At 42.4% G+C, this 57,671-nt stretch carries 54 protein-coding genes and 1 pseudogene (1 of these 55 cut by a window edge); 40 read left to right on the top strand and 15 right to left on the bottom strand.

All coding sequences use genetic code 11. The features are described 5' to 3' along the window. Window positions 1-1,246: the 5' portion of an ABC transporter substrate-binding protein gene (locus MHI27_RS18440; protein WP_405174425.1), read on the bottom strand. 74 nt of this gene lie to the left of the window's left edge; only the first 1,246 of its 1,320 coding nucleotides appear in the window; it begins with the start codon at window positions 1,244-1,246; the stop codon falls past the left edge of the window. A gap of 244 nt (window positions 1,247-1,490) precedes the next feature. On the opposite strand from MHI27_RS18440, the gene MHI27_RS18435 reads away from it, so the two are divergent. The 8 genes from MHI27_RS18435 to MHI27_RS18400 all read left to right on the top strand — a co-directional run bounded on the left by MHI27_RS18435 (window position 1,491) and on the right by MHI27_RS18400 (window position 15,450). Continuing rightward, window positions 1,491-3,062, top strand: a complete 1,572-nt coding sequence (locus MHI27_RS18435) for a response regulator (RefSeq protein ID WP_405174424.1) — start codon at window positions 1,491-1,493, stop codon at window positions 3,060-3,062. Next, on the top strand, window positions 3,059-4,774 hold the full coding sequence (locus tag MHI27_RS18430; protein ID WP_076300602.1) for a sensor histidine kinase: 1,716 nt from the start codon (window positions 3,059-3,061) through the stop codon (window positions 4,772-4,774). The genes MHI27_RS18435 and MHI27_RS18430 overlap by 4 nt, the downstream gene beginning before the upstream one ends. 174 nt (window positions 4,775-4,948) lie before the next feature. Further along, on the top strand, window positions 4,949-10,393 hold the full coding sequence (locus tag MHI27_RS18425; RefSeq protein WP_405174423.1) for a glycoside hydrolase domain-containing protein: 5,445 nt from the start codon (window positions 4,949-4,951) through the stop codon (window positions 10,391-10,393). A gap of 96 nt (window positions 10,394-10,489) precedes the next feature. After that, on the top strand, window positions 10,490-11,896 hold the full coding sequence (locus tag MHI27_RS18420; protein WP_405176763.1) for an alpha-L-fucosidase: 1,407 nt from the start codon (window positions 10,490-10,492) through the stop codon (window positions 11,894-11,896). 400 nt (window positions 11,897-12,296) lie between these two features. Next, window positions 12,297-12,974, top strand: a complete 678-nt coding sequence (gene pnuC / locus MHI27_RS18415; RefSeq protein ID WP_405174422.1) for a nicotinamide riboside transporter PnuC — start codon at window positions 12,297-12,299, stop codon at window positions 12,972-12,974. Continuing rightward, window positions 12,971-13,981, top strand: a complete 1,011-nt coding sequence (locus MHI27_RS18410) for an AAA family ATPase (RefSeq protein WP_405174421.1) — start codon at window positions 12,971-12,973, stop codon at window positions 13,979-13,981. Before pnuC ends, MHI27_RS18410 begins: the two co-directional genes overlap by 4 nt. Window positions 13,982-14,008: 27 nt before the next feature. After that, window positions 14,009-14,902, top strand: a complete 894-nt coding sequence (locus MHI27_RS18405) for an NUDIX domain-containing protein (protein WP_339242015.1) — start codon at window positions 14,009-14,011, stop codon at window positions 14,900-14,902. Beyond that, window positions 14,899-15,450, top strand: coding sequence for an NADAR family protein (locus MHI27_RS18400; protein ID WP_405174420.1), 552 nt, complete (start codon window positions 14,899-14,901; stop codon window positions 15,448-15,450). Before MHI27_RS18405 ends, MHI27_RS18400 begins: the two co-directional genes overlap by 4 nt. 51 nt (window positions 15,451-15,501) lie before the next feature. Here MHI27_RS18400 and MHI27_RS18395 read toward each other — a convergent pair whose 3' ends face one another. Further along, window positions 15,502-16,374: a helix-turn-helix domain-containing protein gene (locus MHI27_RS18395; RefSeq protein ID WP_405174419.1), complete on the bottom strand. Its 873-nt coding sequence runs from the start codon at window positions 16,372-16,374 to the stop codon at window positions 15,502-15,504. Between the two features lie 189 nt (window positions 16,375-16,563). On the opposite strand from MHI27_RS18395, the gene MHI27_RS18390 reads away from it, so the two are divergent. Continuing rightward, complete coding sequence (locus tag MHI27_RS18390) at window positions 16,564-18,639, top strand: beta-galactosidase (RefSeq protein ID WP_405174418.1); 2,076 nt, start codon at window positions 16,564-16,566, stop codon at window positions 18,637-18,639. Between the two features lie 44 nt (window positions 18,640-18,683). Here the strand turns inward: MHI27_RS18390 and MHI27_RS18385 are convergent, their stop codons facing one another. Next, window positions 18,684-19,229: a GNAT family N-acetyltransferase gene (locus MHI27_RS18385; RefSeq protein ID WP_405174417.1), complete on the bottom strand. Its 546-nt coding sequence runs from the start codon at window positions 19,227-19,229 to the stop codon at window positions 18,684-18,686. Then, on the bottom strand, window positions 19,226-19,876 hold the full coding sequence (locus MHI27_RS18380; protein ID WP_405174416.1) for an NUDIX domain-containing protein: 651 nt from the start codon (window positions 19,874-19,876) through the stop codon (window positions 19,226-19,228). The genes MHI27_RS18385 and MHI27_RS18380 overlap by 4 nt, the downstream gene beginning before the upstream one ends. A gap of 142 nt (window positions 19,877-20,018) precedes the next feature. Between MHI27_RS18380 and MHI27_RS18375 the strand changes: the two genes are divergently transcribed. Together MHI27_RS18375 and MHI27_RS18370 are read left to right on the top strand one after the other, a co-directional pair. After that, window positions 20,019-20,540: a hypothetical protein gene (locus MHI27_RS18375; protein ID WP_042189307.1), complete on the top strand. Its 522-nt coding sequence runs from the start codon at window positions 20,019-20,021 to the stop codon at window positions 20,538-20,540. A gap of 5 nt (window positions 20,541-20,545) precedes the next feature. Next, on the top strand, window positions 20,546-20,980 hold the full coding sequence (locus MHI27_RS18370; RefSeq protein WP_076300612.1) for a DUF5301 domain-containing protein: 435 nt from the start codon (window positions 20,546-20,548) through the stop codon (window positions 20,978-20,980). Window positions 20,981-21,025: 45 nt separating this feature from the next. On the opposite strand, the gene kduD is transcribed toward MHI27_RS18370, so the two are convergent. From kduD to kduI, 3 genes are all read right to left on the bottom strand, one after another. Continuing rightward, entirely contained in the window at window positions 21,026-21,784 is a 759-nt protein-coding gene (kduD, locus tag MHI27_RS18365; protein WP_042189303.1) for a 2-dehydro-3-deoxy-D-gluconate 5-dehydrogenase KduD, read from the bottom strand. A 43-nt stretch (window positions 21,785-21,827) separates the two neighbouring features. After that, a complete protein-coding gene (locus tag MHI27_RS18360; RefSeq protein WP_076286209.1) occupies window positions 21,828-22,583 on the bottom strand; it encodes a DeoR/GlpR family DNA-binding transcription regulator in 756 nt (251 codons plus the stop codon). Window positions 22,584-22,715: 132 nt separating this feature from the next. Beyond that, window positions 22,716-23,549: a 5-dehydro-4-deoxy-D-glucuronate isomerase gene (kduI, locus tag MHI27_RS18355; RefSeq protein ID WP_076300614.1), complete on the bottom strand. Its 834-nt coding sequence runs from the start codon at window positions 23,547-23,549 to the stop codon at window positions 22,716-22,718. A 235-nt stretch (window positions 23,550-23,784) separates the two neighbouring features. Here kduI and MHI27_RS18350 point away from each other — a divergent pair, with 235 nt between their 5' ends. Then, window positions 23,785-25,461 carry a hypothetical protein gene (locus MHI27_RS18350; protein WP_341062068.1) on the top strand — a complete coding sequence of 559 codons (1,677 nt, stop codon included), beginning with the start codon at window positions 23,785-23,787 and terminating at the stop codon, window positions 25,459-25,461. Between the two features lie 297 nt (window positions 25,462-25,758). Further along, window positions 25,759-27,183 carry an aspartate ammonia-lyase gene (aspA, locus tag MHI27_RS18345; protein WP_042128747.1) on the top strand — a complete coding sequence of 475 codons (1,425 nt, stop codon included), beginning with the start codon at window positions 25,759-25,761 and terminating at the stop codon, window positions 27,181-27,183. Between the two features lie 107 nt (window positions 27,184-27,290). Here aspA and MHI27_RS18340 read toward each other — a convergent pair whose 3' ends face one another. Then, complete coding sequence (locus MHI27_RS18340; RefSeq protein WP_405174415.1) at window positions 27,291-27,830, bottom strand: MerR family transcriptional regulator; 540 nt, start codon at window positions 27,828-27,830, stop codon at window positions 27,291-27,293. Window positions 27,831-28,042: 212 nt separating this feature from the next. Here MHI27_RS18340 and MHI27_RS18335 point away from each other — a divergent pair, with 212 nt between their 5' ends. From MHI27_RS18335 to ybaK, 5 genes are all read left to right on the top strand, one after another. Then, complete coding sequence (locus tag MHI27_RS18335; protein ID WP_405174414.1) at window positions 28,043-28,663, top strand: bifunctional transcriptional activator/DNA repair enzyme AdaA; 621 nt, start codon at window positions 28,043-28,045, stop codon at window positions 28,661-28,663. Continuing rightward, the gene (locus MHI27_RS18330) at window positions 28,653-29,186 is read left to right on the top strand and encodes a methylated-DNA--[protein]-cysteine S-methyltransferase (RefSeq protein WP_405174413.1); all 534 of its coding nucleotides are present in this window, start codon (window positions 28,653-28,655) and stop codon (window positions 29,184-29,186) included. Before MHI27_RS18335 ends, MHI27_RS18330 begins: the two co-directional genes overlap by 11 nt. Beyond that, window positions 29,183-30,001: a radical SAM protein gene (locus MHI27_RS18325; protein WP_405174412.1), complete on the top strand. Its 819-nt coding sequence runs from the start codon at window positions 29,183-29,185 to the stop codon at window positions 29,999-30,001. Before MHI27_RS18330 ends, MHI27_RS18325 begins: the two co-directional genes overlap by 4 nt. Window positions 30,002-30,087: 86 nt before the next feature. Continuing rightward, on the top strand, window positions 30,088-30,339 hold the full coding sequence (locus MHI27_RS18320; protein WP_094878439.1) for a YolD-like family protein: 252 nt from the start codon (window positions 30,088-30,090) through the stop codon (window positions 30,337-30,339). A 96-nt stretch (window positions 30,340-30,435) separates the two neighbouring features. Then, window positions 30,436-30,909, top strand: a complete 474-nt coding sequence (gene ybaK / locus MHI27_RS18315) for a Cys-tRNA(Pro) deacylase (RefSeq protein ID WP_042189283.1) — start codon at window positions 30,436-30,438, stop codon at window positions 30,907-30,909. Here ybaK and MHI27_RS18310 read toward each other — a convergent pair. Then, window positions 30,898-31,650: a YdcF family protein gene (locus tag MHI27_RS18310; RefSeq protein ID WP_405174411.1), complete on the bottom strand. Its 753-nt coding sequence runs from the start codon at window positions 31,648-31,650 to the stop codon at window positions 30,898-30,900. The genes ybaK and MHI27_RS18310 overlap by 12 nt on opposite strands. Window positions 31,651-31,897: 247 nt before the next feature. Here MHI27_RS18310 and MHI27_RS18305 point away from each other — a divergent pair, with 247 nt between their 5' ends. The 9 genes from MHI27_RS18305 to MHI27_RS18265 all read left to right on the top strand — a co-directional run bounded on the left by MHI27_RS18305 (window position 31,898) and on the right by MHI27_RS18265 (window position 41,077). Further along, entirely contained in the window at window positions 31,898-33,517 is a 1,620-nt protein-coding gene (locus tag MHI27_RS18305) for an RNA polymerase sigma factor (RefSeq protein ID WP_405174410.1), read from the top strand. Window positions 33,518-33,986: 469 nt separating this feature from the next. Next, window positions 33,987-34,556, top strand: coding sequence for an RNA polymerase sigma factor (locus tag MHI27_RS18300; RefSeq protein WP_405174409.1), 570 nt, complete (start codon window positions 33,987-33,989; stop codon window positions 34,554-34,556). After that, window positions 34,549-36,030 (top strand): DUF4179 domain-containing protein, encoded by a 1,482-nt coding sequence (locus tag MHI27_RS18295; RefSeq protein WP_405174408.1) that lies wholly within the window; start codon window positions 34,549-34,551, stop codon window positions 36,028-36,030. Before MHI27_RS18300 ends, MHI27_RS18295 begins: the two co-directional genes overlap by 8 nt. 431 nt (window positions 36,031-36,461) lie before the next feature. Further along, a complete protein-coding gene (locus MHI27_RS18290; protein WP_405174407.1) occupies window positions 36,462-36,872 on the top strand; it encodes a hypothetical protein in 411 nt (136 codons plus the stop codon). Window positions 36,873-37,114: 242 nt separating this feature from the next. After that, a complete protein-coding gene (locus MHI27_RS18285) occupies window positions 37,115-37,564 on the top strand; it encodes a DUF1569 domain-containing protein (RefSeq protein ID WP_042189271.1) in 450 nt (149 codons plus the stop codon). 217 nt (window positions 37,565-37,781) lie between these two features. Next, window positions 37,782-38,303, top strand: coding sequence for a phosphotransferase-like protein (locus tag MHI27_RS18280; RefSeq protein ID WP_076300624.1), 522 nt, complete (start codon window positions 37,782-37,784; stop codon window positions 38,301-38,303). 125 nt (window positions 38,304-38,428) lie between these two features. Beyond that, entirely contained in the window at window positions 38,429-39,286 is an 858-nt protein-coding gene (locus tag MHI27_RS18275; protein WP_405174406.1) for a GNAT family N-acetyltransferase, read from the top strand. 92 nt (window positions 39,287-39,378) lie between these two features. Then, window positions 39,379-40,179 (top strand): hypothetical protein, encoded by an 801-nt coding sequence (locus MHI27_RS18270; protein ID WP_405174405.1) that lies wholly within the window; start codon window positions 39,379-39,381, stop codon window positions 40,177-40,179. A gap of 16 nt (window positions 40,180-40,195) precedes the next feature. Beyond that, window positions 40,196-41,077, top strand: coding sequence for a hypothetical protein (locus tag MHI27_RS18265; RefSeq protein ID WP_339796545.1), 882 nt, complete (start codon window positions 40,196-40,198; stop codon window positions 41,075-41,077). Window positions 41,078-41,266: 189 nt separating this feature from the next. Here MHI27_RS18265 and MHI27_RS18260 read toward each other — a convergent pair whose 3' ends face one another. Beyond that, on the bottom strand, window positions 41,267-42,283 hold the full coding sequence (locus tag MHI27_RS18260) for an aminoglycoside phosphotransferase family protein (RefSeq protein WP_405174404.1): 1,017 nt from the start codon (window positions 42,281-42,283) through the stop codon (window positions 41,267-41,269). After that, on the bottom strand, window positions 42,280-43,353 hold the full coding sequence (rsgA, locus tag MHI27_RS18255) for a ribosome small subunit-dependent GTPase A (RefSeq protein ID WP_339796543.1): 1,074 nt from the start codon (window positions 43,351-43,353) through the stop codon (window positions 42,280-42,282). The genes MHI27_RS18260 and rsgA overlap by 4 nt, the downstream gene beginning before the upstream one ends. An 833-nt stretch (window positions 43,354-44,186) precedes the next feature. On the opposite strand from rsgA, the gene MHI27_RS18250 reads away from it, so the two are divergent. The 4 genes from MHI27_RS18250 (at window position 44,187) to MHI27_RS18235 (ending at window position 46,572) form a co-directional block, all read left to right on the top strand. Continuing rightward, window positions 44,187-44,669 carry an NUDIX hydrolase gene (locus MHI27_RS18250; RefSeq protein WP_405174403.1) on the top strand — a complete coding sequence of 161 codons (483 nt, stop codon included), beginning with the start codon at window positions 44,187-44,189 and terminating at the stop codon, window positions 44,667-44,669. A 242-nt stretch (window positions 44,670-44,911) separates the two neighbouring features. Next, window positions 44,912-45,361, top strand: coding sequence for a hypothetical protein (locus MHI27_RS18245; protein ID WP_405174402.1), 450 nt, complete (start codon window positions 44,912-44,914; stop codon window positions 45,359-45,361). A 190-nt stretch (window positions 45,362-45,551) separates the two neighbouring features. Further along, a complete protein-coding gene (locus MHI27_RS18240; RefSeq protein WP_339796518.1) occupies window positions 45,552-46,043 on the top strand; it encodes a hypothetical protein in 492 nt (163 codons plus the stop codon). Window positions 46,044-46,221: 178 nt separating this feature from the next. Further along, on the top strand, window positions 46,222-46,572 hold the full coding sequence (locus tag MHI27_RS18235; protein ID WP_405174401.1) for a hypothetical protein: 351 nt from the start codon (window positions 46,222-46,224) through the stop codon (window positions 46,570-46,572). A gap of 166 nt (window positions 46,573-46,738) precedes the next feature. On the opposite strand, the gene MHI27_RS18230 is transcribed toward MHI27_RS18235, so the two are convergent. Then, window positions 46,739-46,948 (bottom strand): hypothetical protein, encoded by a 210-nt coding sequence (locus tag MHI27_RS18230; RefSeq protein ID WP_405174400.1) that lies wholly within the window; start codon window positions 46,946-46,948, stop codon window positions 46,739-46,741. A gap of 20 nt (window positions 46,949-46,968) precedes the next feature. Further along, window positions 46,969-47,211, bottom strand: coding sequence for an LD-carboxypeptidase (locus MHI27_RS18225; protein ID WP_076300635.1), 243 nt, complete (start codon window positions 47,209-47,211; stop codon window positions 46,969-46,971). A gap of 389 nt (window positions 47,212-47,600) precedes the next feature. On the opposite strand from MHI27_RS18225, the gene MHI27_RS18220 reads away from it, so the two are divergent. The 5 genes from MHI27_RS18220 (at window position 47,601) to MHI27_RS18200 (ending at window position 53,746) form a co-directional block, all read left to right on the top strand. Further along, complete coding sequence (locus tag MHI27_RS18220) at window positions 47,601-49,874, top strand: alpha/beta hydrolase (protein ID WP_076300636.1); 2,274 nt, start codon at window positions 47,601-47,603, stop codon at window positions 49,872-49,874. A gap of 746 nt (window positions 49,875-50,620) precedes the next feature. After that, on the top strand, window positions 50,621-51,535 hold the full coding sequence (locus tag MHI27_RS18215) for a phosphotransferase (protein ID WP_405174399.1): 915 nt from the start codon (window positions 50,621-50,623) through the stop codon (window positions 51,533-51,535). 129 nt (window positions 51,536-51,664) lie between these two features. Then, entirely contained in the window at window positions 51,665-52,099 is a 435-nt protein-coding gene (locus MHI27_RS18210) for a DUF6678 family protein (protein ID WP_405174398.1), read from the top strand. A gap of 163 nt (window positions 52,100-52,262) precedes the next feature. After that, complete coding sequence (locus MHI27_RS18205) at window positions 52,263-52,721, top strand: NUDIX domain-containing protein (RefSeq protein ID WP_076286185.1); 459 nt, start codon at window positions 52,263-52,265, stop codon at window positions 52,719-52,721. 149 nt (window positions 52,722-52,870) lie between these two features. Then, window positions 52,871-53,746 carry an aldose 1-epimerase family protein gene (locus MHI27_RS18200; RefSeq protein WP_405174397.1) on the top strand — a complete coding sequence of 292 codons (876 nt, stop codon included), beginning with the start codon at window positions 52,871-52,873 and terminating at the stop codon, window positions 53,744-53,746. Window positions 53,747-53,954: 208 nt separating this feature from the next. On the opposite strand, the pseudogene MHI27_RS18195 reads toward MHI27_RS18200, so the two are convergent. Next, window positions 53,955-54,318, bottom strand: a pseudogene (locus tag MHI27_RS18195) (transposase); the annotation flags it as partial. Window positions 54,319-54,468: 150 nt separating this feature from the next. Here MHI27_RS18195 and MHI27_RS18190 point away from each other — a divergent pair. The 4 genes from MHI27_RS18190 to MHI27_RS18175 all read left to right on the top strand — a co-directional run bounded on the left by MHI27_RS18190 (window position 54,469) and on the right by MHI27_RS18175 (window position 56,685). Next, a complete protein-coding gene (locus MHI27_RS18190; RefSeq protein ID WP_405174396.1) occupies window positions 54,469-55,275 on the top strand; it encodes a nucleotidyltransferase domain-containing protein in 807 nt (268 codons plus the stop codon). 216 nt (window positions 55,276-55,491) lie between these two features. Next, the gene (locus MHI27_RS18185) at window positions 55,492-55,866 is read left to right on the top strand and encodes a hypothetical protein (RefSeq protein ID WP_405174395.1); all 375 of its coding nucleotides are present in this window, start codon (window positions 55,492-55,494) and stop codon (window positions 55,864-55,866) included. A gap of 249 nt (window positions 55,867-56,115) precedes the next feature. Continuing rightward, a complete protein-coding gene (locus tag MHI27_RS18180; protein WP_405174394.1) occupies window positions 56,116-56,364 on the top strand; it encodes a hypothetical protein in 249 nt (82 codons plus the stop codon). 66 nt (window positions 56,365-56,430) lie between these two features. Further along, complete coding sequence (locus MHI27_RS18175; RefSeq protein ID WP_339265389.1) at window positions 56,431-56,685, top strand: cold shock domain-containing protein; 255 nt, start codon at window positions 56,431-56,433, stop codon at window positions 56,683-56,685. A gap of 156 nt (window positions 56,686-56,841) precedes the next feature. Here the strand turns inward: MHI27_RS18175 and MHI27_RS18170 are convergent, their stop codons facing one another. Then, a complete protein-coding gene (locus MHI27_RS18170; RefSeq protein WP_339265387.1) occupies window positions 56,842-57,654 on the bottom strand; it encodes a class I SAM-dependent methyltransferase in 813 nt (270 codons plus the stop codon). Between the last annotated feature and the right edge of the window lie 17 nt (window positions 57,655-57,671).

The raw sequence follows: 57,671 nt of genomic DNA, 5'->3' as shown, positions 1-57,671 counted from the left end.
CTGCTATGATTTCTTGAATACCTTTTCCTAGATCTGAGAAAGCAGGGCCAGCAACGCCCCAATTATTAACAGGGTACATGACATTGCCCGCCTTGAAAGCTTCTTGAGCACCGTTGTACTCTGCTGGCATTTCAAAAGTAACCCCTTTCAAAAAAGAGGAACCTCCTTTATTATCGACCCAGTAAGCATTCTGACCTTCTGGTGTAGATAACAGGTCAAGCACCTTGTACGCTGCATCCTTGACTTTGGACTTCGCATTCAAACCAAACGATACCCCTGGACCACCGACCATCCAACCCGGGCCACCTTTTGTACCCAGGTTCGGGAACATATCAATCTTCATGTCTGGCGCCTTTTGCTTAAAGGTTTCCATATACCAAGGTCCTGCTTGGAACATAGCTGCCTTGCCACTTGTAAACTCGTCAATCGCTTGTTCTTCTTCAAGCCCAAGCATATCTTTGGTGAAGACACCACGTTTCAAGTATTCGGTCCATGTCGTCAAAGCAGGCTCCAGGGCATCGACCATTTTTGAGTTTCCTTTACCAAAATCATCGTTCCATTTTTTTCCTTCGGTTATGCCGATAAATTCATTAAGTGCTAAACCAAGGAAGGACTGGCCTGCTACGTTAGGATTTTTTAGACCGATTGCTTGCGGTTTAATTCCATTTTTCTTAAGTACTTCAGCTACTTGGAAATACTCATCAAGCGTTGTTGGTACTTTTAGGTCATATTTGGCAAATAGATCAACATTATAGTAAACCCCGTTAAACCAACTAGCTTGCGGCAATCCGTACAGTTTATTATCAAATGTCGCGGTGGACGTGCCGGTTTCATAATACTTGCTAGCATAACGTTCTGTTAAATCTTCGAAATATCCTGTCTTGACGGTATTTGCGTCGATTACTCCACCGATAATGTCAGGACCTTCGCCTGCTGCAAGCTGGGTCTTGATGACATCTACGTAAGTCTTGTTATCGATGAACTGATACTCCACATCTATATCGGGAAGTTTATCTTTGAATAATTGCAGAAGTGCCTTTACACTGTCTTCTTTGTTCCAATATGATAATCTAACCTTCACTTTTTTTACCGGTTCGGGAGCCTTTGATTCTTTCGGCGCCGCCGTATCATTTGGTGTTGCACTTTCCTTTGTGCTGCTGTTGTTCGTACTGTTGGAACTGCAGCCTGTTATGAGGATTGACAAGGCGAGTAAAGCAGTAGTGGGAATTAACCACGTTCTCTTCATACAAAGACCTCCCAAATTTAAAATTTGTTTTTCGGTATAGATTTCATTGTAATGTAAATACCATTTCCATCGAAATAACAGATTTTTGCGAAATCTAACAGAATCCATCTGACAATAGAAACCAAATCATGTGGTTAATGTAACATGGTATGAATTGGAATGCCTAGTGTGCTATGCTTTGGTTTGTAGTGAGTATCCTCTGGAAGCGAGTAAATACCGCCCGATGAACGGTTAGGAGGAAAATATGTATCATATTCTAGTAGTCGATGATCAACAAGCCGAAATCGATGCTATTGAATGGCTTATTCAGAAGCATGCTCTACCCTTTTCTGTTGCTCAGGCCAACGATGGGGAAGTAGCGCTGGAATATATTAGGGGCCATCATGTAGATCTGTTATTCACGGATATTCGCATGCCATTCATGGACGGTTTAGAGTTAATCAAGCAGGCAAAGATAGTCATTCCGGACCTTAAGGTGCTTATTTACAGTGCTTATGGGGAATTTGAATATGCACAAAAAGCGATTCAACTTGGAACGGTTAGTTATATGTTGAAGCCAATCGATGTGAAGGAATTCCTCAAAGTATTCCAATCCATAATCGCTATACTAGATGACGAACGACTTCAGAGAGAGAAGGACGAGTTGCTGATCAAAGGTTTTCATAAAGGAGTGGCGTATGAGAAACAAAAGCTCCTGTTTGATCTCATTCAAGGTCGGGAAAGTGACGTCCATTACGAGGAACGGGCAGCTTTTGCTGGACTAAATCATCTGGAAAATAAGCGGATGTATATGATTATGATTGGATTGCAAAATCACTTTTTTGATCAACATCATACAGAAGCGTTTGAATTTCTTCAATCGACTAGTAAACATGAGATGCTTTTATTACATATCAATGAATACCAAAGCATCATGCTCGTCGTAATTGATCCCGCTTCAAAGAACAGCGATAACGGGCAAGAGCTTATGACTTATGGAGAAAAGGTTAAAGAATGGCTGGAGACTCGCTTCGACCGGCGATGTTTAATTATTGTCGGTAGTCCGGTAGATAAGCTAGAGGGGCTTCATGGCGAGTTCACCCAACTGGAAGAGTTAATGAATTTTCGGTTTTTTATGGATAGAAGTGTCGTTTGTTCCAAAGATGCCGAAAGCATTCATGACCATATAGACGACGAATCGTTAGAGCTTATGCTTAAGGAGATTTATACTTCCATTGCACGAAATGAATATCGTACACTCGAGCATCAAATAGAGTATCTCATTGCGAGTATGCGAAATAGTAAGCGCTTTAGTTCTATGTATGCCAAACTTTTATTTACAGAAATATTGAAAAAAGTAGTAGAGCTTCAAGGCAAAAAAAGCAGCAGTTTACTAAAGGAAGGTTTGGAGCGAATCGCACTTTGCAATTCAATTGCTGAGTTGAGGCAAGTCATTTTATCCGTTTTTCAGGAACATTTGCTGCAAATTAAAACGAATACAGATGATCAATGCCGCAAAGTAATTGAAGATGTACAGATACTCATCCAGATGGAGTACGGAAATGATATTGGGGTTGACTATTTAGCTAATCGTGTCTTTTTATCGCCAAGTTATTTAAGTTTCCTCTTTAAAAAAAGTACAGGCCAAAGCCTAATCAAATATATTACAGCTGTACGTATGGAGCGAGCGAAGGAGCTACTGCGAGATTCAACGATTAAAGTTGTTGATATTGCCAGTACAGTTGGATTTGCGAATACTTCCTATTTTAATTTAATGTTTAAGCAGCATAACGGCCTGACTCCTATTCAATATCGGGAGGGTGGCGGAAGAAGATGAGTCTGCTCAAATTTATTCGTAATATCCGCCTGCGTCAGAAATTATTGCTTTCATATGTGATTGTTATCTTCCTGCCAACGATTGTACTGGGCTTGTATGCCTATCAAAGTTCCAAAGCTTCATTGAAAAGCCAGGTTCAGCAAAGCGCGGATAACGAGGCGAGGAAGCTGGCGTTAGAAATTAGTTACCGTCTTCAGAGACAGGATGTATCCATGAAATCGATTGTATTTCATCCTGCGCTTCTTGATTTGATGAGTAATCCAGATCAGGATTTGTACGCTCAATTTAAGACGTTGAATGATAAAATTGAACCTATTTTTTTTAATTTAATGTATATGGTTGGGGATATGACTGAGATTATGTTGTATTCTGAGAATCGGCAATCCGAATTAGGAAACTTCATTACGCCTTCTTCAGCAGTTAAGGATAAGGATTGGTATGAAGCGACAAAGAGCAGCGAGTCAACGAAGTGGTGGTTCGAGGATGGAGAATTGTTTGCCACTCGAGTGATTCGCGATATCGATCTTCAAATCGTGAGCGCTGAACTTTACGTCCGGTTTGATTACAATAAAATCTTCGGTGATTTCATTGGCAAGATGAATGAAGGTAGGGGCATCATTATTACCGATCAAAAGAATCAGCCGGTGTTAACAGAGCATGCCCCGCAGATGGATGATGTTCAGCTTCAATCCCTTTCAAGGAGTGGTACTTCAAAAGCAAGCTTAGGTGGCGAATCCTACCTAGTTATAAACAAAGATATTCCGCAGACCGATTGGGTCCTGCATTATTTGGTTTCCGATGATCAATACAATACAGGCATTCGCAATATTTTAAGCGCCACGGGTATCATTGTACTCATCTGTATGGTTTTCCTCAGTATTATTATCTTCTTGTTCTCTGAGACGCTGTTAAGAGGAATCGAGAAATTAAACACCAAAATGAAGATGGTGGAAGATGGTGATCTTACAGTTGTTGTTTCCACGAATTCCAAAGATGAAATCGGGCAGCTTACCGATCGATTCGGTTCTATGCTTAAACAAATAAATCAACTCATTTCGGAAGTATATCAAACAAAGGTCACGCAAAAGTCGGCCGAACTCAAAGCGCTGCAAGCTCAGATCAATCCTCACTTTCTATATAATTCTTTATCTTTAATTAATTCCAAAGCGCTGCGAATCGATGCTCAAGAAATTAGTGACTTGGTAAATAACCTTTCTAGTTATTACAGAACGACTTTAAATAAAGGGAAGCAAATTATTGCGATTCAAGATGAATGGACTAACGTTCAAGCATACATACATATTCAATTAGCTATGCACAATTCAAGATTTGACGTAGAATTCGATGCCGACGACAAGGTATTTCAATTTGAAATGATTCATTTGATTTTACAGCCGATAGTTGAAAATGCGATTATGCATGGCATCGATCTGAAGCGGGAGGGGCGAGGTAAACTCATCCTGCGGGCAAGTCTTGACGGTGAGGATATTGTTTTTGTCGTGGAGGATAATGGCGTCGGTATGGAACCGTATATGATCGCACGTATTCTTGAACATGAAAGTTCCGGCTATGGGATTAAAAATGTGCAAGAAAGATTACAGCTCTTATTTGGATCTGAGTACGGGATCAATATTCATAGTCAACCTGGGATTGGCACTTCCGTTATCGTACGCATACCGCAGTATCGTCACATCAGAGAAGAAGATTCATGATCACATAAGGGCCAATGCTCATAAAAGCATGGCCCTTTTTTTGTTTACAATCGAAATCTGTTAGATTTCAAAAAATACTCTTATTTAGCAAGACTTCAATTGAGATTATAATGCATAATGTGAGCGCTTTAAATGTGTTCTAAAATTAAATGAATATGAAAGGATGGTTGATCTATGTTCAAACGGACAATGTATACAATGATCTGTTTCATGATTCTAGTAAGTACATTTTTCCAGGGCAATGCGCCTAGTGTCCATGCTGACAGTAACAACCTGGACGTGTGGGTGGAAAATGCATTGAAAGCCGTATATAGGACCAGCACAATTCCCGCAAATCATGACAACAGCATTGATCTTGTTTCAGCCAAAAACGAATACGAAAGTGAGCAAATTGCTGTAAGAGGCACAAGCGATTTTAAGATTACAGGAATTGAATTTTCCGATCTTGTATCTCCTGGAAATACGATCTCAAACAGCAACTTAAGCTATCATTTTGAAGAATACATGCTTGAGGATACCGTGCAGCCCAATCAATATCGACCGGATTTGGTAGGCACGCAAATCTACCCCTTATCCGAAATTCCCGACCCGCTTTCGAATGATACCTCTATAAATGTAGCAGCAAATTCAACTCAGCCCATCTTAATAACGAATTATGTCCCTGCCGATGCTGTTCCTGGCCTCTATTTCGGTATAGTTACGGTGAAATCAACTTTGGGCGATTATCAAGTACCTATTAACGTTGAAGTAGCAAACGCTGAAATTCCTCAAACCTCTGAGGCTAACTTCGTTAATTATCAATGGTCGATGACGAATGGTTTTATGATTGGAGGTAATCCACCTGAGATTGTAGATGATCCTTTAACTCAGTCTAGTTATGACGTTGGCGAGAACTATTATGGAGTGGAGACGTATAGCGATGAGTGGTTTGAGCTTATGGATAATTTCGCCAAGACCATGACCGACTATCGCCAGAACATGATTTGGGTTCGTACAGACTTATTATTAAATGAAAAGGGTACAAAAATGGTGTCTTTTAAAGACGGGATACCGGAGAATATCGACTGGTCTTTGTTCGATCGATATGTTCAAACCTTTATGGATAGAGGAATTACTCATTTTGCGAACATACACTTGATCCATGCTTTAGAACAAATGCCACAAAGTGAGAGACCAAACAATAATAATCCACAAGATCCGTGGAAAACGTCGGTACCTGAATTCGATTCACTACCTGTTACAGACGCTTATCTTACGAACTACTTGACAGCATTGCACGATCATTTAGAGGAAAAAGGTTGGCTTAATGGTATTACTTGGTATCAGCATACTAAGGACGAACCTAACGGTTCGAGCATTACAAACTATATGACCTATATCGCTAGAAAAATAAAAGAGGTCGTTCCGGATTTCAAGACTTTGGATGCTGATGCGGCCGGTACTCTAATGAACGATACCATCAAACCTTATGTGGATGTGTGGGTCCCGTTAACCCCAGTTTTCGAGGACAAGAAAAGTCTCTATAAAGCGGAGCAGGCGGCAGGCAAAGACTTATGGGTGTATACTTGCGATGCGAATCCGGCTCCGTGGTTGAACAGATTCTGGACGCAGCCCATATTGACTGGCAGACTGTTATTCTGGAATCTTAGTCAAGAAGGTGTACAAGGACACTTACATTGGGGATGGAACGTATGGTATGTCCCTCATTATGGAGATTCTACGATCGTATATCCAGACAAGGAACATATGACGGTTAAGAGCTCACTGCGTTACGAGGCCCAAAGAGACGGACTTGAGGAATACGAACTGATGCACCAACTCAAGCAAACCAATCCTGGGCTTGCAAAACGTATAGTAGATAGCGCTGTTAACCCATCTGATCCGAGAAAATATACCCTGGATAATGAATATATCAGCAAGCTTCATGATTATCTGGTTAAAGCGGCGGCCGGAGAAACATTGGGTGAAATTCCTGTGCCAACTAGTCCCTACGATGGGCAGGCTGTACCTATGACTTACATGACCGATAACGCGACCGGTGAGATCACTTTTGATGGTGAATGGTTTGCAAAAAGCCGGAAATACGCTTATATGGGAGGCGTTCAAGGCACGTTAAAAGCGGATGATGAATTGACCTATACTTTTACAGGGGCTGGCATCGATCTTATCGCGGAGAAAAATGAAGGCTCTGGTAAAATTTCCGTATCCATCGACGATTCCGCGCCAGTGATTATAGACCTATATGAAAAAGTTCAACTCGATTCGATATCGGTATACAGCAATCATAACTTGTCAGCAGGCAAGCATACGATCAAGGTAGTGAATCTGGAGAACAAAAACCTATTCGTTGACGGCTTCAGAGTAAGCATGTATGAAGGACAGGAGCTCTATGACGGAACGCTGCAAAGTTTGGAAATGACTAACATGCCGTCGGTTATTTTTAATAAAAACAATATCAATTACCAGGCCATTATTCCGAGCGATGTAGATGTGATCACGATTACGCCAACACTTACGGATGCAAATGGCACCCTGGAAATCAACGGGTTACCTTACCGCAGCGGTGAGAGGCTTACATTCAACATCCCTACTGGCAAAAGTAAGATCCTTATTCGCTCTACCGCAAGTGATGGGGAAACCTCGAGAATGTATACTTTAAACTTTCTCAAAGGCAATGTAAATCAACCGACCACCAATATTGCGAGAAGTTATTCAGCGATTACAGCAACAGCTGATAGGGGAGGCAGCAGTGGCTATGGTGTGGCTAATATGGTTGATGGAAGTTACGGTTCCATGTTTGCTAGTATAAGCGGGTATACGAGCATTGTGCCATTCCCACATGAGATCAATCTGACTTGGACTCAACAAAAGACCTTTAATACGATGGTCATGGCCACGCCATCAGGCTTATTACAGGGGATAACGGATATTGATATTGAGGCTACATCAGATGGAACGAATTGGACCACCTTTGCAAAGAGGGTACCGATTCAATGGTTTAGCAGCACAGACGACAACAAGATGGAATACGCATATGCGAATATCCCTACAGTTAATGACGCACTGAAGCTGAGAATACGGGTCAATGACGCTAACAATACGTATTGGGGCATATACGCGCTATATGAGCTTGAGCTTTATAATCTTCCAGACAACGGAGAGATTTCCCCTACAGCAGACGGAACGCTTAGTAATTTAACAATCCCTAATGTTCCTACTTTTACATTTGACAATAGTACGATGACCTACTCAGTAATGATCCCGAATGATCTAAACTCCATTGAGATAACGCCAACACTTTCGGACGGAGCGGGTACCTTGCAGGTCAACGGAAAGACTGTCGCCAATAACACAGCGCAGACTTTTGACATTCCATTTGGAAAAAGCGTAATTCATATCAGGTCCACTGCAAGCGACGGGACAACAACAAAGCTCTACACGTTAAATTTTCTCAAAGGAAATGAGGATGGGCTAGGTACCAATATTGCCAGAAGCTATTCTGAGATTACAGCAACGGCAGAACGTGAAGGCGAGGACTATAGTGCCAAAAAAATGGTTGACGGTATTATTTATACCATGTTCGCGAGTTCGCGAGGCTACAATACCGAACATCCGTTTCCGCATGAGATTAATCTTACTTGGGAACAACCGCAAACCTTTAACACCATCGTCATGGCTACGACATCTGGTTTAATTCAGGGTATTTCCAATATCGATGTTCAGGCTTCTACAGACGGAATAAACTTTGAAACCATAGCACAGGGGGTACCCATCCAATGGAAAAGCAGCAAAGATGACGGCGTTATGGAGCATACCTTTGCCAATATTCCTGAAGTACGAGATGCGCTTAAGCTCAGAATAAAGATCAACGATGCGAACTATACGACATGGGGTATGTACGCTATGTATGAGCTTGAGCTCTATAATCTCGCGGAGAACGGAGAAATTGGCGAGAGCAGTAATACGATTACGGCGAGCGCGGGGGACAACGGAACGATCAGTCCAAATGGCGCCGTTGTAGTCAATGAGGGTGATGATCAAACCTTTACCTTCAATCCGAACAATGGATACGAAGTCGACGAGGTATTGTTAGACGGTACCGCCGTGTCGGTGACCGGAAGCGTGTATACGGTTACTAACATAACCGCCGACCATACGATCAATGTTACGTTTAAGCAAAAAGAGACAGGTGGCGAGAACAGTAAGACGATCACGGCGAGTGCGGGGGAAAATGGAACGATCAGTCCGAACGGCGCCGTTGTAGTCAATGAGGGTAATGATCAAACCTTTACATTTAATCCGAATAATGGATACGAAGTCGACGAGGTACTGTTAGACGGTACCGCCGTGTCGGTGACCGAAAACGTGTATACGGTTACTAACATAACTGCTGATCATATGATCAATGTTACATTTAAGCAAAAGGTGACAGGTGGCGAAAATAGTAATCCTCCGACGAGTGGTGAGAATAGTAGTATTCCTTCTACCGGTGGTACAGTCAATGGGAATACCGATGCTCATACACTTGTAGTGAAATCGGAGGACCTTACCACTCCAGCCTCCAACGGAGTCGTGACGATTGTTGCCAAAGATAAAGAGAAAATTGTACTTCCTGCCAATGCAGCCGAACTGCTAGGACTACACCCATTAGTCATTCAAACGGGTTCATTCACATTGGAGGTCCCTGCTGAATTACTTAAACAGTTGACGGATAAATACTCCGCAGAAGCTAAACGAGACAGTACGATAGAGTTAATCATGACTCTCTTATCCGAATCTGATGCTAACAACCTTCTAGCGATAAGGCAGTCTTCCACGCATGCAAATATTAAAATTTCCGGCAATGTGATCAGTTTTAGCTTATCGATTGTCGGAAAAGATGGTAAAGTGACAAGCTTGAACAGCTTCGATAAACCGATGACGATTCGATTTAAAGCGGATTCTTCCTTAAATCCGAATCTGACTGGCATTTACTATTTGGCAGACAACGGTACGCTGGAATATGTGCGAGGCACGTTTATAGACGGAGAATGGGTGGCCGATATTCACCATTTCAGTAAATATGCGGTGCTCGAATTCAAGAAATTATTTACCGATGTTAAGTCCACTCACTGGGCGGCCGATGCGATCGAACAGCTAGCAGCGAAGCAATTTATTGAAGGCACTAGCGCGGCAATGTTCGAGCCAGAGCGTTCTATAACACGGGCCGAATTTACGGCGATGCTTGTCAAAGCGTTGAACCTGACATCAGTGGGCGAATCGAAATTTACGGATGTATCGAAGGGTGCCTGGTACGAGGGAGCTGTTTCCATGGCGGTCAAAGCAGGCATTATTAAAGGAATTAGCACAACGTCTTTCAATCCCGATGCTAGCATCAAACGCGAAGAAATAGTCACTATGCTGATGCGGGCGTATGTTATCTTGAAAGACGTCGAGTTGAACGGAAAAACGGCTTCTTCCTTTACCGACGAATCCGCTGTGGCAACCTGGGCGCTTGAGTCAGTAAGAGCGGCGGCGGCACTTCATTTAATTAACGGTCGAGAAGAAAACAAATTCGTTCCGAGCGGGATCACTTCCCGTGCAGAAGCAGCAGCTTTGCTCAATAGAGTTATACACTAGCCGGGTAAACCCCCAATTTCTATATTGGGGGTTTACAATTAATAATTTTACTTTGATGTGACGCGGAGAACCGAAGGAGGCAACCCGATGAACGATATGGAAATCAATGAACTTCAGCAAGCAGATGTGCCGGAATTGAAAGAAGGCGTCCACGGTTACAGCAGCGAGACGCATTGGGTGAAGCCGGAAAATCCAATTACGCTGGAAAGGTTGGAATGGTTCAAGGATCAGAAATTGGCCCTAATGATTCATTGGGGACCTTATTCGCAGATTGAGGTTGAGTCCTGGATTCTCAGCGACGAAGATGGTGATTGGGCGCGTAAAGATGTCGATTGGACGAGCGACTACGAAGAGATGAAGCGCGAATATTTCGGACTCAACCGCACGTTCAATCCGTTCCGCTTCCAGCCGGAGTTATGGGCGGAAATCGCTGCCGAAGGCGGGTTCAAATATTTGATTTTTACGACAAAGCATCACGACGGATATTGCATGTGGGACACACATACGACGAATTACCGAATTACTGGCTCCGAAACGCCGTTTCATGCACATCGCTATGCCGACGTTTGCAAGCATGTGTTTGACGCTTTCCGCAGCAAGGGGCTTGCCATCGCCGCATATTTTTCGAAGGCGGATTGGCATTCGCCGTATTACTGGGCGCCAGGAATGGAGCGGGGCCGTGATACATGGAGAGGACCTTCGTACTCCCCCGAGGAATATCCGTGGCTGTGGGAGCAATTCGTCGATTTCACCCATGAGCAAATCATGGAGCTGATGAGCCGTTATGGCCGGATCGATATTTTGTGGCTGGATGCGGGCTGGGTAAAAGATAGTGATCAGGTAAAGCAGGACATTCGGTTGGGCGAGGTTGTCGAGCGCGCCCGTCAAACACAGCCGTGGCTGCTATCCGCGGATCGTACAGTCGGAGGGCCTTACGAAAATTACGTGACGCCGGAGCAAACGATTCCGGAGCGTCCGCTGAACGTACCGTGGGAAAGCTGCATTACGATCGGCACACAGTGGGCTTTCAAATACGATGACCAGTATAAATCGGGGAGAGAGCTCGTTCGCATTCTGATGGAAGTCGTATCCAAAGGCGGCAATTTGGCGCTTAACGTAGGTCCTCAACCTGACGGACGATTGCCGGCTGGGGCGGTTAAGAGTATCAATGAGCTGGGCGGATGGATGAAGGTTTACGGTGAAGCGGTATACGGCACACGCGTGTGCGGACCGTATTTTGCCGGTTCCTGCGCGTTCACCTCGAAAGGAAATACCGTATACTGTACGTACTTGTATGAAAGCGCAGATCAAGCCGTAGCTAAGCTCGTTCATATTCCTTATAAGGAGCCCGTTTCAGGCATCGAGCTTGTCGGAAGCGACGCTTTGCTGCAGGTTGAGCGTACGCCGGAAGGAATCTCGATCACGCTTCCGGATTGCGAATTGAACGGGCAGGCTCCGATCGCCCATGTTTTCCGCATGCAGAAGGGCGAGGAGGCAAAGTGAACGATAAGATTCTTAGCTTTAAGTTATTATACGATGGGGTCTGTGGGCAATAATGCGAGCGCAGAGGTGAGAAGAAGAAGTAGCTGGATGACAAATACATGTTCGAACGCCAACCCGCGTAAATCGCGGGTTTTTTCCTTTGTCAGCGTATATTCTTGCCAGAAATCATTGTCAAGAATAAGTACCGTTAGCTGATTCTAGAAATAGACTTATGCTAAGGAAGAGGATACCGACCATGGACTGGGTCCAGACTTAAGTTGGAAATTATTCTCACCTTTTTATTGCATCTTCCTCGCCTTTTTGCTATATTTGATATTAACAAATTGTTATTATCAAAAAGTTACTAACAACAAACTGAATGGTGAAGATTAGGAAATTTAATGAAAGGGAGCGGATGAAAGTGGATAAAACATGGGGTGGTTGGAATCTGTTTGAAATCGTCTGGCTAGTTTTATTTACCTCTATTGCTGTTGCTTTTACGGTTATTTCTAAAGATTCCTTATTCGGATTTACGGTCTTTATCACCGGGGTGCTGTGTGTGGTGCTCGCGGCGAAAGGAAACCTGATGAGTTATGTTTTCGGAATGTACAATACCGTTGGTTACGCGTACTTGGCTTATATAAACGGTTTGTTTGGAGAGGTCATGCTGAATTTGTTATTCTTTGTACCTATGAATGTCATTGGCTTCTATATGTGGAAAAACAACCGCCAAAACGGCAAACTATCCATGCGACAGATGGATCTTAAGTGGCTGTTCCTTGTTGGAGCGGTCTGCGTAATAGGCTGCCTGTTACTGGGAATCGGGCTATCGTTCATCCCAGGGCAGAACTTGCCTTATATAGATGCTATTACAACGGTATTATCCATTGTGGCTACCTTTTTAATGGTCAGAAGATTTAAGGAACAATGGCTGGTCTATATTGTATTGAATATATTTACGGTGGTGTTGTGGGTAATAAGGATGCTGGAAGGCAGTAGCGAAGGGGTGCTAATGATCGTCATGTGGAGTGCGTATCTGATTAACGCGGCATACGGCTATTACAATTGGAATAAAGGAGCTAAGGAGGTGGCGGTATGAAGACGCTTGGATTAACACTGGGGAAGTTTGCCCCGTTGCATAAAGGACATCAATTCATGATCGAGACGGCGTTGCAAGAGGTCGACGAATTGATTGTGGTAATCTACGAAACGACGGTGACCCCGATTCCGCTTCATATCCGGGCGAACTGGATCCGCAAGCTCTATCCGACGGTCCGGGTAATCGAAGCTTGGGACGGTCCAGATGGGTATTCGAACGATCGGGAGCATGAGATTCGAGAGGAGCAGTATATTCTGGGGCTGCTGAAGGGCGAGCAAGTGACGCATTTTTACTCTAGTGAGTTTTACGGTGAGCATATGAGTGTCGCATTAGGCGCGGCGGACCGGCGGGTGGATGAAGCCCGTGAGCGGGTGCCGATTTCAGCCACGATGGTACGTGCCGACCCTTATAAATATCGCAGATTTGTAAGTGATGTCGTGTATAGGGGGTTAATCACGAAAGTGGTTTTTGTGGGAGCGATGTCGACTGGCAAATCTACAATCACCGAAGCGCTGGCGCGGCGGTATTGCACAACCTTCGCGAGCGAATATGGGCGTGATTACTGGACCGAGCATCAAGTAGATCGTAGAATCAGCCTAGAAGCGTTCGATGAGATCGCTTTGGGCCATATCGAACGTGAGGAGCAGGCGCTGCTGGAAGCTAACCGATATCTCTTTGTCGATACCAATGCAATTACCACATATATGTTTGCCTTGGATTACCACGGCCAGGCTCCTGAGTGCTTAGCCCGGATCGCATTAGAAAACGCGCAGCGCTACGATCTGTTTTTCCTGTGTGACGATGATATTCCTTATGAGGATACATGGGACCGTAGCGGGGATCAGAAGCGGCATATTTTTCATAAGCAAATCATTGCCGATTTGAAAGAGCGGCGGATTTCCTATATCACGTTGCGAGGAAACCAAGAGGAACGAATGCACAAAGTAAGTGAGGTCTTGGCAAAGTTCGAGCCCTACCGGAACTATTTCGGAGAGTTGAATGGCTAGAATAAAGAACAAAGGAGGCAAGGATACATGAATATGTTGGATCGCGATGGACTTACGGAACGTCAATTTTTAGAGCAGTACCATGCCGGGGATTTCGAGCGGCCTTCGGTGGCGGCGGACATGGTCATTTTCACCGTTACGAACACGGAGGCGGACAGCTACCGCAAGCTTCCGGAAAAAGAGCTGCGAATTCTGCTCATTCAGCGGGGAGGTCACCCGTTCCTGGGCAATTGGGCACTTCCAGGCGGTTTCGTCCGGCCGGACGAGACGACAGAGCAGGCGGCGGTGAGGGAGCTGAGTGAGGAAACCGGTGTGGATGACGTTTATTTGGAGCAGTTGTACACCTTCAGCGATGTTGGAAGGGACCCTCGTACCTGGGTGATGAGCTGCAGCTACATGGCCTTAATCAACAGTGATCAGGTACAGCTGAAAGCAGGAGATGACGCTGTCCATGCTGCCTGGTTCAAGGTAACCTATCGGCTTCTGCGCGAGCGGAAAGAGATTATTGAGGATGGGTATGTGAAAACGAAGGAATACGAGCTCAAGCTAAGCAGCGATGAAGAAGAGTTTACGGCAGTTGTGGGTCGGACGATGACATCAAAGTCGGCCTCTACGTCAACCGCATACTCCATTGTATCAAATGACGGATTGGCTTTTGATCATGCGAAGATTATAGCTTGCGCTATTGAGAGACTGCGGGGAAAAGTGAATTACACCGATATTGCGCTAAACTTGATGCCGGGTCTCTTCACTTTGACGGATCTACAGCAGGTTTATGAGGTGATCTTAGACAAAGAGCTGCTGAAAGCCGCATTCCGGCGTAAAGTAGCGGATCTCGTAGCGGAGACCGATCATTATACTGAAAATGCGGGACACCGTCCTTCCCGCTTATATCGGAGAAATATGGAGGAATATCAATGATATACAATATAGAGCAGTTAAGAAAAGCTTATATCGCGGGCAAAACGTTCAAGTTTGTGTTCTTCTGGGGCCATACACCACCAAAGCACGACGACGTCGACAAAAGCTGCTTCAGCCAATGGTGGATGAGTCCTTTCGTGGTAGAGGGGATCGAGTATTCCTGTGTCGAGCAGTTTATGATGTCCGAGAAAGCAAGACTGTTTGGAGATGACGATATGTTGGACGCGATCCTTAAAGCTAAGCATCCCAAGGAGATGAAAGCCTACGGGCGTGCAGTAAGAAACTTCGAAAATGACACTTGGGATAAAGAATGCTATAACATTGTCAAAAGAGGAAATATAGCCAAATTTTCGCAGAATCCGAAGCTTGGGGAATACCTCAAGTCAACGAATAACCGTATTCTCGTCGAAGCTAGCCCACAGGATCGCATTTGGGGAATAGGCATGAGCCAGTCCAATCCGGATGCGGAGAATCCCGTAAAATGGCGGGGTAGGAACCTACTTGGATTCGTGCTGACCGAAGTGAGGGACGAATTGCTACGGGATTAACTTCATCCTATATAATTAAATGAAAAGATAACGATATCCCTTTGGATTTCGTTATCTTTTTTGTTCACCCTCTAAAAGTCGAAGCTTCATCACCCCAGGTGTACAGCCATAAGTATTTCGGAAGATTCGGATAAAATAATTCGTCTCCATTCCCAGTTGAATCGCAATATCCTGAACGAGAATATCAGCATTCTCTGTCATTAACTGTATCGCACGTTCTAGTCGCAGATTCTGTAGATATTTATGTGGAGTTACGGCATATTCCTGTACGAATAGACGCTGGAAATGCTGGACGGAATACCCCACAGCAGCTGCTAGATTGGAGATAAGGAGTGGCTCAGTATAATGTTCGTTAATAAGTTCAACCGCTTTAGCCAACGCTTCATTACGCACAGACTCAAGTTCTAAACGACTGCCTGAGGAGTGTATGGATTCAGAACGACGTAACATCAGAAGTAATCGATATAGGGTTATAGATAGATCCTCCATCCCTTGCTCGTCTTGACGACTAGCCGTCTGATTGTTCACCGTATGCCAGATCTTTCCGATTTCCTCCCAACATTGTTCAAAACGAGCAGGATGATAAGGGAGAGAAGGGAGAAGGCCAATCCCCTCCAGCATTCCCTGCGACTGACTCCCTTCGATTCCGATGAAACCCACATGCCATGGTTCATGTGAGGTAGGATAATATTCGTGTCCTCGATCCGGTGGGAAGGCGAAAGCCATTCCAGGTTCTAGTATGATTTCAGTACCGCTCTCCAGATCACGAAACAACCCAGTTCCGGTATGAATCAGAAAAACTTGATGAACAGGAAAACCTGTAGGGCGCACATGATGAAATTGTATATGACGACCTACAGAGTAGGGATACAAGGGAAGCGTCTCAGCGTCGCGCGGTAGTTCTATCAGTGAAAAAGGAAGCACGATGATTCACCTCATATTCATTTTGTACTATCACATCGAGAGTATATTCCTACTGATCGGGATGAATTTTCTTATATTATAAATAGTATAAATGATGATTCGTGAATTTGATAGCTTAAGCATCTAGCGTCTCATCAGAGAATAGTCCCATTTAAGAGATGGGCAGAATTGAGAGGATGATCTTACATTATGACTAAAAAACACTCCCCGATTAGCAGCAAAGCTCCAGTGATGCTGCACGGTGCCGATTATAATCCTGAGCAATGGCTGAAGTACCCAGAAATTTTGCGTGAGGATATTCGTCTGATGAAGCTTGCGAATTGCAATGTGATGTCTGTCGGAATTTTTTCTTGGGTATCCCTAGAGCCTGAAGAAGGTGTGTTCACTTTCGATTGGCTCGATAGTGTTTTGGATTCTTTTGCAGAGAATGGGATTTATGCTTTCCTGGCAACTCCTAGTGGAGCACGACCTGCTTGGATGTCTGAGAAGTACCCTGAAGTTCTAAGAGTGGAACGTAATCGTGTTCATAATTTACATGGCTTCCGTCATAATCATTGCTTCACCTCGCCTGTGTATCGGGAAAAGACTGCGATTTTAAATGCGAAGCTAGCAGAACGTTATAGCCAACATCCTGCGGTTATTGGTTGGCATATTTCGAATGAGTTCGGTGGCGAATGTCACTGTGATCTTTGTCAGAATGCTTTTAGAGATTGGTTAAAGGTCAAATACAATAACAGTCTGGATGAGGTGAATCATGCTTGGTGGGCTACTTTTTGGAGTCATACCTACACTTCATGGACACAGATTGAATCCCCGGCTCCACATGGAGAGACGCAAGTACATGGCTTGAATCTCGACTGGCGGCGGTTTGTCAGCGAACGGACGATTGATTTCTGTCAGCATGAGATCAATACTGTTCGCCCATACAATCCAGCGTTGCCAATTACAACGAATATGCATATGATCGATGGCATTGATTATCGCGAACTAGCCAAAATTCTGGATGTTGTCTCATGGGATGCTTATCCAGAATGGCATTATACCGAAGATGGTGACGATGCTAGACTGGCAGCATGGACGGCGATGCACTACGATTTAATGCGCTCTTTTAAAAAGAAACCGTTCCTGCTCATGGAAAGCACGCCGTCTCTTACGAACTGGCAATCGGTCAGTAAGCTGAAGCGTCCTGGTATGCACAAGCTGTCTTCACTTCAAGCGGTAGCACATGGTTCGGATTCCGTTCAATATTTCCAATGGCGTAAAAGCCGGGGCTCTAGTGAGAAGTTCCACGGTGCAGTTGTTGACCATAGCGGCCACTCCGAGACTCGTGTGTTTAAAGACGTTACAGAGGTAGGAAAGACGCTGGCGGGAATGACAGAAGTAGTAGGTACATCAACTCCAGTAAAAACAGCGATTATTTTCGATTGGGACAACCGCTGGGCGATCAAGGATGCGCAAGGCATTCGTAATTCCGGATTGCGTTATGAGGAGACTGTACTACAGCATTATCGTGCCCTTTGGGAGCTAGGCATTCCAGTTGATATGATTGGATCGGGAGATGATCTGTCCGCTTACAAGCTGGTAATTGCACCTATGTTATATCTGATAAGCGAAGAGAATGGAAAGCGCATCGAGAAGTTTGTTGAACAGGGCGGAACTTTCCTGGCAACCTACTGGTCTGGTGTCGTTAACGAAACGGATTTATGTCATTTGGGTGGATTCCCAGGACCGCTACGTAGAACGCTCGGCATTTGGGCTGAAGAGACCGAAGGGCTGCATAGCCGTGATTTGAATGGTGTTGTAATGCAGGCGAGCAATGCACTTAATCTAAGTGGTGATTATGATGCGCATGAAATTGCTGAGCTGATCCACTTGGAAGGTGCGGAAGCATTAGGCACTTATCGCAGCGATTTCTATGCTGGCCGTCCAGCGCTTACGGTAAATCGTTTCGGTGAAGGAAATGCGTATCATCTCGCTACTCGTGTAAAAGACGCCTCTTTCTACGTTGAATTGTATGCTGCAATCACTGCAAAAGCGGGAATTACTCGTGCGCTTGATAGTGAGCTTCCAACTGGTGTGACAGCGCAGCTTCGTACGGATGGAGAGAGTGATTATATTTTTGTGCAAAACTACAGCGGCAGTCCGCAAGCGGTTAAATTAGATGGAGCGGATTATACGGATTTGTGCTCAGGCACTGCTGCTCCGTCTGTGTTAAATCTAGCTGTAAATGATCTCGCAATGTTGAAGCGTAAATCGTTAGTATAAAAAGAAGGCAGGACCTGAGGGATTCAGGTTCTGCCTTTTTACTATCAATCCATAAATCGTCCCATCATAATCGTGTTATAGAATTTTCCGTCAGCAAGAATCTTATCATTTTTTAATATTCCCTCGATCTCAAAGCCAAGCTTCTGATAAAGGGTGATAGCTTTGTCGTTCGTTTCGAGGACATTTAAAGTGATTTTTTGGATACCGTTAGCGTCGGCCCAAGCAATAGATTCTGCTAAAAGATTCTTTCCAATTCCATAACCCCAATAATTCTGCAGCACACATACTCCGAACTCGACTTTATGAGCGAATCTTGCTAATGAATGGCCTTCGCATCTAGAGAACCCAACGATTTGATTATTAACTACCGCGATTAGAAATAAGTTTCTTAGTTTCTCTGAATCAGATAGAATAAGCTGCTGAAACCCTATTTCGTCTATAAAAGCCTCCCCTAGTTCACTGTCTAAATTCTCGGTCTCACCATCAATTTGTACTCTTAATTTGGACAATGTCATAGCATCCGTAGTGATTGCAGATCTAATAGTGTATTGGGTTCCTTTCACGGTAAATGTTCGTTGATCAATAATCATTTGTCCTCCGTTACTACTGGTGATTTTAGAAATATAGCTTCGATACCCTCGATAATACGAGTATAATAACCCACTTCATGGGGTACAAAATGGGTCATGTCTACATCCTGCTCAATGGTAATTCTATGTCCATGCGGATCGATTTGAAAACCGTTGACTTGTAGACTATGTATTTCTCCCTGCCAAAATCTGCGGAAATCAGAGAACATAGCTTTGACAATGCCGGCGACCTCTTCTTTTTGTAGCTGAAAATCTTCTAGACGATAGGGATTGTTATAAACAAAGACATGCGCTCGTTCATTATCGATAAGTTTTTCTTTTTTCATACTATAAGGAATTGTCCCTAGCGGGATTAGGTCTTTTAAGGATAAATCCAGTCCCAGCTCTTCATGAACCTCGCGTGTTCCATCTTCTACAGTTTCGTTTGCTAGCAAATGTCCGGCTGCCGTGATGTCCAGTAGTCCCGCGTAATCTTGTTTCTGTTCACTCCGAAGTTGTAAATAGATATAGGGTATTTCCTGATCTTTGCTTATAAACCAGCAGTGGAAAGTCTCATGCCAATGTCCTAACCGATGTACCTCTTCACGAGGAGCCGTACCTGTTCGGTTGCCTGCTTCATCAAAAATGGTAAGTATCTCATTATGCATAGAAAAGCTCCTTTGTGATGATTTTTTCTTTCTAAAGCCTATCATAAAAACGTTCGAATTACCCTAAATGTTAGGGAGGTTCTTATTGACAACCGCTAGAATGAAATGTATATTTTTGGATGTTGATCAAAGGAGGAGTTAAATGAATTTAGTAACCATGAAGCAGAAGGATTTGGACACTTTTAGTGATGAAAGATTAGGATGGGCCTGTATGGAGCCTACCTTTCAGCAGATTCGCGCAAAATCACCATCGATCAAATCCGAAGTGATCTCAAAGCTCACAGATGGACAGAAAGCACTTTGTATGTTCAGAGTAATGCATGATCACAGCCGTAATTCCGAAGGGGAGTACTATGCTTGGATTTCTTACATGCAAGACCTGCCGGGGTATTGGACAGGGGTGATGGGAGGCATACGATTTTTTGGCGACGATCCGATGATTCTTTTGCTTCAGGAAACAAAGGCATTTCTCGAAGAAAGAAACAATCGATTAGGAATACAGTGGGTTGATGCTACCATCACGGATCTCGATCGAGATCCTGAGTTGTTGAATGAGATGAGTGGTTTATTTGAACGATTTAAGAACATAGCCGAAGATAGCCACAGGTTGATTGGCGAGTATATTCGGGCACATCCGGGAGAATTTGTGGAGATAGAAGGCTAATAATTATGAAAAAAAGTAAATTATTTTTATTGTTTCTTATAGTAATAAATCTGCTTCTTTATGGAGTTCCCTTATATCACAGTTATAATTCATTTCAAAATCTTGTACTGGATCGAATCGATGCTACTCAAATCACCTCCATTAGAGTTCTTAAGAGTTCTAATGAACAAGAAATTAAAGTGGATGACCCGAAAGAAATTGAAAAGATCATACATGAGTTTTCTGACGTGAAATTAAAAAGAAGTGATGCATCAGAACGACCTGCGGAGACCTATTGGATAAGAATATATGTAAATAAAGATCAGCGCTTTGGAATGACACTCTATGGCACAGATTACTTGTATTTCAGCGATCGATCTAGTAATAGTAAGTATCACTCTGGAAATTTTAAGATTACTAGTAAATTTGATGGGGAATCCATTACAAGCTTGTTTAAGTAAAAATAACCCGCTGCCACAGGCAGCGGGTTAAATATTTCAGGTTATTTATCTAGCCATCCATCCGCCGTCAACATTAAGAATATGACCATTCAAATAGTCGGAAGCTGCGGAAGCTAAGAATACAGCAGGACCTTTAAGATCATCAGGTGTTCCCCAACGTGCAGCTGGAATACGATCTAAGATCGCGTCCGAACGACTTTGGTCGGCACGGATCGGAGCTGTATTTTCAGTCGCCATGTAGCCTGGTGCAATCGCATTGATGTTTAGACCGGAGCCTGCCCATTCATTGGCAAAAGCTTTAGTAAGACCTGCAACCCCGTGCTTACTCGCGGTGTAGCCAGGGACATTGATTCCGCCTTGATAGGAGAGCATAGAAGCGATGTTAATGATTTTGCCGGATCCTCTTTCCAGGAAGTGGCGGCCAGCGATCTGAGACAGAAGGAACACTGTGTTCAAGTTCAGGTTAATAACATCGAACCAGTCTTTTTCACTATGGTCTTTTGCAGGAGTACGGCGGATCATTCCTGCACAGTTCACGAGAATGTCAACATGACCAGTCAGTTCAAGTGCTTGGTCAAATGTGTTTTGCAGGTTGCTATGATCACTTAAGTCAGATTCGATGCTAACTGCTTTTACACCAAAAGCTTTTGCAGCGTTTACGGTTTCTTGACTTGTATTAAGCGATACGGATGCAATATCCGCACCTGCTTCTGCGAAGGCAAGGGCAATGCCTTGTCCAAGACCTTGAGCAGCACCGGTCACGAGTGCTGTTTTACCTGCCAAGCTGAATAATGATGATGACATTATAAATTACGCCCCTTTGATTTAAATGGATTTGATTCCGTTATTACTCACATTCAATGGCAATGCCTGCACTGCGGAACTGTTCTGCTGTTTCGGGTGAGAGTCCTTTATCTGTCAAGATAACGTCAACTTCCTGCAGAGAAGCGAATGTACGCAGCGCAGTTTGGCCGAATTTATGATGATCCACAACCGCGAACACTTTACGGGCAGTAGACACAAGGGCTTGCTTAAACTCAATTAAATCTCCTGTATAAATAGAAAGTCCATGTTCGATATGAACAGCTGTCGAGGACAGAAATGCTTTTTGAATATTAAGTTGTTGCACATAGGAGACGGCTTCAGGGCCGGCCAACATATTGCGGACACGGTAACCCCCGGGAACGACGAGACGAATATGATCTTTGGGAACCAGTTCGCTGATGATGTATACATCATTGGTGACTACCGTTAGAGGCATATTGTCCAGGCGTCGGGCAATTTCAAGCGTTGTGCTCCCGCCGTCAAGAGCTATAATATCGTCCTGTTCAATATGAGCAAGCGCGCGCAAGGCGATCTCTGTTTTTTCGTCGGAATACTTATCCAATGGATCCTTAGAGGGCAAAATACCAAACTGGTCGCTTTGTGCCAGCACAGCTCCGCCATGTACACGTACGATCAGTCCTTGCTCCTCCAGCTTGCTTAAATCCTCTCGAATTGTTTTTCCCGTAACTTGTAGCTTATCGCTCAGTTCATTCACCGTTACATCTTTTTGGTTCAGCATAACTTCCATAATCATCTCATGTCGTCGTATCGGGTTCATCCGCTTGCCTCAGCTTTCCGTAATTGATTAAAATTATAAGAAAGTTTAAGTTTCACGCTAGACTCTTCCTTATAATTCTCGCACAAACGCTTATCGTCCTTAAAAGGACGCCGAAGGCGTTTTAGCTTGTCTCTATTGTAGTTCTTTCATGGATACGGGGTCCATATCATCATATCTTTTATTATCGCCAGCCATACTCCAGATAAAAGTATAGTTATGAGTACCAACACCACTGTGTATGGACCAGCTTGGAGAAATAACTGCTTGTTCGTTTTGCATTACGATATGGCGAGTTTCATTAGGCTCTCCCATCAAGTGGAACACAACGGAATCGTCCGGTAGATCGAAATAGAAATAAGCTTCCATCCGGCGTGGATGTGTATGTGCTGGCATCGTATTCCACATGCTACCTGGCTTCAGTTGAGTCATGCCCATAACTAGCTGAGCACTTTGCACGCCGTTTGTATGAATGAACCGGTGAATGGTACGCTCGTTGGAGTTCTCCAAACCGCCCATCGCACCAGATTCGGATTCAGCCAGAGTGGTTTTGGTAGTTGGATAGGACTGGTGAGCAGGCGCAGAATTCAAATAGAATTTAGCGGGCTTGGAAGCGTCTGCACTTTTGAAGATAACATCTTTAGAACCTTGACCGACATACAGACATTCTTTGAAATCCACTTCATATTCTGTACCATCGACAATAACCGAACCTTTACCGCCAACATTGATGATCCCCAGCTCACGGCGTTCCAAGAAGTAAGTAACTCCAAGTTCTTTAAGGTCAGTTGTAAGTGCAACTTCTTCCTTAACAGGATTAGCACCGCCAACGATCATGCGATCCTCATGGGTAAGTACAAGTTTCAGTTCATCTGGTGCAAAAATGACAGGAATGTGGAATTCCTTACGGAGGCGATCAGTGTCAAACTGCTTAACTTCATTAGGGTGGGATGCAAAACGTCTTTCCATGGAATATTCAATCTCCTTCACAAGCATATTTTCGTTCGTATAAGTACAATTTACTCCATTTATGTTCATATTACAAGTGTTTGTTTTTATATGTTGGTTCATTTTAGTTTATTTTTAAGTTTTAATAATTGCCAAATGAACGAAAAGTGTGCACAATAGATCTAAAATGCTTAGTTCTCATTTATAGGATTGTTATCATACTATTGAAAATTGAGATGTGGGAGGTTGAACTTGAATGCTGGAGTCGAATGGTATTCAGAGTACTTATCAGGACCGTCAACAAGAAATCATTATAAGTATAGCGCTGGAAGCGCAGAGACGGCCTCTGCTTGAGAGTGGACTCTGGTTCCACGATGATGTGCGAAATAACTTTTATTATGCCTCATATCTTTTTGCAGCTGCAGTAGATGATTCTTTGTCGTTGCCTTTTGACCGGGAAGAAGCGAAACAGAAGGCACAGGATGTGTTACTAGAGACATTAATGCTACAGAATCGTCAACCTGGCACGGAGCTATACGGGCACTGGCCGCTTGGATTGAATCCGGTTCCACGTGAGGCTTCGCCGCATGAATTGCCTGTGGAAATTATGGGCAGTCTGATGGCCTACTTTTGCAAAAGATATGGTGGAGCACTAAACGCTCAACTTCGCATTGTCCTGAATACAGCATTTGGACACATTTATCGGAGTGATTTCTACCGTAAGCCGGTAATCACTTTTGGACATCATGAAGCGAAATATACAGCAGCAAAGCTGATTTTTGGCACTATGTTTGCAGATGATGTGCTCGTTGAGGATGGTCGGCAAAGTTTGAAGGACACATTGACATACATCCGCTCTAAGGGTATGCCAGAATACGGCAGTCTCCCGTGGTTCTGGCATTGGATACAAGCGTTTACCTGCGCTTTGGAGCTTGTCCCAACAGAGGATACGGATTTAATAACTACTCTTAAAGACATGCTTGATCATCTTTGGAAGGTAAGAGCAGAGTTTTATTTACATGGTGCTTGGGTGGGTGCACATTCTAGAGGTTGGCCACATGATGTACCAGGGGATGCTAATGTGCTTCATGACTATGTTCAGTTCGGGGACTTCAAGCTTTCAGAGGCAATGCCACGCACGGAATACGCTGGACTCCTATTCTATAAAGCACCAGATGAGGCTTTAACAGCTGCAATGAATCGGCGGACGCCAGTGGAAACCACCAAGATTACACAGAAGGTAGTCCCGGCAGATCCGAACGCTCAACCGTTGCTTCATTCCTATGCCTATATTACAGAGGATTTTGCAGCAGGCGGGATGTGGGAACGAGTAGAGGAATTTGATAATGAACAGCTCCGTTGGACTTTCTCTCTGCCTGTGAATGGAGAAGGAGGGTCCAACCAGCTATTTTTCTTCCATCCAGGTCAAGGCTACAATGAGGGAGATCCTCGCCATCAGAGCCGTTATATGGAGGTCCTCTATCACAAGAATGTAGTTATTTCTTTATTTCCCATTCCTCAGGGGGAAAAGAATACGATCATCGGTGTTCTTCCTCATGGGGAGTGGATGCAAGACCCGAACGCCTTATTCGGTCAGGTTGGGGATGTCTATTTCGCAATATATTTATCTCAATCGTACCAGCTACAGGAACGTCCGGGATACATTGAGGTAACCGTTCAAGGGATGCCGGGTGGGGTGATCGTTGAGGCGATCGGTGTTAAGGAGTCTGCAGAGCGTGGCATCATCGGACTGGATGCATTCGTAATAGCAATGGCCCATAATGAACCCCAATTTGAGATGGAAGGCGGCTTGGCGGCTCATTATACGACCAGTAATGGCGATAGATTGCATTTGAGTATGAAGAGCGAGTCAGAGCAACCGCGAGCTTTGCTGAATGGTGTGAAGATCTCTTTGGAGAACTATACGGTTTAATAAGAACTCAACATAGTTGTGAGTTAAGTTTGGATGGAGTCGACCTAAAGGTCGGCTTTTTTATATTATAAATGCGCATACTATGCTATAGCTTCAATTGGAAATTTACTCCTAATAAAAACCAGCTTTCCTTTAAGGGCAAGGCTTTCGTAATCTTATTTGAAATTAATTACATTAATCTCTAATTTTATGAGAGACATTTATCACAATAAAGGTTAATATCTAAGTGAGACATATAAATGAATGCGCTTTCTTAAATCCGTTCAAACCTAACTCAAAGAATGCGAGGGATTTACTGTGACAGGAACTGAATTTCGTGTAGAAAATGATTTTCTAGGCAGCAAACAAGTAGATAAGAACGCATACTATGGGATTCAGACATTACGCGCAGTAGAGAATTTTCCAATTACGGGTTATAGAGTGCACAATGAATTAATCAAAGCGATGGGGATCGTAAAGAAAGCCGCTGCGCTTGCAAATATGGAAATCGGCAGGCTCTATCGTGGGCTTGGAGAAGTTGTTGTGAAAGCAGCAGATGAGATCATCGAAGGTCAATGGCACGAACAATTTATTGTAGACCCTATACAGGGTGGTGCAGGTACCTCGTTAAATATGAATGCCAATGAAGTCATTGCTAACCGAGCATTAGAGCTGCTTGGTCATGAAAAAGGAGACTATCGTCATTTAAGTCCCAACTCTCATGTGAATATGGCGCAGTCTACAAATGATGCATTCCCGACGGCTATTCATATTGCGACGCTTTCTCTTCTGGAACAACTGCTTGTTACAATGCGCAGAATGCATGAGGTGTTTGCAGACAAAGCCAAGGAATTCGATCCGGTTATAAAAATGGGACGCACGCATCTACAAGATGCGGTGCCGATTCGTCTGGGCCAAGAGTTCGAGGCTTATCGCAGAGTACTTGAGAGAGATATCAAACGTATTGAACATACACGTCATCATTTGTATGAAGTGAATATGGGGGCAACGGCTGTAGGAACTGGATTAAATGCTGACCCTCGATATATCGAAGTGGTTGTAGAGCATTTGGCTGAAATAAGTGGATTGCCGCTAGTTACTGCAGATCATCTTGTGGATGCTACGCAAAATACAGATGCATACACAGAAGTATCTGCTGCCTTAAAAGTCTGCATGATGAACATGTCAAAGATTGCTAATGATCTTCGACTCATGGCCTCCGGCCCGCGGACAGGGTTTAATGAAATTTCACTACCTGCTCGCCAGCCTGGTTCCTCCATTATGCCAGGTAAAGTTAATCCGGTTATGGCAGAGGTCATCAATCAGGTAGCTTTTCAAGTGATAGGAAATGACCATACAATCTGTCTGGCTTCCCAAGCGGGTCAACTGGAACTAAATGTTATGGAGCCAGTTCTAGTGTTTAATCTCATTCAGTCCATCAGCATCATGAACAACTCCTTCCAAGTCTTCACAGATTTCTGTCTGGCTGGTATTGAAGCCAATAAAGAGAAGCTAGAGCGGGATGTGGAGCGGAGTGTCGGAATCATTACTGCGGTTAACCCACATTTGGGCTACGAAGTGGTTTCTCGTATTGCTCGTGAGGCGATTTTGACAGGAGAATCTGTTCGTGAATTGTGCCTTAAGTATAATGTATTATCCGAGGAAGAGCTCAATCTGATTCTGGACCCATACGAAATGACGCATCCAGGAATCGCAGGCTCAGCTTTATTGCAGAAGCAATAGGGGATCACCTAACCGTTAATCGCTGACTTTGTCATCCATGTCCTACGATATTTAAAAAGAACCTACTTCAACGTTAGTTAGAAGTAGGTTCTTTTTGTGTTTCAGGCTTACAGGAAAAAGAATGAGCGTAATAGACCACGTTTTCTTGGTGGAGAGGGTAACCTTGCAGTAGTAACGGGATGGGAAGCTTCATTAGATGTGAAGGCGTTGCCTTTTGAAACTTGTATGGGTTCTAGGGTTGCCGCTAATTGTTTGATCATTATCCGCAGATCCTCAAGCTCCTCACGCTGCTGAAGCAACTGTATCATGACTACTTCGTCGGCTTTTTGATCGAGTGTACGTTCAATATAATGAATCCGGGATAATATATCTTGCATAGGCTCAGCGTCTGTGGGATGAAGTGGATCTTGCGGTGACGTGGACATCTGCTTTTCATTCGAGTCAGTTAATTGAATACTCTCTAGTGGTTCTCCGTGATTAATGCGGTCTTTAATATGACTAAGCAAGCTGATTTGCTGCTCTGAGAATGTATAGTGGCCAAACCGGTCTTTTGGAAAAAAATCAGGGAACATAGCAGCCCAACGTTTGATCGTAGTTTGGCTTACTGACAGCAGCTCTGCGGCATCCTTTGTTTTCAGAATTTCCATTTTGATTCCTCCAGTTCAGGTAGTCATGTTATGAGTAATTCGTTGTTCAATTGCTGCTCCCTGCAAGGTTGACAAAGGAAGTGCGGATTCGATAAACAAAGTGTAATTACGAGCAATCTCACCATTCTTGTATTTCACTATCTTGCTTTTACATTCTAGAATGAGTACAGATGACCCAGTAGCGGGGTATACTTGGTTTAGAGGTGAATCGTATGGATAAGAGTGGAGAAGTGGAAAAGATGACTGAGGAGCAATGGCAGGCTATTTTGCAAAATGATGCAGCTTATAACGAAAAATTCTTTTATGCTGTGAAGACTACGGGAATCTTTTGCCGACCTTCCTGCAAGTCCAAAGCACCTAATCGTGAGAATGCACTTATCTTTCAAAATGCAGAACAAGCATTAGAATCTGGATTTCGTCCCTGTAAAAGATGCAAACCGACGGGTGAGCGGCTGCCGGATAAGGAATGGGTGGCTGTAATGACTGAATATATCGACAAACATTATCATGAACCTCTTACTCTTGAAACGCTGGCAGAAGTCTGTCATGGAAGCCCTTATCATCTCCATCGAACCTTCAAGAAAGTAACGGGAATCACTCCAGTGGATTATATACAGCAAAAGAGAATCGATCAGGCATCTGAATATTTGGTTACCACGGATCGGGATGTAGCTGATATTGGATTACATGTGGGTCTGCCAAATACGTCGTATTTTATTACCTTATTTAAGAAAAAGACGGGGGTTACCCCAACGAAGTATCGACAGCTTAACAAATTAGAATTAACGAATCATTCTGAATTATTCTTGGAGGTACAGAAAAATGGAGAGTAGACAAAATGCAATCATATACTGGACATTGCTAGCTTATAAGGAATGGAGTTTCTATATCGCAGCGTCGGAGAAAGGATTAAGTTATGTGGGGTCGCAGCAGAAGCCATTCGAAGAAATGAGTGACTGGATCAGCCGTAGATTTCCTGAAAGTAAACTGGTGCAGGACGATGAGAAAATGGTTCCATTTGTACAGGAACTGATCGAATATTTGCAAGGGGTACGGCAAGCATTCAGCATTCCTTTTGACTATCGTGGGACTCCATTTCAACTCGCGGTGTGGAAAGCGTTATGTGAAATCCCATATGGACAAACGTGGTCTTATTCGGACATCGCCACACATATTCAAAAGCCTGCTGCAGTACGCGCGGTAGGGACGGCCATAGGTGCAAATCCGATACTAATTACGGTGCCCTGCCACCGAGTCATTGGCAAGAATGGAACATTAACTGGCTACCGCGGGGGATTAGAGATGAAGACTAGGCTGCTTAATTTGGAAAGTGGAAATAGTGCTCTAGAATTATGAATATTGAGATCCAGTACAAAACCCCAAAGACCTTACTAAATAAAGGGACGGGTTATCTGAACGGATATAGTCATTCTTTAAACCCATATACCGGCTGTACTTATGGCTGTTCTTATTGTTATGTGCGTCAAATGCCTGTTTCACTGTTTCGCCAGGAGGAATGGGGTACGTGGGTAGATGTCAAACAAGAAGCTGCAGCTATCTTACGCAAAGAACTCCTGAAAGCAAAGTCCAAAGGACCGGTCTCCATCTTTATGTCCTCTAGTACAGATCCATACCAACCGATAGAGCACAAGGAGCAGGTAACCAGGGCTTTGCTGGAGGTTATGGTGGAAACCCCGCCCGATTTTCTGTTCGTGCAGACGCGCAGTCCGCTCGTACGCAGAGATATAGATTTATTATTACGCTTAGAAGACAAGGTTCGCGTGAGTATGACTGTAGAGACGGATCGTGAAGATATTCGCAAAAAATTCACACCAAGTGCTCCGCCCATTTCTGCAAGATTAAAGACACTGAAATTACTGCGTGAAGCGGGCATTCCTGTTCAAGCAACCATCGCTCCGGTATTGCCAAGCAGCACTTCTTTTCCAGAGATCCTAAGGGGTTTGGTGGATAGGGTCTGTATCGACGATTATTTTATGGGAGATGGCAGTGGGGGCAAACGGACACGGAGATTAGGTATTTATTCCCTTTATGAAGAGCTGCAATTGGAAGAATGGTACGATCCGGCGGCTTATCGCAGGGTGTACGATGGACTCCGGAGTGTTTTTAATGAAGATGAGCTTTTCTTGAGCCAGAAGGGGTTCGAGCCTTAAACTGAAACATGATATAATAAACGAGAGCATTCATACTTAGTATTTTAAAATACTTAATACCTGTAATCGCTTATTGGAGGAGTAGAGTGGCAAAAGCAAAAGTGGCCAAGCGGCCCACAAGAGATGAATTTGTACTTGAGGAGCTAGGCAATCAGCTAGTTGAAGCGAAGCAAGAAGGTTCTGAGATTTTATTGACCGTATGGGGAAAAGAAGATCAGGTGCGCGGAACGATTGTAGAAATGGACTCGCGGACAGGAAAAGTACACATCAGTAAAAACGAAGGTATCGAAAAAGTTCCGTTTATGGATATTATGCAAGTTAATTATCCCAGAGATTAATGGGAACGCAGCAATAAGAGGTCCTGTGAGCCATGTTGGCTTTGGGGCCTCTTTGACCATATAGTATCGAATAGATTAAAGAGAGGTAGATCAGATATGGCAGTAACCAAAACCAACGCGATGCGAATGCTAGATGCGAAGAAAATTGGATATGAAGTGTTTGTTTATGACAACGAGGATGGACTAATCCATGGTACGGCAGTTGCGGAGAAGATTGGAAAGGCGGCAGAGACGGTTTTTAAAACTTTGGTCGCTCATAGCGGAGCAAATCTTTATGTATTTGTTATACCGGTTGCTGAGGAGCTGGATCTCAAAAAGGCGGCCAAGGCCGCCGGAGAGAAAAAGATTGAGATGCTGCCAGTGAAGGACTTGCAGAAGTGGACGGGTTATATCCGTGGTGGATGTTCACCAGTCGGTATGAAAAAGCTATATCCAACGTTCATTGATAGCAGCGCAGAAAGTCAGGAAACGATAGCCGTTAGCGCCGGAAAAATTGGTCAACAAATGGATGTATCACCGCAGCTTCTTGCAGGGGTAACAAATGCGAAATTCACAGATCTAATTAAATAGATGAGCAACAAGAAGACCTAAATACTCCTTCAAGGCTGTGCCTGTAGTGGAGATGGCTCCTGGCGAAGGAGTGAACTTTGAGGGTTGCAACGAAAATTCAGCGCTGGCGATATAATCTGTAGGAAAAGCTTGCGCTGTTAGCCCTGCATTCTTGAAGTGCTGCATCGAGCGGGGCATATGAAACCCTGATGTGACTAGTACAGGACGCTTAAGTCCCATCTCTTGTAGGATTGCGGCGGTATTTACAGCATTCTGCTCCGTGTTAAGAGATTGATTGTCGGTCAGGATATCCTCTTCGGGGACACCGAGTCCAAGGAGTTGTCTTTTGGCGATATCCGCTTCATTGCCGCTGTCGGAGAAGACTTGTCCACCAGAGAATAGGATGGGTAAACCACTTGCATTATGTAGTCGTACAGCTGTAATTAGCCGATTCGCTGCTGATCCATATAAGTTGCCCTCGCCATCAATATCCGGTGTCCCAGAGCTTGCACCTCCACCAAGCACAACGATGACATCTCCTTGCAATGTATCCGGTTGAGGATATTTTCGTTCTAAACCTCCGATTAACGCATCGCTGACTAAGGGAGTCATGGAGAAGTACATAAGCAGTGTAATACCAAGCAGAACAAGTGCAGGACGACGGTTCTTTTTCCATAACCAAATGACAAGACCGAGCAGAAGTAGGATGAAAAGTCCTGGAGGAAGCACAAAGCTGTATACAAATTTGATGATGTAAATCAACAGTATCAACCGCCTTCGTAAAGTATGAGTTCAGGTTGTATTGTAACATGAGTTGGGGTGTTCGAAGTTATATTAAAGACCGGTGGGTCTTTTTTTATTTGATGAGAAGCATAATCTAGAACTAGATTGGGAACGGCATTAAGTTAAGGGGAGTATGGTTGAATAAATTATCCTATACTCCCCAACCTTTTTCGTTTTCGCTGCAGTATATATTTGAGTGCCACCCGATAGAAGGAGCTTTTAGAACATGGAAAAACAACAAGCTGACCGAATCATCAAGGATTACATCAAGCCGCTATATGGTTTTGCTTTGAACAAAACGGGAACGATCGCCGAAGCCGAGGAGCTGGCGGGAAGAATTACGCTGGAAGTATACCAAGCGCTTCTCAAAAAGTCAGAGTTCTTGGATCTGAACAGTTACGTCTTTAAGATTGCGCATTATGTATGGGCGAAATTCGTAGGCGAAAAAGTGAAAGCTTCCAACCAAATGCGGATTGATGACCAAGAGGTGATGTCCAGAGACGAGGGCTTCGACGAGATCATTCGTCAAGAAACGGCTGGCGCTTTGCGGCGGGAAATAGCTTTTTTATCTCACCAGCAACGGGCAATTGTTATCAAGTACTATTATGGTGGAATGAAAATTAGTGGAATCGCGGCTGAGCTGGGTCTTTCTAGCGGCACAATCAAATGGCATTTATTCGAAGCGAAAAAGGAGCTGAAACACAAAATGAACACCATTCGATCAATGGGTAATCTCGGCATCAACCCGATTCGCATGACAGGTTTAGGGCATAATGGATTCCCAGGAAAGAAAGGCGACACCTCTGACTTTTTAGCGACGGCGATTAGACAAAACATCGCTTTCTCAACGTATCACAAGCCACTCACGATTAATGAAATTGCTGAAGAGCTGGGCATTTCACCAGTATTTATAGAGGATGAAATCGAACTACTGGAAGAATACGGATTCATGGATAAACTACCGGGTAGAAAGTATCGTACCAATATGTACATAGAAGATCCGTCCCCAATGAAAAGCGAGGTGCTGTACCCATTGTTCAAAGAATATGCGGAGATTGCAGTCGAGCATTATTTCAAGACATTTTTCTCGATGGGTGAAGTGTTCCAAGAGACGGGTATCTACATTCCTGACGGCGATGTCAATCTACTGTTGTGGAGCCTCATTCCGTATGCTGGTAATCAATTGAGCTTCAAAGAACTCAATAGGGTTAGCCATGAAGAGGTTTCCGTCAGCCGCAAAGATGGCGGGCATTACGCCGCTCATGCAACGATTCACAGAGAGTTTGACGTCAGTTTTGATCCTAAACAATATTATTATAGTGGAAATATGAATCGGGATTCCGATGAGTTTGCAATAAAGGCATGGCAGGTCGATACGTGGTGGTGTGGCAGGAAGGACAGTTGGCGAGACAATCTGAGTTCGGATTTCATTAGTCTGATGCATGTGATCAATGGAGATTTACCGCAAAACGATGTAAACATTGATGCCTATTGCCGTCTTTTCGATAAACAATATTTGCTGAGAACGGAATCTGACCTTGAAGTTAACATTGTTTATTGCAAGGATAAGCAAACAGGAGAACGTCTGCATGCGGCGATTCCGCAACCGTCCGAACGAATCAAAGAAGCCGCCACGAAATTGGATCAAGCTGTTTATCAAGTGAACCTCGAAGGACAACCAGATCATGCACATAAATATGTGCGTTACTGGTCACAGAACTGCATGGCGTCGGGAACCATACTCGCCTTCGTACTCAAACATTTAGTTGATATCGGTATGTTAAAAGTACCTGATCCGCATCGTAAAAAAGGCATTTCTACAATCATGTTCATGAATCAACGCTAGCTTCAAATTAATCAAAGAAAATGGAATATTCTTTAATGCAGCAATGTGAAGATATCTCGCAGTAGCCTTCGATTTAGCTAAGAACGATTTAATAAAAGGCGATTAAGATGATTGCAGTTACAAGTTGCTCAACTAACTGAGAACTATAGTTCAATAATGAGAGGGCTGCCGAGAGGTAGCCCTTTGTTCAACTAAAGGGCAGGATAATTTAAGTATAAATCTGGATAATGTAGGCTGAAAACTTCTTCAGCTGAACGGTTATTATGAAAAGATGGGTGATTTCTCTAATAGCTGTCGTAATGAATTAACATCAAAAAAGTCTGATAAGAAATTCAAACCAGAAAATTTATTGATAACCTCGCAAGTAGCAGTTCACCCAAGTGAGGGAAAAGTTTTTTCCTCTTTTTATGAACCAAAATACGAGAACTGGTGAATAAGAAGTGAAAGGAAAAACGAGGAGGTCTTTTAAGTGAAAGAAAATCATCATTTTCCAATACCGAAGGAAGGAGGTCCAGTTGATTTTGAAGCACTTGTTCAACCTCACTTAACTAGTTCATTTCGAGTCGCTTTTTTGATCGTCCATGATTATCATCTAGCTCAGGATGCCGTTCAAGAAGCACTATGGGAAGCGTATAAATCACTTTATCGATATGATAAACGAAAAGGAACATCGTTTCGAGCTTGGTTTATAAAAATTGTGACACATCGTGCACTTAATATGGTGCGTAGAAAGAAAAATACGGAAGAATATTTGGACTCTATTGACCCTGGGCAAAACCCATTGGAGAGTATTCTTCAAAAGGAGAAAGAGCAACAGATTTGGCGAGCGATTCAGATGATGACGCCAAAACATCGCTCAGTAGTTATCCTTTACTATTATGAGGAGTTTAGTATAGCTGAAATTGCAAAAATCCTTGGTGTATTTGAGGGAACGGTAAAATCAAGGCTACATAAGGCCAGAAACTTAATTGCTGAAAAAATACAAGTTAACAAAGAAACACAGGTATTTACCGAGATGGGAGTGAACATGCATGACTAATCTTGACAAACAAATTGCACAAACTCTAAAAAATGTTGCTGGAGAATTGGATCAGCCTAGTTTTGTGATTCCTGACCAAGTGGTAGCCTATAAAAGAAAAAGGTCGCGTTTACTAGGCACTTTGGTACTTCCTGTCTTAATCAGCTGCGCTTTGCTTTTAACGATATCGGTGAGTCCTACCTTTGCGGCCTATGTTAAATCGCTATTTAATGGTTCTGATAAAGAACTGCAATATGCAGCACAGGAAGGTTTTTCACAGAAGGTAAATGCCTCTGTTACTGATCGGGGCTATACTCTTGAAATAGAGGAGATATTGGCTGATCCGATGAGAATTGTGGCTGTTTATTCGATCAAGGATCAGCAAAAGAACTTTATTCATCCGGATAAGCTTCACATAAGTAACGTAGAGGTAACAGATTTGAAAGGGAATGTAATTAAAGAAACTAAAACTTATATGGTAGAAATCCAAGAAAATTACGGATATCTCACTCTAAAAAAACCGGGGGAAACAGAAGAACAAAACCTTTTATTACAGTTCGAGGGGAATCAGATCGACTCTGTTAAAGGAAATTGGGCCTTAAAGATTCCTATTGATTTAGAAAAAGCAATTAAGGCATCCAAGGTGCTACCAATCGATAAGACGTATACCACACCACAGGGACTGCAAATCAATCTAAATAGCATTATGCATTCACCGACTGCTGCCCGTGTGGATTATGAAACGAAATGGACGGAAGAGGCAAAGAAAAGATTAGTAGAGGAAAGTAAACAAGTGAAAGGAAAACTAGATTCAGTTGATCCTTATGTTCGCTATGATGATTATAAACTGAATTTTCATGTTGAAAATGAAAAAGGAGAGAAAGTAAAAGATTTAACTAGGGCGCTTGATATTTCACGCAAAGCCGTGGGAGAATACGGTCATTCTAATCGGAAGTATGGATTTGCTCCCCTGTCTCCTGATCATCAATATACACTAGTATTGGATTCTTTAGAAAAAACAGAACCGTATGAGCTAGGTGTATCATTTGAGCCAAAACAGCTTGCTGAAAAACCTGTAAGAGTAGATGAGGATGGCAAAACGATTGAGATCATGTCCGTAACCTTTGACGAACCATTAAATGAAGCATCTCCAAAGAATGAGAAGCACGCTACTATTTTGCTAGAGGCTTATTTAAAGGATATATCATATATTAATGTAGCAGATACGATTTTAATGGATGATGACACAGATAAAATTATTAATCGTTTTGGTTGGACTATAAAGGATGAAAAGGGCAAAATATACAATGTAACAGGTGGAAATTTTAAAATGATAGGAAAGGATGAACAAGGCAGAAACCATATCCGAATAAAATTGCAAAGTGATGAAATGAAAGAACTCCCTCAAAAGCTAAGTCTTACTTCAGAATTGGCAAAAAAGAGCTATGACCTGGATTGGAAAGTACCATTGCCAATGCCAAAAGAAGACAAATAAGAAAAGCGAAAGCGGAAAATCATGACCTTTTAATTCTTTAACAGTGTCTGGTAGTAGCCGTTCGAGTCTCTTCAACTAACGGGGAACTATAGTTACTTAAAACAAGGAGCAGATCGCCGCGGCAGCTGCTCTTTGTCTTATTGAGCGATAAAGGAGACGGGTGAATTATATGCCAAATGATTATGTTTGGGGGATTTTCGTTGCTGATGCTTCAACTGATTTTCCGAAATAATAACTTCGCATATTACCATAGAAAGAGTAGTAAGTTGGTTGGAATGGATACGATCCATCATGAACATTTTCATTTCAAAGATGAAAGTTAACCGATAGCGGTTGCTTCGGCAGCCGTTCTTTATTTGTTCAACTAACGGCAGGTTAGTTGAACTAAATTTTTATGTGAAAATGTGAATAAATCTGTTTATCGGGGTTGAATGATGATTAATTCTGCTGAAGAATTTGTAAGGTTAAGGCTTAGTGATAACATGGAGGAATATCTGAAGGCTGCATGGGATGAAGCACCTTTTGAGGTTTGGTTACAAGTAATTGAAACGTACCTTGAAATGCGTGAATGGGTAGCACATAATAAATCAATTCCTATTGAGATTATGGAAATTCTAGCTGACGATGCAGATGAAAGGGTTAGATTTAATGTTGCTACAAAAAATCGACTACCAGAAAGTTTACAAATGAAACTGGCAAAAGATATAGATAGCTCAATTAGAAAACGAATTGTCTATAACAAAAAAGCGACATTTCGAGTTTTAACTATTTTATTGAACGATGATGACGAAGATATAAGAGTACTGGCGAAGAATAGGGTTGATGAGGGACGACATAGGTAAACGTTAGCAGAATAGCGGTTGCTTAGGCAGCTGTTTATTATTTGTTCAACTAATGGGCAGGTTAGTGAGCCAAGGATAGATTGATGGAAAATGGTAAATATTAGATTGACAGCATACTGTCGAATTGAAACGATGCAATTATGAATATAATAGACAAACCAGAAGATTCTAGATTATGCAGGAAATCGCATCGGTCTACACCATATATGAACTTCCTTAGATAAATTTAATGGAGCGTGCCAATGGAAAATATATATAATGAATTGCATACAGCGGAAATACTGAACCGTATCGAGAATTTAAGTCCAAATTCAAAACCACAATGGGGAACAATGAATGTTGCTCAAATGTTGGCTCACTGCTCAGCATTTCAAGATATCGCATTGGGAAATTCCTTTCCCCCTAGATATTGGCTAGGAAGGTTAATAGGAAGGTTTGTGAATTCTATTTTCTATAATGACAAGCCGGTACCACACAATATGTCAACAATTCCGACCATACTTATTGTAGATGAAAGAGACTTTATGACAGAAAAAGAAAAACTGAAACAAAAGATTTTAACCTTCCAAAGAAACGGTCCGGAGAAATGTTCATCCCATCCGCATCCTTTTTTTGGCAAGTTTACTCCTGAGCAATGGGGTAAAGGGATTTATAAACATCTAGACCATCATTTAAGACAATTTGGTGCTTAGTATTTTTTCGCAATGATTAATAATTGTTCAGTTTAGTGCAGTAACAACACTTCGCTGTGCTAACGGGACTCGATAGAGGAATAGCGGTTGCTTCGGCAGCCGTTTTTTATTTGTTCACTAACGGTAGTATAGTTCAATTATAGTTGTTTTTTATTTCCAGACTTACAGTTTAAATATTAAAATGAGATTAATTGAATTAATAAGGGGCATTATCAGGATGAACAAGGGTAGAATCGTATTTTTGAACGGTGTTACGAGCTCTGGAAAAACATCAATAGTAGATGCTTTACAGTTAAAATCGCATGAATTTTTTTATGTTGTTGCCAATGACCTTTTTGAAGAAATGATAGGTGAACGTTATCTTCGTGAAGATTATTGGAAGTATTTAAGTGAAGCAATTATCATGATGTATCATACAGCCAAATTATTTTCTGACCATGGTAAAAATGTACTTATTGATGGCATTATGGTAGAAAGGCCAGAGTTGAAACCGCATTATGAAAAAGTGAACAATATATTTTCTGGTTACCCATTATACATTGTTGAAGTGTTTTGCCCTTTAGACATTTGCCGTCAGAGAAATATTGCACGAGAAAATAGAACCGAAGACCAATCTGATTGGCAACACAAAATAATGGCAAAAGATATCCAGTATAATTGTACTGTCAATACACATTTAAACACTTCCGAAGAATGCGCAGATTTGATTTTAAAAAGTATATTTGAAGATGAAGTATGAATTACTATGCTCGAGATGATACATTCCGGTAACGGGGAAGGTTAGTGTAATAGCGGTTGCTTCGGCAGCCGTTTTTATTTGTTCAACTGTCGTCCAGGTTAATTTAACAAGGAACTTATTTAAAGATGAAATTTGAAGGGAGAGATGAAATGATAGAATTATCTAAAGAAAACTACGCTCACGTTCTGCCACTGTTGAAAAATCTAGCATATGAACCTGTGTTTGCATATTCCGTAATTGAGCGAAATCAATCTGGAAAAGTGTTCGTTGATCACAACGAAAATCCTACCTGCAGTCTTATTATCAATTCATATGGACAGTATTTTTTGGTTAAGAGGGGCGACAATGAGTGCTTCATGAGCGATGTAGTTGAATTTTTGCGAAATGATCAAAATCATTCAAAATATTACGATCTTTATGCTTCAACACCCGAACTACTGTTTCAAATTAGCGAAAGTTTAGCGGGAAAGACCGTATTATTGCACCGTTCTTCTTTTACATTCGATCTATCCAAATTCCAACATCTAAAAAAACCTAACGCATTGCCAGAACAATTTGTTATGAAACGGATGGATAAAGCGCTATTCGATAAATACAAGAATGAAATGGACGCTTCTTATGATTCGTTATGGAGTTCGGCACAACACTTTTCGGATCGAGGGTTTGGTTACTGTCTTGTGATGGATGATGATTTTGCAAGTGTTTGCAATTCTTATTTTGTGGGTGGAGGGTATGCAGCTATTGATATCGTAACCGTGGATGAATACCAGAATAAAGGGCTAGCAACACTCACGGGTGTAGCATTTATCGAACATTGTCTAAACCATAATCTAGTGCCGAATTATAATTGTGACGCTGGCAATGAACGATCAATACAGCTAGCGAAAAAGTTAGGGTTTGCAAAAAAGTATGATTTTCCAATGTTATGGTGGCATCAGGATCAGAGTATAATTAGTGATTATTTGAAAAGATTCAATTATTAAAAAAGAGAGTTTAAAACGAAAACTTTCCAAAATGACAGGAGTAAACCGGTGATAAAACTATTATTATATGAAAATACATGGGAGGTTTAGCTATGACGATTAACCGTGAGACCATTCTAAACGCAATTGTATCAGACCTTGGAATTGAAAATTATATTTTAGTTATCTGGCTAGAGGGTTCAGATGGTACTAAAACTTTGGACGAGTATTCTGATATCGATTTGGTGTGCTATACAAAAGAAGGCTGCATAGATTCTGCAATTACCCGGTTGGATGCCTGTATGCGTCGATTAGGAAAAGTAGATATTGCCTATGAAGAAACTGGTCGACCCACAAATAACCGCTACAAGGTTTACCACCTACAGGAGTCATCAGATAGTCTCTTAGTTGACGTGACGATCCAAAGTGAGAGTGTCCCTGTTTTATTCATTAACGAAGACAAAACTGTCGTACCCGTTATATTGATAGATAAGACTGGTATCGTGAAGTATCAAAACGTTGATCACACGACTCACCATTCACAACTTCAATCACAATTGATACGTGCTCAGGGTATTTACAGTCAAAGGAACCGAGCTGTCAAATATACAAAACGTGGGCTTTTTTTAGAGTCGTTGATTTACTATCATAAGTATGTTGTGAATCCACTTGTAGATGTACTTCGGATAATCTATACACCATTCCAAGCTGACAGCTTCTTGGTTCATGCATCTCGGGATTTTCCTGTCGAAGTGGTACTAATCTTGGAAAAGCTATATGGTGTAAGAACCGTAGAAGATATAGTAGATCGCATCGAATTGATAGACAAGTTGTTTCGTAATGCCGTAGCAGAGGCTCATGTCATGCTATTACAATCTAAAGAAAGCGAGAATTTAGCGGATACCAACCCATAAGCATTACTGGGTTATTGTGAGTGATCGCAGATACATAACTACGGGAACGCTACTAAAAATAGAAATTCAAAATGGAGCGATTGAATTGTTTATCCAATCCTTTGAAGACGAAATACTTGAGCAATCTTTGTCCATATTTGTGAAAGATATGAGAGCCATACTTTATAGAAAGTTGCGAAGCATTTACCTTTACGGTTCGGCCATACACAATGATTTATCCCCGGGATACGGGGATTTGGATTTTCTCGTCGTAATTGGAGAGGACCTAAGCCAAAATGAAATCGAATTTCTAAATAAACAAAGATCCAATTATAGATCATCCCTTCTTAGAAGATCCGTTGATAGACAAATCCCCAACCTCTATATCGATATGCTTGAGGGTGCCTTTCTTACGATTAATATGCTGAGTGGGGAAAAGGGCAGTGGCTTATGGTGGGGAACAAAGCGCGAATCCGACTGGACAGAAAATCAATTAGATCTGTTCACCATGCACACGATCAAGGAGCAGAGTATCTTGTTGTATGGTGAGTCCCACCTAGACAATATTCCATCGTATTCGAAGGAAGAGTTCATTAGTTTTTTTAAGGAATATGCCAAGTGTATGCGGAAGTTTGGCAAGGGAAATAGTCTACATTCCGTCGACTGGCTCCTATTAGCTTCTAAATTTATAGCTTGGTGGCAGGAAGGTGTCATCTTGTCTAAAAGCCAAGCAGCAGATTGGGGGCATTTACATCTAAGTAGCGGATGGAAAGATAATTTGAAGAGATGCAAGGAGCTAAGGAAGGATCCATCCATGGTAACACGTTTAGAGTATTCCGAATGGTTGAGCAATTTGGAGCCAGCCATTATTGAAGCATCACATGATCTGGACAGAGTTCTCGAAACAACAATTCATTAAACTAGAATCTTTTTTGTCCTATAAAAAAGACTGTTAATAATAACTTTTTCGCTAACAGAACACGTTAGTTAAGTGGAGTAGTGACAGTCTAGGACTTTATTTCAATTGTCGATTCACCGAATGAGAGTAATGAAAGAAACTCCGAAAACCCACCTATATTCAAGGGGTTTCGGAGTTCTTTTTTTAGAGTTAACCCTGCACAGGGCTGGTTTTCATTTCATGGATTTTTTGGAGCGTATGAAGACACTTTGTTTTCTCGTCATCGCCCTCTGTGTGGAGATACCACTCTACAAGCCTGTACCCGAATATGAGAAGGATCAATTCGAAGACGCAATTATCGGCGATAGGGGATGCATCTGCATACTCCGAAAAACCGTTGTAATACGCAGGGACACATCGTTGGTAGTATTCGACCATGTGATCGATATCCGCTTCATCCGCAATCAAGCTTGCGAGATCCTCACCCATGTAGCCCCATCCGCATGTATCCCAGTCGATGAGCGCGATTTTCCCGTCGGCATAGATCAGATTGGTCACCCAGAAGTCCCGGTGGCATAGCACTAGGGGCAATTGCTCGATGCGGGCGAGTATCTCATCTGCGTGCTCATCGATGTCGATGAGCATTTGCCGCATGTGCTGCGGGAATTCACAGTCCTCCGAGCGTATATAATCGTAGACGACTGGCCACGACCGGTAATGCAGATACGTATTGTTCATGAGATCCGCATGACTCAGGTTTGTCAGGCTCTGCAGCACAGCGGGCTTTTCCGCATACAGCTTGCCTTGATAGCGTCCTAACTCCAGCGCCGCCTGTTCATACATGTCACCGGTTAAGTCTAAACCGGTTACGCCATCGATATATTCCAGCCACAGCTGGAATTCATTTTCTTCGGTATTCATCTCCGCATGGTAACATGTTGGCCAGCGGAAGGTATCCGAGAACGTCATTCCCAAGTCAGACATATAGAGATCATATTCACGGCGCCAGGAATCCGGATCGTTGTAACGTTCCCATTTCTTTTGAATTTTCAGCACGATATGGTACGGCATTTTTTCACCATCCGCGGTTTCGGCGATCCCGTTTACCAGGTGCACATTTCCCACAGTTCCGCCCTGTAACGGCATGGTTTGGTAGTCAGCCGAGATAATATCCTTCTTGAACTGTCGGCTTAAGGCATAGATCAGCGTTTCAAATTTAATATTCATTTCTTCCATCCTCCGTTTTTCTTCGTTTGCTTGCTTGACATAGCTATCGTTTTATTTCGAGCCCTCTTGTCGATGAGGTAGCTTGTTTTATCCTGGACATACTTGTGCTCATGCTGCTGGGCAACATAATACTCCCACCGTTCACGCGGCAACGAACCGTCGGCAAGCGCGGCGAGAACGGCACAGCCCGGCTCGCCCTGATGGCGGCAATCTGCAAACCGGCATTGCGGGAACCATTCCTCCACATCGGTAAAGCTTGCACGTATGCCTTCGCCGGCATCAAAAAGCCCAAGCTCACGCATTCCCGGCGTATCGATGACCATCGTACCGGAGGGGAGCATGAACAGCTGACGGTGCGTTGTCGTATGCCGCCCCCGGCTATCAACCTCTCGGATCGCCTGAACCCTCATTACGTCCTGTTCTATCAATGCATTGAGCAGAGATGATTTACCGACGCCGGACATGCCGAGAAAGACGACTGTTTTACCAGGCATCAAGTAGGGGGCGAGTTCGTTCAGCCCCAGGCCAGTATGACTGCAGACCACATGAACTGGCACATCAGGGATGCTTTGTGTAACTTCTGCGAGCGGGAGACTATAATCTTCAACGAGATCAGCCTTGGTCAGAATGACGACTGGCTGACTTCCGCTCTGTCTGACTTGTGTCAGGTACCGCATGAGGCGGGTAACGTTGAAATCCCAATTCAAAGAAGAAAGAATAAACACATAGTCAAAGTTGGTTGCAACGACCTGTTCCCGCACGGTTTTGGCGTAGCCTACGGCATGCCCTGAGTAATCTGCGCGTGAGAACTTGGAACGGCGGGGCAGTACCGTAACGATGAGCGAATCTCCGCTCTCGTTGTATTGCAGCAAGACGAAATCTCCGACGCATGGAAAATCTACGCGTGTTTCCACGCTGTGATAGAATGCTCCTTTGAGCACCGCCGTTGCTTCGCCGCGCTCGGTCATGACCGTGAAGCGCTCGCGCCGAAGCTCTGTCACCCTGCCGGGCAATAATCCGTCGGGAATTGCTTCTATTTCTGTATAGCCATAGGTTTTCAGATTTATCATAGTTTTTTTGTTAGCTCCTTTAATGTTGTTTTTGGACGCAAAAATGCCACGGACAAGCAGCCTCTAAAGAAGCTGCTGTCACGCGGCATCAGGACGCAAAAAAGACACGACCTTCATCGTATCCTGCAAACAGCAATATTCACGAAAGGTTACTTCGGATGGCATACCAAATAATTGGGGCGTTTCCCCGCTTTTTTCGCGTATGCCTACTATTCAGTTTTAAGACCAAACCACCATATAAGTAGTTGCCATTAAAACACATCTCCCTTCGTGTCAGGAACTTGCTTATCGCTAAGCTTTCTATAAAATAACCTATTTTGGAAAAAAAATCAATGCCTGACAGCGCAGATTGTCGGCCTGCTCCATCGAGTCTGCCGTTGATAAAGAACTCGCGAGCATTAAAAGTCAGCGTGAGCGCTTCCTCAAGTTGTTTGAAGGAAACGGCGATGGTATATCAAAGATCAGCGAAATTGCAGAAATCGACAAGATACTCATTGAATATTAATAATTCATCATTCAACTAACGGTAGGTTAAATGGGAGTTATTTACAAATAGACAAGCTATTCTTTATTCAGCTCTCTATCGAAACGGAAATATTGAAGCACTCGATGGTTGGTCTAGGGAGTTTTTGAAGCGTGCCCGATATAATATGGAAAACAATATTTCACTGATTGAACCCGATGATATTTTAAATTTTATAACTTAAAAGAGCAATAACATGAATAAACGTCAGCCAAGTTGATTGGCTGCTGTTTCTCAACTAACGGGCAGGATAACGCAATGCTTATATGGAATATATTTGAAAAATAAAATACTATGAGGAGTGAAAAATTTGCGATATAGAGCTTGTTCACTTTGCATTATTAAAAGAAGAGAATCAATATTACTTGAACAATTCCCGGAAGAAGATGGTATCATTACATTTCGCCCAGTTGGTGGCACGATTGAGTATGGGGAAGATAGCAAATCAGCTGTAATACGAGAAGTAAAAGAGGAAATTAATATTGATATTATTGAACCAAAATTGATAGGGATTATCGAGCACATCTTCCCTTGGTATGGAGAAATTGGACATGAATATGATTTTATTTATGAAGCGAGCTTTAGTCGAATGGATAACTATAACAAGAATGAATTTGAAGGGAATGAGGGGGACAAAAAGTTTATAGCTGTTTGGAAGAACTTAGATGATTTTGAAGAAAACCTTCAGTATAAACTTGTTCCTGACGGTCTTTATGAGATGCTTACAAGTGGGCAAATTTCTGATATTAAACATATTAACACAAAAGATTTATTGGCTTTAAAAGGGTCTTGATTTAACCTAGCGGGACACGTTAGTGGAATAGCGGTTGCTTCGGCAGCCGTTTTTAATTTGTTCAACTAACGGGCAGGTTAGCTGAGTAACAGAAATGTTGATATTGGATTATATACCATTAAATTGAAATTTAAAAAATATCTAACGTCTATACTGTCATAGCGTAATAAAAAGGGGTTTCTAAGTGTATTGAACCTGCGTGGTTCGGTAGGATATTTATATTTTTTGAGAGAGGTGTTAACTTGAAGAAAACATTCATAATCATTTTAATAATTGCAGTAGTTGCTCTTGTTTTACTAGTCGTATCCACTCCATTTATTAACAATTATATTGCATATTCCATAAAAAAAGATCTAGTAAAAGTATCTTTGCCAGACAAAACTGAATTGATAGATGATTTATCATCAGCTGGAAAATTAATTGGGAATGGAAATGGAATGCAATTTTTTGCCGCTATTTTAATCAAATCGGAACTAACTTTAGAAGAATTAAATCATTTTTATTCAAAGTATCGCGAGAATGAGTGGAGTTACATCGTTGAAAAGCAAGTGAGTAATAACATTGATTTTCTTAATGGTAACTTGAAATTCAAAGCATTGAAAGCAGATGAAAAACTAATTAACTATTATATTGTTTATACTTGGGGCAGTAGTAACTATCCATTAAGTGATCTTGACATCCGTGGGCATTAACACTCTGCATAAGCAAGATTACGTGCTAGAATATTATAAGCATTGAGGGTGCTTTATGAAATTAATTCGCCGCGCCATTAAGTAGAACCGTACCATAGATGACAGATCATCATTACGCTAACGGGCAGGATAGTTGAATGAGTAATCGAATAAATACAAATAAAAATCTATAAGTCAGGAAGTGCTAAACATGAATTATCTGGGGTCTTTAAGGTTAAATCAAGAAGGCAAACAGAAACAAGTTGAAGATATACTTGAAAGAAATAAAGCACAATCTGTCGGACATGGTTATATCGACATAATAACTGACTCTAGATATATTCGAAATTTAGTATTTGAACTCACACAAGTCGGGATAGCAATTAATGGTGTAACATGGTGGTGCCATTGTACAGATGAGAATAGGAGTCTTTATGGATGTCCTCATGGAATGGGAGGTCCCCAAAGCATTCATTTCGAGGGCTGGTTTAGTGAAATGGGTGTAGATTATGAAAGTTCTGATTTACCTGATGGTATATACGAAAAATTAGAACAGGGCAATATATCACCTACTGAAATAACCTCAATAAATGAATCTATTCTAGTCTACACTAATCAGTTTAAGGAAGATGAGCGGATTAGCCCATGTTTTGTACCCGCCATATGGCTAAATGTTCCTAAAGAATGGAGACGGCTACGGTAGGTGCAGTTAATCTAACTGAGAACGATAGCTCAATACAGGCAGAAGTAGACTGCCTTGAGGACCAGCTGCTTCTTGTTATGTTAACGGATAGAATACTACCAATATGATCTAAAATTAGTTGGGATTATATCCCATGACACACGTTGAAGAGTTAATTAGGAAAAGGAGGAAGTGAAAGGTGCAGGTCTTCGATACACGTCAAATTAACAATTTAATGACTGGGGTTGGCCTTGCTTGTGAACTTGAAGCTAACACTGAAATGAATCGAGCTTTCGTAAAAGTACAGGTTATTAATGAACAGAAATACTTAAATAAGTTAGAACCTGAATCGGCTAGGTTTTACTTAGGGAAATATGAGGTACCCACAACGTATCTAGAAAATGAATGGGATGTTACAGACGACGAACTTGTCGAATCGATTCATGAAATTAATATTATAGGAATCAAAAATCTTGAAAAATATCTGGCTAAGTATCTGGATAATTTCGGAAGACTGGTATGCGAGTGGAGTTGTGAAAATCCGTTGTAGATGGAGAAATGACGTTACGCTAACGGGACACTATAGTTGAACAATCACCAGAACGAGGCTGCCGGTAAGAAACGGCAGCCTCGTTGAGCTAACGGGCAGTGTAAAGCCCAATAGATAGTTGATTTCATAAATTCTAATACTTCGATACATCCACCCCACAAATATCCTAGCTCGGTGGTAAAAACGTCCATCCAGTCTCATTATTATAAAACTGTTGACACTCACCTAGCGTATCTAATTTGCCCCAATCTTTATATCCATTGGTCCATTTCTCAAATGGAGAATATGTATAAGGGAAACGACCTTGAAATAAAATCGCTTCTAAATGTTCAGTATATTCGGTTGGAAGGCTTTTTATTTGGGCTAAACCTGCCATAACAGAAGGTCCGTAAAAAGTTACCATACCCATTGGTTTAAGTAAGTTATAAAAGTAGTCGCGTCTGAAAAACCCATGATAAATTCGGTTTTTTTTTGGATTGTCTTTGTATCCAAAAACGGTAGTATTCTAACCGATTCATACCCACCAATTGAAGTGATGATGTCATCTATACTCTCATACTCGAAACATTTATTTATATCATCTGCACGAATTTGTGGATTTTTGTATAAATCATCTGGAGACATTCTTGCGGTTGGCATCTCAATAACTTCTAATCCCAAGTTGTCTTAAAGATTTTTTATACCAAGCTCGTAGATATCTGGGAACAGATAAGGTAGACCATTAGAAAGTGAAATTATCGCTATTTTCGAACCAGACTTAAGTCTTTTGGGTTTTATCATTGCTCTTCCTCCCAATATTTTATTTCCTAATGTTACCACGCAACCCTACTTGTAATAAGAACAATCTTAATTCAGCTTAAACATGGATCTGTTTGAAATTGTAAAACTATGTAAAAGAAGAGGGTTTCTAGTATCTACCTCGAATATATGAATGGTCCATCATGAACGGTTGCATCTTGAAACTAGCTTATTTTTCTATACCTTATGCGGTACATTTTGAACAAGCTCTATGGGAAAGAGGTCGTTACATGTCAAGAATAGAATTGAAGCCGACGGGGCGAACCCCACGGTTAATGAACAAATGGAAAAAAATTAGTCCACTTGCCCCAAGATGGAAAGGGGCCTCCATCGTATTGCTCATCATCGCATTATGCTTGTATTTCATCCAAGGATATTTCGTTTTGGGAACGCGCAGTTTGGGCGAATATCTGATCGGAACGTTAGTGATCTTGCTTGTGATTGTGCTCGTAACCGGCGCAATTGCAGGAGTGCTTCATGTTGCCAAGCGAATGCCTTCGCGTTATGTTTGGATTGCTCTCGCTTCGTTTTTTTTGCTGTTCATTAGCTTCATCGGGCCGATACAGTTGATGTTTATCGTCCCATTGTTGATAATTGTCGTATTTTCTATACTAGGAGCCCTCTTATCCCGATTGATAACCGGTAGATACCGAGAGGCAAAGCTTATTTCGAAAGTAACTGCTGGGGTTTTGGCGGCAGTTACGCTAGGATCCATTGGCATTGGCGGGTATTGGCTGCTGAACAACGGCAATGCGGATTTGGCGAAGCCGTACCGCTTAACAGCGATGAAAACTGCGGACCGCTACCCAACGGCGGCGGCGAATCCAGCTGAACAAGGACCGTATAAGGTCAAAACGTTAACTTACGGTAGCGCAAACAGTTATCGGAAGGAATTTAACCAGAATGGGTCGCTCGTGACAAAACAGGTGAACGGATCGGCTTTTGTGGAAAAGTGGTCATCTAATCGTACAAATACGTTTGGTTTCGGACCGGATCAAATGCCGCTGAATGGATTGGTCTGGTATCCTGATGGCGAAGGACCGTTTCCGTTAATCGTCACCGTTCATGGCAACGCCAACTCAACCGATTATTCGGACCCGGGATATGAATATTTGGGTAAGCTGTTGGCGAGTCGCGGGTATATTTTTGTATCCATAGACGAAAATTTTCTCAATACATCCCTTTACGATGATTTGTTTACACTCAACCTGTTGGAGAAAGAAAACCCAGCCCGGGGATGGTTGATGTTGGAGCATGTGAAAGTGTGGAACGAGTGGAATAAGACGAAGGATAATCCGTTTTTCGGTAAAGCGGACATGAGCCAGATCGCTCTGATCGGCCACTCTCGCGGCGGTGAGGCGGTAACGGTCGCAGCGGCATATAACAAACTGCCGGCCTCCCCGGAAAACGGCAACATCAAATTCGACTACAACTTTGGTATCCGTTCCATCATTTCGATTGCGGGTACTGACGGGCAATACAAGCCTGCGGGACACCTGACTCCGTTAAAGGATTTGAACTATTTGACTTTGCAAGGCGCACACGACATGGACGTCAGCACATATTCCGGCGCGAGCCAATACAGTCGGATCGGCTTTTCAAACGGTAGTGATTATTTTAAAGCATCGGTATACATTTATGGTGCGAATCACGGCCAATTCAACACCGTCTGGGGAAGAAACGACAATGTAGGGCTTGGCAATAAACTGTTCAACACCGCTCAACTGATACCGCAGGAGGAGCAGCTACAAGCAGCTAAGGTGCTCATATCGTCCTTCCTAGATACGACATTGAAAGGGAAAGGAGAATATCGGTCCATGTTCCAGGATATTGGTTATGCCCGAGAGTGGCTGCCGGACACCATGTATATCAGCAACTATATGGACTCGAATACAAAGCTCATTAGTAGCTTTGACGAAGACATCGATCTGAGTACGTCGACATTGGCTGGAGGAAGGCTGAACGGGGAGCATCTGAAGCAGTGGAAAGAGGAAAAAGTGGAGATGAAATTTGCCCCCGACTTGTACAGTGCAGTGCGTCTGGGGTGGGACAGTACTGCGACACCTGGCGTTCCCTCTTACACGGTTGTTTTGCCAAATGACAGTCTCGATATACGAGAAACGAGCTCCATCGTTTTTTCGATGGCTGACTGGAATGACGAGAAAGCAAATCGTGACAAGGATGTCCTCGTAGATTTGACCATTAATGTGGAGGACAAAGAAGGCAACGTGGCGTCCCTCCCTCTTAGCAGCGAAGCTTATTTACTACCGATGTTCGAAGGCAACATCATAAAATGGCCTTTCACGACTTTGCAACCGACGAAGGAGCCGGTGTTCCAAAACTTTGCGTTCCACCTTGCCGATTTAAAAAGGGCCAACCCGAATTTCCAACCTGAGCAATTGAGCAAAATCGGTTTTGTATTTGATAAAACGAAAAAGGGCACGGTACTGATCGGTAATATCGGCATCCAAAATGAATATGTTACAGGAGGTAATACGCCTTAATACAGGAAGTTAGACTTGAACAAGTTGGTGACAAGGGCAAAGGTGCTGGAGACCATCGTATCTCAAGAACAGGAAAACACATTTATCTATATCAGAACAGCCCGATCATTTGGTGACCGGGCTGTTCTGATTTTGCAACCACACTGTGTCTATACCAGTGTAAACGCGATAAGATTCTTACCCCTCTTCAAAACGTTGTGAGAGGCCTCATCGCTAATATGGAATAAGCTTTATGTGCTACAAGTTTATTTATTCTGCAAATTAATTTTTAATACATCCCCCTTAGCACCACCAAAAACGATCATCCCACCTTTAGGCAGTACTACTGAATGATTGCTCGTTGCCTTTGAAAAGTTCACAACCATTCCCTCCGCGTCATAAACGACAAATCCCCCAATTAATAAATACACTCCATTCAATTTTGTTGTGAAGGATGTAGAAGAAGTGAGGGCTAGACTCGAGAAAAATGGAGTAGCCGTTTCAGAGGTAAGGAACGGTGAACCTAAACGTTTTGATCTTACTGATAATAACGGAAATATGATCAGTGTCATTCAATTGTAATTCAAAATAGAGTTCGAGGTTATTTTTTGTTATTGAACTAACGGGACACGATAGTTGAATAATACAAATTGAAGAGCAGGAGCTAAGGTATCCTGCTTTTTTCATTGAACTAACGGGCAGTTATGCGTAACTTCCAGGGAATGTAAACATCTAAATAACGTAAGGAACGAGGAGGCAGACAATTCATGGGAGGAACGAATGTATGGGATGCGGAGTGGGAGGTTAACGAAGAGCAGGCGCGGACGCTGATCGGCAGACAATTCCCTCAGCTGTCATCGAAGCAAGTGAAGCGATTGGGCTGGGGCTGGGACAATACGGTTTTTCTCATCGCTGACGAGTACGTGTTCCGGTTTCCAAGAAGAACGATTGCAGTTGGCTCGATTCGTATGGAAGGGAAGCTGCTGCCGAAGCTGGAGGCATATATGACCATCCCCTATCCGAAACCGTTGTTTTATGGCGAAGCAAGTGACGAATACCCGACACCATTTCTTGGCTATGCCTACGTGCCAGGAGATTTCCCAATCGGTTTGACGGAAGAACGCCGGGCTTTATCGGCAGAGACGCTGGCGAAATTTTTGCGGAGATTGCATGAGTTTCCGGTGCAGGCGGCGCTGAAGTGCGGAGTTCAGCAAGATCATCGAAACTTGACGGACATAGCATCGCGCAAAGTGAAATTGGAGGGCTTTCTATCGAAGGTGGTTGAACACTTGTCGCCGGAGGAGTCCGGTGTGATCGAAGCGTATATTAGCAGGCTGCAAAAGGACCGTGTCGAGGCGGTGAATGCACTGCTACATGGCGATCTTCATTTCAAAAATATGCTTGTGAATGAGAACGGGATCGTTTCCGGCATCATTGATTGGGGCGATCTGAGCGTAGGCCATCCGGCTTGCGATTTGAGCGTTGCTTATAGCTTTTTACCACCTTACGCTCGTGGCGTGTTTTTCGAAACGTACGGAGGAGCGGACGAGGAAACGAAGCTGCTGGCGCGGCTGATCGCGGTATACATCCCCATACTGATCTTAATGCAATCGGTCGATGACGGGAATGAAGCGATTGCGGCAGAGGCGAAATCCAACATCATGCGGGCACTGTCGGATTAGGCTCATTATTTCGTTGCGGCTATGGGGCTATGGCTATCGGCACCATTTTGTCGTTTAAAGGCCGCGATAAGGTACGATCCGCCTTCTCTGATGCCGCTTTATGTTGTTTATTCAGGAGGGTTTTTTATTGTGGGTTATGAACTGGATTTTAAAAAAAGGGTACATGAAGTTATTACACAGAAACAATTATGTTCAGTTATGAATGACACTAAGTGGGGAAACTTACAAAGTGATGTAATAAATAAACTCCCTTTTACCCCGCCATATCAAGCTAAGTATGTATTAGATGAAGAACTTTATCCAGAGAACTTTGAAACCGACGTCTGGTATTTAGGGGATTGGATAGAAGCACTTTCACCTTTTTTTTCTGTAGAATGGATACGGGTTAGACCAAGGTATTACAAGCACAAGGGGAATCTGCTTCCTCCTGAATTAATTGACATAAGTAAAGAATTTCTTTCGATTTTACATGAATTAAGAATTCCGTATAGAGAAGAAAACAATACATTTTTCATTTATGGATACATTTCAAATACTTCTCACTTTTCAAAGGTAATCAATTAGCTAACGGGACACGATAGCACAATAACAACTGCTGCCGGCTTTATCTGAAGCCTATTAAAGTAACGGGCAGAATAATTCAACAATTCAATTCTTGAAAGGACTTTACCTTAAAAGCCTAGAATAATCAACTTATGTATTTCTACCAAGTAAGGAGCTACTATAAATGCGGATTGTTGTAACTGGCGGAGCAATTATAAGAGATAGTAAAGGAAGAATTTTATTGCAGCAAAGATCCGATTACGGAGACTGGGGATTACCAGGCGGAGGCATGAATCCAGGTGAGACTATCCAAGAGACAATGATCCGGGAAGTTATTGAGGAAACAGGATTAACTGTTACGGATTGTGAATTTTACGCTGTATATAGCGGTCCAAGGATGGAATACTCCTATCCTGATGGCAACAAGGTTGTTTTTGTTATGTTTCTTTTCAATGCCTGGACTGATTATAATCAGTATTTATCTGAGGATGGGGATGCGATAAGATATCAGGACGATCTATGCGAATCGTTGAAATTACAGTTTTGGGATATTAACGATATCTCACTGGATCAAATAAACAAAGTTCAACGACCAGTTTTTGAAGATATGCTAAACGGGAATACAAATATACTTAGATCTTAATACACCAGTTCGCTGAACTAACGGGACACGATAGCTCAATAAGCACGAAGAAACGGCAGCTGATGAATTGGCTGTCTTTTTCTCAACTCCCTCAAGAACTTTGATATAATATGTGTATCTGGACTATAAGTATGAAAGGGAGTACAACAATGAATAAAATTTTGCGCAGCAGCTCGGCGGAAGCTGAGATTAATACCCTTGGGGCGGAACTGATCAGCTTCAGAAAGCTGGATCCGGAAGCTGAATACATCTGGAGCGGTGACGCCACGTATTGGACAGGCCGTTCTCCGGTGCTGTTTCCCATTATTGGTGCGGCCCGGAACGGAGAGATTAAGGTGGACTGCAAAGCCTATAAGATCGGCAATCACGGATTCGCCAGACGCAGCGAATTTACGCTGGTCCAAGAAAGCGACACCCACGCGGTTTACCGCCTCTCTTATGATGAGAAAACCCTGGCCAGTTATCCTTTTAAATTCAACCTATATATTACATATAAACTGAATGCAAGCACACTGGAACTTAGTTACCGGGTGGAAAATAGCGATGAACAGGATATCTTCTTCCAGCTCGGAACCCACCCGGCGTTCAATTGTCCGCTTGATGACAACGGTAGCCTGAACGATTACTATCTGGAGTTCGCTGAATCGGAAAACCTTGAAAGGTTGTTCTTGAATTCGGACGGCCTGCTGATCAGCGGCAAATCGGAGCCCGTTCTGAAACAAGAGACCATCCTGCCTTTATCCCATGAAATGTTCGCCGAAGGCGCATTGATTTTCCGAAATGTGAGCTCTCGGCAGATTTCGCTTAGAAGCAAGCACTCCTCCAAAAGCGTAGTTGTCAGCTATAAGGGTTTTCCCGACCTCGGCATCTGGCAGCCTTTGAACGCTCCCTTCATATGCATCGAGCCTTGGCAAGGAGTAGCGGATATGGACGTCTTCGAAGGTGAACTTCAAGCTAAAGAGGGAATAATCACCCTGGAGCCGGGGGCGAATTTCACAAGCTTCCTGACCATAGAAATCAACTGACGATCCGAAGGGATCTGCAGGGTTCTCAACTGGTTAAGCTCGGCTCCATACCATTGCAAAAAGCTTCAATCTATTGGAGAGGGCACTGAAGAACTTACGTTTTTCTTAAGGAGTATGTATAAACTTCAAAAAAGAAGACATTCAACCCCATTTTTAGGAAGAATGTCTTCTTTTTTAGCTCTATTTTATTCAATTTATCCCTATGTTTTCAATCTGTTAACTTCAATATCCGCTTTAAGTTCACGGCGAATATCGTCATCGCACCTTGTAATTCCATACCAATCAGACCCGAGGATGTAGCTACATCATACCCGTGCCCATGTTAAAGTTCGCTATTCTTCGCTTCAATTTTGTAGCGTTCCTTAGATTTTTCTTTAAAGTACTCTGTTTCCTGGAACGCAACGCAATCTGTTCCGAATGTTCTTCAGATTTAATCGTTACAGAGTAGGTTTGCTCTTCGATCCTTCTTTATAACAACCCTCTTTAAACGGACAACGCTTGCACTGTTCCACGTTAAAATAATAGGTGTCTGCTTGGTTTTTGTCGATGCCTTTCTTGCCCTGTTCTCTTTTTTATTGAAGTAGGCGTCAAATCGTGGATGCTGTTGAGCTAACGGGCAGGATAGTTGAATGATTTCGCGAATAACTTAAGTCATGATGAATTTACGAAGTTCGCAAAAAAGACGTTAGCCGAAAGAAGTTCTTAGTTTAGGAGGAGTCTATATGATATTAGAAAAAGTTATAAATAGAATTGTAATACAAAGTGAATATAAGGATTTTGTTGATAAGTATATAGATAATATACTTACCGAATTTAAAGGTAAGATTCATAGCATTTATATGTGTGGCTCGATTCCAAAAGGAACTGCTAAACCTTTTAAGTCAGATGCAGACTTTACTATTGTATGTGTAAATCCCAAAGATATTGATTACGAAAGATTGTCAAATATTAAAGACAGGCTTTTGGAAGAATATCCAGTAGTAACTAAGATTGATACGATAATTTGCTCGATTGACGATGTATTAAGTAAACCAAATGAGTGGGGTTTTTGGGTAAAGATAATTTGTGTTTGCATATATGGTCATGACGTTGGTGAAAAAGTACCACCGATAATTATTTGTCCAGAGTTCATTTTAGACTTAAATACAGAGACCAAGGAGGAAGTAGATCATATACATAGTTTACTTTCTAATGCTAATGATAACACAATGAAAACTAGATATATTAAAGGTTACTCTAAGAGATTAATTCGTGCATTATACTCTTTGGTTTTAGAAGATACAGGTGTATGGCAAGATGACATTATTAAGATGAAGAATGCCATATTAAACTATTGTGAGATTGACTCCGCTTTAGTTGATTATCTGTATGCTTGTTACTTGGATAGTAATGTACTTGTTGAAGAGTTTCTGGGAATTGCAGATGAAGTATATAGCTATTTTGAGAACGCCTTAAATGCAATGGCTGCTTCCAGAACTTCTTCGGCTAACACCATATTGACGCTCCGGGTCACTCTCAGAAGCGAGTGACCACATCCAGCCCCCTAAGCCCGTCGGGACGTCACTGCATTAGGTGTTCGGCAAGCCTTACAACTATAAGCAGCGACTCTAATTAAAACATAAGACTATTGAACTAACGGAGAACTTTAGTTGAATGATACACACTAATGAGCAGGCGCTACGGTAGCCTGCTTTTTTCATTGAAGTAACGGGCAGGATAACTTGGACAATCACGGAGATTTGAATATGAAGATTGTTAAGGGATGTGTTATTAACATGAGTCTACAATTGGTGCCATTAAATATTCCGTCAGATTGGACTGTCTTATGGAATCATTTTTATGAAATTAATCCCGATGACTTTCATGACGACTCATTTCCTTATGTATGGGAGCTACATGAGGATATATTCTATTTAAGAAATGAAAAGACAGGTTTGATTTTGGATTTAGGATGCTATCCAGCTATGCGTTCAGAGGGTGTGTATACATTGAATTTAGTGAAAATTGGTGATGATGAAACTGGACCCGAATATTGGGCTAACCCTATTTTAAAATATTGTTCCCGCAAAATTAACGACATAACAAATATAATCCATGAAGTTCTCAATAAAGAGCAATAGGATTCGTCCGAAGCAAAGTAAATCATTAAGCTCACGAAGAACGACAGTAGAATAGCGGCTGCTTCGGCAGCCGTTTTTTATTGTTCAATTAGCCGGCAGAATACTTACAATTTGTGGCGCTATAGCGTCACATTATTAGCATTAGGTTATGTAATGATATTCTGATACTCAAAAAAATTGGAACAATGTGGTAAAGTGGGATGATGGAAGAAGTACTCAATAAAAAATAGAGGAGGAGACAAATATTTCATGGCCAACGACTTTTACAGAAAACTAGGTGCATCCTTTCTAATTTCCGCTGGAGTAATCTATGCAATCGAACGAGTAGGCTCTTTGATAGCTCGCAGCCATGAAATTGCAGCGTTGTACGAAGCAAATATGTTCAATGCCCTACCTGAAACTCATATTACAAGCTTCTTCGATAATATCTTTGTGCCAATCCTTGCGTTTCTCGGTATGATACTTTTTGTAAATGGGTTTCCAAAAAAAATCAAATGAGATAACTCATTCAACGCGATGTGAGCACATAATGAGTTGTAATAAAGTTACAGAGGAGGTGCATAGGTGGCGGAAAGAAGATGGGGTATTGTCCAATGGTACAAAGAAGATAAAGGTTACGGACGGATAATGCTAGACGGGCAGGAAGGTAACCATGTTTTTGTACACTTCAGCGAAATACTACCAGACCCTATTAGGTTACCGAACGGCTTTCGGTTCCTTAAAGAGGGTCAAAAAGTTGAATTCGACCTATTCGAGTTTCCGAATATAGTTGATTCTCAGCGTAGGACAGCTAAAAATGTACAAATATTAGAGGAATGAAGGAATCGAGACTTACTTGATGAATGTATGGACTTTCGGGAATCATAATTAAGCTAACCGGAGACGATAGTTCAATAAACGCGATAAGGCAGCCAATCAGTCAACATGATCGGCTGCCTTTATTCAATTAACGGGCATTTATCTTCAACTACTAAATTACAGTTTTCTTGCTTTGATTACGAAAGTTACAGGAAGCATCTTTGCTTTTTTTGCAAAATCGTCGTTATCGTCCCGCAATTGAATAATTTCATCATCAGATTGCTCAATCATTTCTTCAATAACAAGTCCCGCTTTTGAGAGCGCATTCACATAGGTTGATAGTTTACGGTCAGCTAATGTTAGCGTACTTTCGTCAAGAGTTACCGAATACCAAGATTCATCGAAGTAACATTTTTTAAAAACAAGCATATCATTTTCTGCAACAACACATTTGTGTATAGGGTGAGACCAACTGAAAATAAATACGCCGTCTTTTTTTAGGTAAGAAGCAATCCTGCTAAAAGTACCCTCAAGATCGGTTGTCCAGCCTATAGCATAAATCGAATAAACAAAGTCAAAATAATCCTCAGGTAGTCCACATTTTTCTTCCATGGGAGAACAGATTAATTTTGCTGAAAGTCCGTGATCTGACAAATATTCTCTTGTTTTTTCGATTTGGTTTTCTGATATATCCATACCCCATAGTTCAGATGCTTTACGTTCCCCGAGATATTGCAATGATTGACCGCTTCCACAGCCTATCTCCAACATCTTTTTTCCTGAAATATCGCCAAAAAGCTGGCATTTTTCTTCTGAGACAAATGCTCCATATAAAGGAAGTGCGGTTGCTCCTAAAATATCATTTCCTTTTGTATCCCAAAATAAGCTGTTAGTTTCATGAATAACATTCTTGTCCATATCGACCGAGATAGCGCTACCAACCTCGCCAGCGCCTATAATATTTGTTCTATAAACAGAATTCTTGTCCATGCCAGTACCATCCCCCA

It is taken from the genome of Paenibacillus sp. FSL H8-0261, assembly GCF_045040645.1.
Taxonomy (GTDB): Bacteria; Bacillota; Bacilli; order Paenibacillales; family Paenibacillaceae; genus Paenibacillus_AQ.
The sequence above is the reverse complement of the archived record's forward strand: the minus strand, read 5'-3'. Positions and strand labels throughout refer to the sequence as shown.

Excerpts from the sequence above, each read along its gene's own strand:
- MHI27_RS18180 (WP_405174394.1), top strand. The coding sequence starts at position 56,116 with ATGGCCAACGACTTTTACAGAAAACTAGGTGCATCCTTTCTAATTTCC.
- MHI27_RS18375 (WP_042189307.1), top strand. The coding sequence starts at position 20,019 with ATGAATTTAGTAACCATGAAGCAGAAGGATTTGGACACTTTTAGTGAT.
- MHI27_RS18435 (WP_405174424.1), top strand. The coding sequence starts at position 1,491 with ATGTATCATATTCTAGTAGTCGATGATCAACAAGCCGAAATCGATGCT.
- MHI27_RS18170 (WP_339265387.1), bottom strand. The coding sequence starts at position 57,654 with ATGGACAAGAATTCTGTTTATAGAACAAATATTATAGGCGCTGGCGAG.
- MHI27_RS18205 (WP_076286185.1), top strand. The coding sequence starts at position 52,263 with ATGCGGATTGTTGTAACTGGCGGAGCAATTATAAGAGATAGTAAAGGA.
- MHI27_RS18430 (WP_076300602.1), top strand. The coding sequence starts at position 3,059 with ATGAGTCTGCTCAAATTTATTCGTAATATCCGCCTGCGTCAGAAATTA.
- MHI27_RS18350 (WP_341062068.1), top strand. The coding sequence starts at position 23,785 with ATGCTGGAGTCGAATGGTATTCAGAGTACTTATCAGGACCGTCAACAA.
- MHI27_RS18410 (WP_405174421.1), top strand. The coding sequence starts at position 12,971 with ATGAAGACGCTTGGATTAACACTGGGGAAGTTTGCCCCGTTGCATAAA.
- MHI27_RS18330 (WP_405174413.1), top strand. The coding sequence starts at position 28,653 with ATGGAGAGTAGACAAAATGCAATCATATACTGGACATTGCTAGCTTAT.
- MHI27_RS18360 (WP_076286209.1), bottom strand. The coding sequence starts at position 22,583 with ATGAACCCGATACGACGACATGAGATGATTATGGAAGTTATGCTGAAC.
- MHI27_RS18370 (WP_076300612.1), top strand. The coding sequence starts at position 20,546 with ATGAAAAAAAGTAAATTATTTTTATTGTTTCTTATAGTAATAAATCTG.
- MHI27_RS18340 (WP_405174415.1), bottom strand. The coding sequence starts at position 27,830 with ATGGAAATTCTGAAAACAAAGGATGCCGCAGAGCTGCTGTCAGTAAGC.
- MHI27_RS18305 (WP_405174410.1), top strand. The coding sequence starts at position 31,898 with ATGGAAAAACAACAAGCTGACCGAATCATCAAGGATTACATCAAGCCG.
- MHI27_RS18270 (WP_405174405.1), top strand. The coding sequence starts at position 39,379 with ATGACGATTAACCGTGAGACCATTCTAAACGCAATTGTATCAGACCTT.
- MHI27_RS18380 (WP_405174416.1), bottom strand. The coding sequence starts at position 19,876 with ATGCATAATGAGATACTTACCATTTTTGATGAAGCAGGCAACCGAACA.
- MHI27_RS18230 (WP_405174400.1), bottom strand. The coding sequence starts at position 46,948 with ATGGCAGGTTTAGCCCAAATAAAAAGCCTTCCAACCGAATATACTGAA.
- kduI (WP_076300614.1), bottom strand. The coding sequence starts at position 23,549 with ATGGAAAGACGTTTTGCATCCCACCCTAATGAAGTTAAGCAGTTTGAC.
- MHI27_RS18405 (WP_339242015.1), top strand. The coding sequence starts at position 14,009 with ATGAATATGTTGGATCGCGATGGACTTACGGAACGTCAATTTTTAGAG.
- MHI27_RS18385 (WP_405174417.1), bottom strand. The coding sequence starts at position 19,229 with ATGATTATTGATCAACGAACATTTACCGTGAAAGGAACCCAATACACT.
- kduD (WP_042189303.1), bottom strand. The coding sequence starts at position 21,784 with ATGTCATCATCATTATTCAGCTTGGCAGGTAAAACAGCACTCGTGACC.
- MHI27_RS18325 (WP_405174412.1), top strand. The coding sequence starts at position 29,183 with ATGAATATTGAGATCCAGTACAAAACCCCAAAGACCTTACTAAATAAA.
- MHI27_RS18425 (WP_405174423.1), top strand. The coding sequence starts at position 4,949 with ATGTTCAAACGGACAATGTATACAATGATCTGTTTCATGATTCTAGTA.
- MHI27_RS18260 (WP_405174404.1), bottom strand. The coding sequence starts at position 42,283 with ATGAATATTAAATTTGAAACGCTGATCTATGCCTTAAGCCGACAGTTC.
- MHI27_RS18240 (WP_339796518.1), top strand. The coding sequence starts at position 45,552 with ATGAATTATCTGGGGTCTTTAAGGTTAAATCAAGAAGGCAAACAGAAA.
- MHI27_RS18290 (WP_405174407.1), top strand. The coding sequence starts at position 36,462 with ATGATGATTAATTCTGCTGAAGAATTTGTAAGGTTAAGGCTTAGTGAT.
- MHI27_RS18335 (WP_405174414.1), top strand. The coding sequence starts at position 28,043 with ATGGATAAGAGTGGAGAAGTGGAAAAGATGACTGAGGAGCAATGGCAG.
- MHI27_RS18190 (WP_405174396.1), top strand. The coding sequence starts at position 54,469 with ATGATATTAGAAAAAGTTATAAATAGAATTGTAATACAAAGTGAATAT.
- MHI27_RS18185 (WP_405174395.1), top strand. The coding sequence starts at position 55,492 with ATGAAGATTGTTAAGGGATGTGTTATTAACATGAGTCTACAATTGGTG.
- MHI27_RS18420 (WP_405176763.1), top strand. The coding sequence starts at position 10,490 with ATGGAAATCAATGAACTTCAGCAAGCAGATGTGCCGGAATTGAAAGAA.
- MHI27_RS18200 (WP_405174397.1), top strand. The coding sequence starts at position 52,871 with ATGAATAAAATTTTGCGCAGCAGCTCGGCGGAAGCTGAGATTAATACC.
- MHI27_RS18225 (WP_076300635.1), bottom strand. The coding sequence starts at position 47,211 with ATGCCAACCGCAAGAATGTCTCCAGATGATTTATACAAAAATCCACAA.
- MHI27_RS18295 (WP_405174408.1), top strand. The coding sequence starts at position 34,549 with ATGACTAATCTTGACAAACAAATTGCACAAACTCTAAAAAATGTTGCT.
- MHI27_RS18215 (WP_405174399.1), top strand. The coding sequence starts at position 50,621 with ATGGGAGGAACGAATGTATGGGATGCGGAGTGGGAGGTTAACGAAGAG.
- MHI27_RS18275 (WP_405174406.1), top strand. The coding sequence starts at position 38,429 with ATGAAATTTGAAGGGAGAGATGAAATGATAGAATTATCTAAAGAAAAC.
- ybaK (WP_042189283.1), top strand. The coding sequence starts at position 30,436 with ATGGCAGTAACCAAAACCAACGCGATGCGAATGCTAGATGCGAAGAAA.
- MHI27_RS18280 (WP_076300624.1), top strand. The coding sequence starts at position 37,782 with ATGAACAAGGGTAGAATCGTATTTTTGAACGGTGTTACGAGCTCTGGA.
- MHI27_RS18220 (WP_076300636.1), top strand. The coding sequence starts at position 47,601 with ATGTCAAGAATAGAATTGAAGCCGACGGGGCGAACCCCACGGTTAATG.
- rsgA (WP_339796543.1), bottom strand. The coding sequence starts at position 43,353 with ATGATAAATCTGAAAACCTATGGCTATACAGAAATAGAAGCAATTCCC.
- MHI27_RS18390 (WP_405174418.1), top strand. The coding sequence starts at position 16,564 with ATGACTAAAAAACACTCCCCGATTAGCAGCAAAGCTCCAGTGATGCTG.
- MHI27_RS18400 (WP_405174420.1), top strand. The coding sequence starts at position 14,899 with ATGATATACAATATAGAGCAGTTAAGAAAAGCTTATATCGCGGGCAAA.
- MHI27_RS18285 (WP_042189271.1), top strand. The coding sequence starts at position 37,115 with ATGGAAAATATATATAATGAATTGCATACAGCGGAAATACTGAACCGT.